Annotated in this window: 55 protein-coding genes, 7 tRNA genes and 1 pseudogene (1 of these 63 cut by a window edge); 21 read left to right on the forward strand and 42 right to left on the reverse strand. The window is 71.6% G+C overall.

Translation table 11 applies throughout. The features are described 5' to 3' along the window. The 3 genes from thrS to ACY0PA_RS09740 all read right to left on the reverse strand — a co-directional run. A protein-coding gene (gene thrS, locus ACY0PA_RS09730) for a threonine--tRNA ligase (protein ID WP_473084264.1) crosses the window boundary here: on the reverse strand, positions 1-1054 show its 5' portion. Its footprint begins 923 nt before the window's first position; the window shows 1054 of its 1977 coding nt (coding positions 1-1054); the start codon lies at positions 1052-1054; its stop codon lies beyond the left edge, outside the window. Positions 1055-1217: 163 nt separating this feature from the next. Beyond that, a complete protein-coding gene (locus ACY0PA_RS09735; protein ID WP_473084265.1) occupies positions 1218-2435 on the reverse strand; it encodes a hypothetical protein in 1218 nt (405 codons plus the stop codon). A 78-nt stretch (positions 2436-2513) separates the two neighbouring features. Further along, positions 2514-3080, reverse strand: a complete 567-nt coding sequence (locus ACY0PA_RS09740; RefSeq protein ID WP_356272315.1) for a DUF4365 domain-containing protein — start codon at positions 3078-3080, stop codon at positions 2514-2516. Between the two features lie 169 nt (positions 3081-3249). Between ACY0PA_RS09740 and ACY0PA_RS09745 the strand changes: the two genes are divergently transcribed. Beyond that, complete coding sequence (locus ACY0PA_RS09745) at positions 3250-3975, forward strand: 3'-5' exonuclease (protein ID WP_100597013.1); 726 nt, start codon at positions 3250-3252, stop codon at positions 3973-3975. 75 nt (positions 3976-4050) lie between these two features. On the opposite strand, the gene ACY0PA_RS09750 is transcribed toward ACY0PA_RS09745, so the two are convergent. The 4 genes from ACY0PA_RS09750 to ACY0PA_RS09765 all read right to left on the reverse strand — a co-directional run bounded on the left by ACY0PA_RS09750 (position 4051) and on the right by ACY0PA_RS09765 (position 5553). Next, positions 4051-4122, reverse strand: a tRNA-Val gene (locus ACY0PA_RS09750). Between the two features lie 53 nt (positions 4123-4175). Then, positions 4176-4622: an SRPBCC family protein gene (locus tag ACY0PA_RS09755; RefSeq protein ID WP_473084266.1), complete on the reverse strand. Its 447-nt coding sequence runs from the start codon at positions 4620-4622 to the stop codon at positions 4176-4178. A 327-nt stretch (positions 4623-4949) separates the two neighbouring features. Next, positions 4950-5021: transfer RNA gene (locus tag ACY0PA_RS09760), tRNA-Val, on the reverse strand. 85 nt (positions 5022-5106) lie between these two features. Further along, positions 5107-5553 carry a TIGR02611 family protein gene (locus ACY0PA_RS09765; RefSeq protein ID WP_473084267.1) on the reverse strand — a complete coding sequence of 149 codons (447 nt, stop codon included), beginning with the start codon at positions 5551-5553 and terminating at the stop codon, positions 5107-5109. Positions 5554-5743: 190 nt separating this feature from the next. Here ACY0PA_RS09765 and ACY0PA_RS09770 point away from each other — a divergent pair, with 190 nt between their 5' ends. Both ACY0PA_RS09770 and ACY0PA_RS09775 read left to right on the forward strand, forming a co-directional pair. Further along, positions 5744-6157, forward strand: coding sequence for an SsgA family sporulation/cell division regulator (locus ACY0PA_RS09770; RefSeq protein WP_003959770.1), 414 nt, complete (start codon positions 5744-5746; stop codon positions 6155-6157). Between the two features lie 274 nt (positions 6158-6431). Further along, positions 6432-6992, forward strand: coding sequence for a CGNR zinc finger domain-containing protein (locus tag ACY0PA_RS09775; protein WP_473084268.1), 561 nt, complete (start codon positions 6432-6434; stop codon positions 6990-6992). Positions 6993-7005: 13 nt separating this feature from the next. Here ACY0PA_RS09775 and ACY0PA_RS09780 read toward each other — a convergent pair whose 3' ends face one another. Further along, positions 7006-7185: a hypothetical protein gene (locus ACY0PA_RS09780; RefSeq protein WP_473084269.1), complete on the reverse strand. Its 180-nt coding sequence runs from the start codon at positions 7183-7185 to the stop codon at positions 7006-7008. A gap of 168 nt (positions 7186-7353) precedes the next feature. Beyond that, positions 7354-7791 carry a hypothetical protein gene (locus ACY0PA_RS09785; RefSeq protein WP_473084270.1) on the reverse strand — a complete coding sequence of 146 codons (438 nt, stop codon included), beginning with the start codon at positions 7789-7791 and terminating at the stop codon, positions 7354-7356. 257 nt (positions 7792-8048) lie between these two features. On the opposite strand from ACY0PA_RS09785, the gene ACY0PA_RS09790 reads away from it, so the two are divergent. Continuing rightward, positions 8049-8570: a DsbA family protein gene (locus tag ACY0PA_RS09790; RefSeq protein WP_473084271.1), complete on the forward strand. Its 522-nt coding sequence runs from the start codon at positions 8049-8051 to the stop codon at positions 8568-8570. Between the two features lie 24 nt (positions 8571-8594). Here ACY0PA_RS09790 and ACY0PA_RS09795 read toward each other — a convergent pair whose 3' ends face one another. The 3 genes from ACY0PA_RS09795 to ACY0PA_RS09805 are packed head-to-tail and all read right to left on the reverse strand — an operon-like array spanning position 8595 to position 11351. Beyond that, complete coding sequence (locus ACY0PA_RS09795; protein ID WP_473084272.1) at positions 8595-9419, reverse strand: GNAT family N-acetyltransferase; 825 nt, start codon at positions 9417-9419, stop codon at positions 8595-8597. A 58-nt stretch (positions 9420-9477) separates the two neighbouring features. After that, positions 9478-10299, reverse strand: coding sequence for an aminotransferase class IV (locus ACY0PA_RS09800; protein ID WP_473084273.1), 822 nt, complete (start codon positions 10297-10299; stop codon positions 9478-9480). Then, positions 10296-11351 (reverse strand): chorismate-binding protein, encoded by a 1056-nt coding sequence (locus ACY0PA_RS09805; RefSeq protein WP_473084274.1) that lies wholly within the window; start codon positions 11349-11351, stop codon positions 10296-10298. The genes ACY0PA_RS09800 and ACY0PA_RS09805 overlap by 4 nt, the downstream gene beginning before the upstream one ends. A 145-nt stretch (positions 11352-11496) precedes the next feature. On the opposite strand from ACY0PA_RS09805, the gene ACY0PA_RS09810 reads away from it, so the two are divergent. From ACY0PA_RS09810 to ACY0PA_RS09830, 5 genes are all read left to right on the forward strand, one after another. Continuing rightward, positions 11497-11569 (forward strand) — tRNA-Gly (locus ACY0PA_RS09810). A 37-nt stretch (positions 11570-11606) separates the two neighbouring features. Then, positions 11607-11680, forward strand: a tRNA-Cys gene (locus ACY0PA_RS09815). Between the two features lies 1 nt (position 11681). Next, positions 11682-11753: transfer RNA gene (locus ACY0PA_RS09820), tRNA-Val, on the forward strand. A 43-nt stretch (positions 11754-11796) separates the two neighbouring features. Beyond that, positions 11797-11868, forward strand: a tRNA-Val gene (locus tag ACY0PA_RS09825). 42 nt (positions 11869-11910) lie between these two features. Continuing rightward, positions 11911-11982, forward strand: a tRNA-Val gene (locus ACY0PA_RS09830). A gap of 54 nt (positions 11983-12036) precedes the next feature. Here ACY0PA_RS09830 and ACY0PA_RS09835 read toward each other — a convergent pair. The 4 genes from ACY0PA_RS09835 to ACY0PA_RS09850 all read right to left on the reverse strand — a co-directional run bounded on the left by ACY0PA_RS09835 (position 12037) and on the right by ACY0PA_RS09850 (position 14230). Further along, positions 12037-12321, reverse strand: a complete 285-nt coding sequence (locus tag ACY0PA_RS09835) for a TFIIB-type zinc ribbon-containing protein (protein ID WP_100597023.1) — start codon at positions 12319-12321, stop codon at positions 12037-12039. A gap of 69 nt (positions 12322-12390) precedes the next feature. Continuing rightward, entirely contained in the window at positions 12391-13338 is a 948-nt protein-coding gene (locus tag ACY0PA_RS09840) for a phosphotransferase family protein (protein ID WP_473084275.1), read from the reverse strand. 200 nt (positions 13339-13538) lie between these two features. Then, the gene (locus ACY0PA_RS09845) at positions 13539-13745 is read right to left on the reverse strand and encodes a hypothetical protein (RefSeq protein WP_116503303.1); all 207 of its coding nucleotides are present in this window, start codon (positions 13743-13745) and stop codon (positions 13539-13541) included. Between the two features lie 197 nt (positions 13746-13942). Next, positions 13943-14230 (reverse strand): hypothetical protein, encoded by a 288-nt coding sequence (locus tag ACY0PA_RS09850; protein WP_473084276.1) that lies wholly within the window; start codon positions 14228-14230, stop codon positions 13943-13945. A gap of 196 nt (positions 14231-14426) precedes the next feature. Between ACY0PA_RS09850 and ACY0PA_RS09855 the strand changes: the two genes are divergently transcribed. Next, on the forward strand, positions 14427-15692 hold the full coding sequence (locus ACY0PA_RS09855) for a serine/threonine-protein kinase (RefSeq protein ID WP_473084277.1): 1266 nt from the start codon (positions 14427-14429) through the stop codon (positions 15690-15692). A 10-nt stretch (positions 15693-15702) separates the two neighbouring features. Here ACY0PA_RS09855 and ACY0PA_RS09860 read toward each other — a convergent pair whose 3' ends face one another. From ACY0PA_RS09860 to ACY0PA_RS09900, 9 genes are all read right to left on the reverse strand, one after another. Next, entirely contained in the window at positions 15703-16530 is an 828-nt protein-coding gene (locus ACY0PA_RS09860; protein ID WP_329575255.1) for a TrmH family RNA methyltransferase, read from the reverse strand. 88 nt (positions 16531-16618) lie between these two features. Then, the gene (gene cobA, locus ACY0PA_RS09865) at positions 16619-17854 is read right to left on the reverse strand and encodes a uroporphyrinogen-III C-methyltransferase (protein WP_473084278.1); all 1236 of its coding nucleotides are present in this window, start codon (positions 17852-17854) and stop codon (positions 16619-16621) included. Positions 17855-18021: 167 nt separating this feature from the next. Continuing rightward, positions 18022-21507 carry a nicotinate-nucleotide--dimethylbenzimidazole phosphoribosyltransferase gene (gene cobT / locus ACY0PA_RS09870; RefSeq protein WP_473084279.1) on the reverse strand — a complete coding sequence of 1162 codons (3486 nt, stop codon included), beginning with the start codon at positions 21505-21507 and terminating at the stop codon, positions 18022-18024. 355 nt (positions 21508-21862) lie between these two features. Continuing rightward, a complete protein-coding gene (gene cbiE, locus ACY0PA_RS09875; RefSeq protein ID WP_473084280.1) occupies positions 21863-23074 on the reverse strand; it encodes a precorrin-6y C5,15-methyltransferase (decarboxylating) subunit CbiE in 1212 nt (403 codons plus the stop codon). A gap of 80 nt (positions 23075-23154) precedes the next feature. Then, positions 23155-23802 carry a GNAT family N-acetyltransferase gene (locus tag ACY0PA_RS09880; RefSeq protein WP_326776674.1) on the reverse strand — a complete coding sequence of 216 codons (648 nt, stop codon included), beginning with the start codon at positions 23800-23802 and terminating at the stop codon, positions 23155-23157. 130 nt (positions 23803-23932) lie between these two features. Further along, positions 23933-24766 (reverse strand): MetQ/NlpA family ABC transporter substrate-binding protein, encoded by an 834-nt coding sequence (locus tag ACY0PA_RS09885; protein ID WP_473084281.1) that lies wholly within the window; start codon positions 24764-24766, stop codon positions 23933-23935. Positions 24767-24788: 22 nt separating this feature from the next. Further along, the gene (locus ACY0PA_RS09890; RefSeq protein WP_473084282.1) at positions 24789-25619 is read right to left on the reverse strand and encodes a MetQ/NlpA family ABC transporter substrate-binding protein; all 831 of its coding nucleotides are present in this window, start codon (positions 25617-25619) and stop codon (positions 24789-24791) included. 73 nt (positions 25620-25692) lie between these two features. Continuing rightward, positions 25693-26445 carry a methionine ABC transporter permease gene (locus tag ACY0PA_RS09895; protein WP_473084283.1) on the reverse strand — a complete coding sequence of 251 codons (753 nt, stop codon included), beginning with the start codon at positions 26443-26445 and terminating at the stop codon, positions 25693-25695. Continuing rightward, entirely contained in the window at positions 26442-27479 is a 1038-nt protein-coding gene (locus ACY0PA_RS09900; protein ID WP_473084284.1) for a methionine ABC transporter ATP-binding protein, read from the reverse strand. The genes ACY0PA_RS09895 and ACY0PA_RS09900 overlap by 4 nt, the downstream gene beginning before the upstream one ends. Before the next feature lie 532 nt (positions 27480-28011). Between ACY0PA_RS09900 and ACY0PA_RS09905 the strand changes: the two genes are divergently transcribed. Together ACY0PA_RS09905 and ACY0PA_RS09910 are read left to right on the forward strand one after the other, a co-directional pair. Next, positions 28012-28371, forward strand: coding sequence for a hypothetical protein (locus ACY0PA_RS09905; RefSeq protein ID WP_266668480.1), 360 nt, complete (start codon positions 28012-28014; stop codon positions 28369-28371). Between the two features lies 1 nt (position 28372). After that, positions 28373-28804, forward strand: coding sequence for a hypothetical protein (locus tag ACY0PA_RS09910; RefSeq protein WP_473084285.1), 432 nt, complete (start codon positions 28373-28375; stop codon positions 28802-28804). On the opposite strand, the gene ACY0PA_RS09915 is transcribed toward ACY0PA_RS09910, so the two are convergent. From ACY0PA_RS09915 to ACY0PA_RS09925, 3 genes are all read right to left on the reverse strand, one after another. Next, positions 28805-29308 carry a GNAT family N-acetyltransferase gene (locus ACY0PA_RS09915; protein ID WP_473084286.1) on the reverse strand — a complete coding sequence of 168 codons (504 nt, stop codon included), beginning with the start codon at positions 29306-29308 and terminating at the stop codon, positions 28805-28807. Positions 29309-29345: 37 nt separating this feature from the next. Beyond that, the gene (locus ACY0PA_RS09920; RefSeq protein WP_473084287.1) at positions 29346-29864 is read right to left on the reverse strand and encodes an RNA polymerase sigma factor; all 519 of its coding nucleotides are present in this window, start codon (positions 29862-29864) and stop codon (positions 29346-29348) included. A gap of 102 nt (positions 29865-29966) precedes the next feature. After that, positions 29967-31148: a glycerophosphodiester phosphodiesterase gene (locus ACY0PA_RS09925; protein WP_473084288.1), complete on the reverse strand. Its 1182-nt coding sequence runs from the start codon at positions 31146-31148 to the stop codon at positions 29967-29969. Between the two features lie 184 nt (positions 31149-31332). Between ACY0PA_RS09925 and ACY0PA_RS09930 the strand changes: the two genes are divergently transcribed. Beyond that, positions 31333-32106 (forward strand): lysophospholipid acyltransferase family protein, encoded by a 774-nt coding sequence (locus ACY0PA_RS09930; RefSeq protein ID WP_383092988.1) that lies wholly within the window; start codon positions 31333-31335, stop codon positions 32104-32106. Positions 32107-32218: 112 nt separating this feature from the next. Here ACY0PA_RS09930 and ACY0PA_RS09935 read toward each other — a convergent pair whose 3' ends face one another. The 4 genes and pseudogenes from ACY0PA_RS09935 to argH form a co-directional block, all read right to left on the reverse strand. After that, positions 32219-33790: an MFS transporter gene (locus ACY0PA_RS09935; protein WP_473084289.1), complete on the reverse strand. Its 1572-nt coding sequence runs from the start codon at positions 33788-33790 to the stop codon at positions 32219-32221. Further along, positions 33787-34338: a TetR/AcrR family transcriptional regulator gene (locus ACY0PA_RS09940; RefSeq protein WP_473084290.1), complete on the reverse strand. Its 552-nt coding sequence runs from the start codon at positions 34336-34338 to the stop codon at positions 33787-33789. Before ACY0PA_RS09940 ends, ACY0PA_RS09935 begins: the two co-directional genes overlap by 4 nt. Positions 34339-34675: 337 nt before the next feature. Then, positions 34676-34894 (reverse strand): annotated as a pseudogene (locus ACY0PA_RS09945) (DUF4132 domain-containing protein); the annotation flags it as partial. 76 nt (positions 34895-34970) lie between these two features. After that, complete coding sequence (gene argH, locus ACY0PA_RS09950; protein ID WP_473084291.1) at positions 34971-36398, reverse strand: argininosuccinate lyase; 1428 nt, start codon at positions 36396-36398, stop codon at positions 34971-34973. Positions 36399-36665: 267 nt separating this feature from the next. Here argH and ACY0PA_RS09955 point away from each other — a divergent pair, with 267 nt between their 5' ends. Together ACY0PA_RS09955 and ACY0PA_RS09960 are read left to right on the forward strand one after the other, a co-directional pair. Next, the gene (locus ACY0PA_RS09955) at positions 36666-37253 is read left to right on the forward strand and encodes a pyridoxamine 5'-phosphate oxidase family protein (protein ID WP_473084292.1); all 588 of its coding nucleotides are present in this window, start codon (positions 36666-36668) and stop codon (positions 37251-37253) included. A 3-nt stretch (positions 37254-37256) separates the two neighbouring features. After that, on the forward strand, positions 37257-37967 hold the full coding sequence (locus ACY0PA_RS09960; protein ID WP_473084293.1) for a L,D-transpeptidase family protein: 711 nt from the start codon (positions 37257-37259) through the stop codon (positions 37965-37967). On the opposite strand, the gene ACY0PA_RS09965 is transcribed toward ACY0PA_RS09960, so the two are convergent. Further along, positions 37961-39439, reverse strand: a complete 1479-nt coding sequence (locus ACY0PA_RS09965) for a sensor histidine kinase (protein WP_473084294.1) — start codon at positions 39437-39439, stop codon at positions 37961-37963. The genes ACY0PA_RS09960 and ACY0PA_RS09965 overlap by 7 nt on opposite strands. Then, a complete protein-coding gene (locus tag ACY0PA_RS09970) occupies positions 39436-40164 on the reverse strand; it encodes a response regulator transcription factor (RefSeq protein WP_473084295.1) in 729 nt (242 codons plus the stop codon). The genes ACY0PA_RS09965 and ACY0PA_RS09970 overlap by 4 nt, the downstream gene beginning before the upstream one ends. A gap of 199 nt (positions 40165-40363) precedes the next feature. Between ACY0PA_RS09970 and ACY0PA_RS09975 the strand changes: the two genes are divergently transcribed. From ACY0PA_RS09975 to ACY0PA_RS09990, 4 genes are all read left to right on the forward strand, one after another. Further along, positions 40364-41731 carry a ferredoxin reductase family protein gene (locus ACY0PA_RS09975; RefSeq protein ID WP_473084296.1) on the forward strand — a complete coding sequence of 456 codons (1368 nt, stop codon included), beginning with the start codon at positions 40364-40366 and terminating at the stop codon, positions 41729-41731. An 8-nt stretch (positions 41732-41739) separates the two neighbouring features. Next, complete coding sequence (locus ACY0PA_RS09980) at positions 41740-42195, forward strand: FMN-binding protein (RefSeq protein ID WP_473084297.1); 456 nt, start codon at positions 41740-41742, stop codon at positions 42193-42195. Between the two features lie 31 nt (positions 42196-42226). Beyond that, the gene (locus ACY0PA_RS09985; RefSeq protein WP_473086280.1) at positions 42227-42919 is read left to right on the forward strand and encodes an FAD:protein FMN transferase; all 693 of its coding nucleotides are present in this window, start codon (positions 42227-42229) and stop codon (positions 42917-42919) included. A 96-nt stretch (positions 42920-43015) separates the two neighbouring features. After that, positions 43016-43987, forward strand: coding sequence for a bile acid:sodium symporter family protein (locus ACY0PA_RS09990; protein ID WP_473084298.1), 972 nt, complete (start codon positions 43016-43018; stop codon positions 43985-43987). Between the two features lie 88 nt (positions 43988-44075). Here ACY0PA_RS09990 and ACY0PA_RS09995 read toward each other — a convergent pair whose 3' ends face one another. From ACY0PA_RS09995 to argC, 5 genes are read right to left on the reverse strand one after another with little or no spacing between them, the layout of a single operon-like run. After that, positions 44076-44615, reverse strand: a complete 540-nt coding sequence (locus ACY0PA_RS09995) for an arginine repressor (protein ID WP_100597053.1) — start codon at positions 44613-44615, stop codon at positions 44076-44078. Positions 44616-44632: 17 nt separating this feature from the next. Continuing rightward, positions 44633-45835 carry an acetylornithine transaminase gene (locus ACY0PA_RS10000; RefSeq protein ID WP_473084299.1) on the reverse strand — a complete coding sequence of 401 codons (1203 nt, stop codon included), beginning with the start codon at positions 45833-45835 and terminating at the stop codon, positions 44633-44635. Further along, the gene (argB, locus tag ACY0PA_RS10005) at positions 45832-46782 is read right to left on the reverse strand and encodes an acetylglutamate kinase (protein ID WP_473084300.1); all 951 of its coding nucleotides are present in this window, start codon (positions 46780-46782) and stop codon (positions 45832-45834) included. The genes ACY0PA_RS10000 and argB overlap by 4 nt, the downstream gene beginning before the upstream one ends. Beyond that, the gene (gene argJ / locus ACY0PA_RS10010; protein WP_473084301.1) at positions 46779-47930 is read right to left on the reverse strand and encodes a bifunctional glutamate N-acetyltransferase/amino-acid acetyltransferase ArgJ; all 1152 of its coding nucleotides are present in this window, start codon (positions 47928-47930) and stop codon (positions 46779-46781) included. The genes argB and argJ overlap by 4 nt, the downstream gene beginning before the upstream one ends. Next, positions 47927-48955: an N-acetyl-gamma-glutamyl-phosphate reductase gene (argC, locus tag ACY0PA_RS10015; protein WP_473084302.1), complete on the reverse strand. Its 1029-nt coding sequence runs from the start codon at positions 48953-48955 to the stop codon at positions 47927-47929. The genes argJ and argC overlap by 4 nt, the downstream gene beginning before the upstream one ends. 195 nt (positions 48956-49150) lie before the next feature. On the opposite strand from argC, the gene ACY0PA_RS10020 reads away from it, so the two are divergent. Further along, positions 49151-49597 carry a DUF6314 family protein gene (locus ACY0PA_RS10020; RefSeq protein WP_473084303.1) on the forward strand — a complete coding sequence of 149 codons (447 nt, stop codon included), beginning with the start codon at positions 49151-49153 and terminating at the stop codon, positions 49595-49597. A gap of 9 nt (positions 49598-49606) precedes the next feature. Here the strand turns inward: ACY0PA_RS10020 and ACY0PA_RS10025 are convergent, their stop codons facing one another. The 3 genes from ACY0PA_RS10025 to ACY0PA_RS10035 all read right to left on the reverse strand — a co-directional run bounded on the left by ACY0PA_RS10025 (position 49607) and on the right by ACY0PA_RS10035 (position 52209). Continuing rightward, the gene (locus ACY0PA_RS10025) at positions 49607-50182 is read right to left on the reverse strand and encodes a histidine phosphatase family protein (protein WP_383092953.1); all 576 of its coding nucleotides are present in this window, start codon (positions 50180-50182) and stop codon (positions 49607-49609) included. 79 nt (positions 50183-50261) lie between these two features. After that, complete coding sequence (locus tag ACY0PA_RS10030; protein WP_473084304.1) at positions 50262-50711, reverse strand: GNAT family N-acetyltransferase; 450 nt, start codon at positions 50709-50711, stop codon at positions 50262-50264. Positions 50712-50772: 61 nt separating this feature from the next. Further along, positions 50773-52209, reverse strand: coding sequence for an aminotransferase-like domain-containing protein (locus ACY0PA_RS10035; RefSeq protein ID WP_473084305.1), 1437 nt, complete (start codon positions 52207-52209; stop codon positions 50773-50775). Here ACY0PA_RS10035 and ACY0PA_RS10040 point away from each other — a divergent pair. Next, positions 52208-53176 carry a DMT family transporter gene (locus ACY0PA_RS10040; protein WP_473084306.1) on the forward strand — a complete coding sequence of 323 codons (969 nt, stop codon included), beginning with the start codon at positions 52208-52210 and terminating at the stop codon, positions 53174-53176. The two genes, ACY0PA_RS10035 and ACY0PA_RS10040, sit on opposite strands and share 2 nt — an antisense overlap. Positions 53177-53218 lie beyond the last annotated feature (42 nt).

Consider the following 53218-nt stretch of genomic DNA (forward strand, 5'->3'; position numbering starts at 1 on the left):
TCATGGGCTTGAGGTAGTAGTCCACGCCCTCGTCGAGCTGCATGGGCGGGTACATGCCGTCGGCGTACCAGTCCAGGTGGCCCGAGGTCTCGAAGAGCTTCCCCTTCGTGGCGTGGGGGGTGTAGACGAACTCGTAGCCCTCCTCCTCGTGCCGGCGGCGCGAGTAGTCCTCCATGACCCGGCGGACGATGCCGCCCTTGGGGTGGAAGACGGCCAGACCGGAACCGATCTGGTCGGGGATGGAGAACAGGTCCAGCTCGTTGCCCAGCTTGCGGTGGTCGCGCTTCTCGGCCTCGGCGAGGAACTCCAGGTGCGCCTTCAGCTCGTCCTTCGACGGCCAGGCGGTGCCGTAGATGCGCTGGAGCATCGGGTTCTTCTCGCTGCCGCGCCAGTACGCCGCCGCGTTCCGCATGAGCTTGAACGCCGGGATGTTACGGGTGGTGGGCAGGTGGGGACCGCGGCAGAGGTCCTTCCAGCACAGGTCGCCGGTCTTGGCGTCGAGGTTGTCGTAGATGGTCAGCTCGCCGCCGCCCACCTCGACGTCCGCGCCGTCGTCGCTCGAAGCGGAGCCCTTGATGCCGATGAGCTCGAGCTTGTACGGCTCGTCGGCCAGCTCTGCGCGGGCGTCCTCGTCGGTGACGACGCGGCGCGAGAACCGCTGACCGCGCTTCTGGATCTCCTGCATCTTCTTCTCGATGGCCTTGAGATCCTCGGGCGTGAAGGGCTTCTCCACGTCGAAGTCGTAGTAGAAGCCGTCCTTGACCGGCGGGCCGATGCCCAGCTTGGCGTCGGGGAACAGCTCCTGCACGGCCTGCGCCATCACGTGCGCGGTGGAGTGGCGCAGGATGCCCAGGCCGTCCTCGGAGGAGATCTCGACGGGCTCGACCTCCTCGCCGTCCTGCACGGCGTACGCCAGGTCCTTCAGCTCGCCCGCCACACGGGCGGCGACGATGGTGCGCTCGCCGGCGAAGAGCTCGGCCGCCGTAGTGCCCGTCGTCACCACGCGCTCTTCCCGCTCGGAATCGCGTTGGATGATCACACGGACGTCTGACACCGGACTCTCCTGCCTGAAGGGGGCGCGCGATGTTCTGGCCACGCGCGCAATACACAGAGGATCGTACCGAGCCCGGGGCCCGACTCGCGAAACGGTATCGACACCGCCCGCGCCACGTTCCCCGCGCACACAGCGGGAACCCCCTGCTCACGAGCCCGTGAGCTCAGTCGTCCCCGCTGCACGCCTCCTCGAAGAAGTCCAGATTCTCCTGGAGCGACTTCATCAGCCGGTCCCGCTCGGCCTCCTCGACCTGTACGGGCACCACGCCGCTCGCCCCGGTCAGCCGCCGGAAGCCGCCCCGGCTCTCCAGCCGCCCGTGCACCCTGATCGGCAGCCCCACGAGATGCGCGTGCCCCGCCGTCCGGTACGCCTCCTCGTCCAGCGTCATCCGTACGTGCGGCACATCGGCGCCCCCTATGACGTGCAGCCGCACCGTGCCCTCGCCGCGCGGCCGCGATCTGCGCATGCGCACGACGGTGCCGGTGATGCGGACGGCGATGGACGGCTCGGACCGCAGATAGCGGGCGCTCGCCTCCCGCAGCACCGCCAGGTCGCCGGGCGAGAACTCGACGGGCTCGTCCCCGGCCGTACACTCGGCGGGCACTCCGGCCGCCGGTGACCATTCGACGCCCACCCGGGCTCCCTCCGTGCCGCGGACGAGGGCGACGAGCGCTTCGACGAGCTCGTGACTCACCCCCGCCTCGACGGCGCCGTCGAAGGCGTCCATGCCGCCGGTGGCCCGCCGGTAGTCGATGGCCTCGCGGGCCGCGTACAGCGCCTGGTGGAGACGGACGGCGAGCGTGCGGCCCGCGGCGACGGGCACGAACGCGGTGAGCCTGCGGCCGCCTGGGGCGTCACCGACGAGGACGGTCTCCAGCGACGCGGCGGCGGACCTGCGGTGGCGCGCGCCGTAGTACCCGGCCTTGTCCCGGGCGGCGAGCGCGGCGGCCAGCAGCATCCGCCGGGCGGCGGCGCGCAGTTGTTCCTCCACCGGCCATGCGGCGCTTCCCGCGGGCCCGGCCGGCACATCGCGCCACCAGCGGATCTCGTCGCTCGGCACGGCGAGCGAGACGAGGACCTCCCGCGCGGAGTGCGACCCGCTGCGCTCCAGCGCCTCGAGCGCCTCGCCGAGCAGGTCGTCGCTGTCGGGGAAGGCGCGGCTCTCCGGTATGAGCAGGCTGGTGCGCCCTGAGGCGCCCGGTAGCGTCCAGCGCACATAGCGCCCGGTGGCGCCGCCGCGGCGCTCCCAGCCGTGCCGGTCGAGCAGTGCGTTGAGCACGACCGGGTCGACCTGCTCCGGGCCGGGGCCCTCGAGGTCGGCGGGGTGGGATCGGGCGGTGTTCAGGGCGCGCAGGCGCTCGTCGGTCGGGCGGTGCTGCATCAGGGTCTCCCTCCCTGTCCGTCAGGGCCTCCCGCGTGTGGCCTTCAGGCGTCCCGCGCCTTCAGGGCGTCACGCGTTTCAGGGCCTTCCGCCCGTCCCGATCCGCGTCATGATCTCGCAGAGCGCACGGTCGTCGAATATCCGCGAGGTCGGAATGCGCACGGTGGTGCGGCGCCGGCCTGTCACGGGGTGGCCGGCCAGGTTGATCCAGTAGCAGCAGTGCCGCAGGTCGAGCCGGTCGTGGCCGGCCCGCAGCCAGTCGTCCTGCGAGCGCGGCACGATCATCACGACCAGGATCTTGTGCACCGACACCGGTGTGCGGGCGAGCTTCTCCAGATGCGCGTTGTCGAGCGTGAAGGAGAAGGACGGCCCCGGCGGTTTCGGCGGGATCTGGTACGTGCACTTGAGCTGCACCTTGATGGTGACCTCGTCGTCGACCGTGTGCCCGGGGGCGCTGTGGCTGACGTGCCAGTCGATTCCGTTGTCGGGGAACGGCTGAGAGAGCGAACAGCCCGCGGCTGCCGCTACGGCGTGCAGATAGCCCACCTGGAGTGTCTCCATGCAGGCGGTGGTGGCGAGTGTGCCGCGCGGCGGTGCGATCCGCTCGGGCAGCAGCCCACCCTGTTCGGGCTGCGCGAGCGCCATGTCCAACTGGCCTTCCGAAACAGGTGAATCCCCTGGGCGGGTCTCTGAACTGCCGTGACCCGTATCTGTGTTGTCTCCGGTCGGCGTACGACGCAAACAGCCCGGGTATCACCGAAACGGGCAGCCGCGAGGGGCCATCTGCCAGGTGTGAACGAGGAGTTGCATTGACATGACGTGCTGGTACGAGGGTCCTCTGGCCGCCTTCGACACCGAGACCACCGGCGTGGACGTGGAGAGCGACCGCATCGTGTCGGCCGCGATAGTGGTGCAGGACGCCGCGGGCAGCCGGCCGCGCGTCTCACGCTGGCTCGTGAATCCGGGGGTGCCGGTGCCGGCCGGGGCGACGGAGGTGCACGGCCTGACGGACGAGCACCTCCAGCGCAACGGCCGCTGGCCGGCCCCCGTCATGGAGGAGATAGCCAGGCTGCTGGGCGAACAGGCCGCGGCGGGCCGCCCGCTCGTGGTGATGAACGCGCCGTTCGATCTGACGCTCCTGGACCGGGAGTTGCGGCGCCATCGCGCGTCCGCGCTCGGCCGCTACATGGAGAGCTCGTCGCTGTGCGTCCTCGATCCGCGCGTCCTCGACAAACACCTGGACCGCTACCGCAAGGGCCGCCGCACCCTGACGGACCTGTGCGCGCAGTACGAGGTGGAGCTGGAAGGCGCACACGACGCGGCCGCTGACGCGCAGGCCTCCCTGGATGTCGTACGGGCTGTGGGGCGCCGTTTCGCGTCCCGTCTGGAGCGGCTGTCCCCTGCCGAACTGCACACCCTTCAGGCGGTCTGGCACGCCGCGCAGGCGCGTGGGCTGCAGGCGTGGTTCGCGCGCAGCGGCAATCCGGAGACGGTGGATCCGGCGTGGCCGATGCGCACGGAACTGCGGGAGGCCGCCTGAGAGTTGCCCGTCCGGGCTCGGGCCCGGGGCACAGAAAAGCCGGTCCGTCTGCTGACGGACCGGCTTTCTTCCGGGTGGGCGATACTGGGTTCGAACCAGTGACCTCTTCGGTGTGAACGAAGCGCTCTCCCACTGAGCTAATCGCCCGGGAACGGGTTGAACCATACAGGCCCCGGCGGGTTTCCATCAAACCGGCTCGGTCAGCGCCGCCGCAGATACGCGACGAGGCCGCGCCGCCCGGCCCGCATCATCAGCGCGTGGTTGACGAGGAACACCGGCCTGCCGACGAGGGCGAAGCGCCGCAACAGGGGTTTGCACACCTCCACCTCCTGCTCGTACAGCGCACGCGTCCCGCCCTCGTGCGCGCGCACGGTCCACCGCGCCCAGCCCTCCAGGTCGCCGGACATGGTGATCTCCAGGACCCCGGCCCCGGGGTCGCCACGCAGGGCGGTGGCCGTCACGAACAGGTCGTACGGCAGGAGCGAGCGGAAGCGGGCGGTGCCGCGCCGCTCGTCGAGTGAGGTCGCCTCGCGCACCTGGGGCCACCACAGGGGGTAGTCCTCGCCGCGCTCGAGGACCGCGAACACGTCGGCGGGCTGCGCGGGCAGGTCCCAGACGCTGCGGAAGCGGTAGTGGCTCCAGTCCATGATGCGAGTCTCCCCCGATACGCGGCGACTCACATGAACGTGAATTGACATGATGGCGCCGGTCATTGATTCACCGTCAGAACGTCTGGATTCCGCGCGAAGTCCGGGAACTCTGAAACGGGGTCAGATTCGTCCGGCTTTCGAATTACGCAAGGGGTCTCGCCGGGTTATCCCATGCATCCGAATGGATTATGGGATTCCTGTTCCGGTCGCCGGACACACCCGGGGCGTCCGGCCGCTAGAAAGCGCTTGCCGATCAAGGGTGGCCAAGCATGGGAACGCCGAGGGCCCCGGAGGCTTGAAGCCTCCGGGGCCCTCGGTCCGGGGTGGGCGATACTGGGTTCGAACCAGTGACCTCTTCGGTGTGAACGAAGCGCTCTCCCACTGAGCTAATCGCCCGGGCGCAGAGAGAACATTACCGCATGTCAGCGGGTGCTCCGACCAGCCCTGACACCCCCGGCGCGACCCTCGCGGGCCACCCCGCTCACTCCTTGATCTTCCACGGCATCTCGAAGCCGAACTTCCACACGTAGATCCCCACGAGCACCGCGATGATCACCACGCCGATCGACGTCAGGATGATGTTCCGCCGGCGCACCGCCGGGTCGAGCGCGCGCTGCGTGGCCTCGGTGACCTTGCGCTTCGTCCAGCGGAGCACGAGCTGCGCCCAGACGAACTCAGTCGCCCAGATCGCCATGCCGCCGAAGATCACCAGCCAGCCCGGGCCCGGCAGTGGCAGCATGATCACGCCCGCCACCACCACCGCGAGCCCGACCACGAAGACACCGACCTGCCAGCTCAGGTGCAGGGCTCTGCGGGCCTTGATGAACTCCGGCGCCCGCGAGCCGAGCTCCGGCTCGGCCTTCGCCCCGTCCCCCGTCGTCGCGGTCACGGATTCCGTCTCGGCCGCCTCGTCACTCCCCGTATTCATAGAACCAAACCTACCCGACGGAATCGCGTCACCGGAATGGACGCTCCGGGACAAGAAACACTCCGCCGTCCGAGCTACCTAAAGGCACTCAAAACACTCAGAGGGGTTTACAACGGCACCGTAGGTGGCATGTCGATTTCGCCGACGTGCGAATCCCCGAGCGCACACTGAGCGAAAGGCCCTGGCGCTTATGAACACCACGGTCAGCTGCGAGCTGCACCTGCGCCTCGTTGTGTCGAGCGAGTCCTCACTGCCTGTACCCGCAGGACTGCGGTATGACACGGCCGATCCCTACGCCGTGCACGCCACCTTCCACACCGGAGCAGAAGAGACGGTCGAGTGGGTGTTCGCCCGCGATCTGCTCGCCGAGGGCCTGCACCGGCCCACCGGCACCGGCGACGTCCGAGTCTGGCCATCCCGTAGTCACGGCCAAGGCGTCGTCTGCATCGCTCTGAGTTCTCCTGAGGGCGAGGCTCTGCTCGAAGCCCCTGCGAGGGCGCTGGAGTCGTTCCTGAAGAGGACCGACGCGGCCGTGCCACCCGGCACGGAACACCGCCACTTCGATCTCGACACGGAGCTCTCACACATCCTGGCCGAAAGCTAAGGCCTGGAGCCGACGCCGGCACACCGCCGGAGTCACGCACCGCGAGAGCCGCTCGATGCCGTCCACTCGGGGAGACGGAACGAGCCACAACAACTGCATACGGCATACACCGGCGCCGCCGCCGTGGGATCTTCCACGGGGGCGGCGTCGGCGCGTCCGCGGACAGGCACACGGCCGACCGGACCTATAACATCGGCCAGCATCGGCGGGCACAGTTCCCCAAGCTCTTGATGAGCAGGGGAGACCCCACTACCCCCAGGCCAGGGAGCAAATCGTGCTGATCACCCACGACACCCGGTGCGCCCTCGACACCGTGGTCGATCTGGTGAACACCGCACCGGACGGCGAACAGGCCGCCGACGGGCTGGCCGATCTGGCAGCCCTGGGCGAATTCGTACGAAAGAACGACATCAGCGACGTCGGGATGCTCGCAGAGCGTGACCTCGACGCCGTACAGAGTGTGAGGGAGCGGTTCGCCGCCGTGTTCGCGGCGCCCGATCCGCACGCCGCGGCCTCGCTCATCAACGAGCTGGTCGCCGCCGCGGGCACCACGCCGCGTCTGACCGACCACGACGGCTACGACTGGCACGTGCACTACTTCGCGCCTGGGGCGTCCGTCGCCGACCACCTCGCGGCCGACTGCGGGATGGCGCTCGCCTTCTTCGTGGTCGCCGGGGAACAGGAGCGGCTGCGGCGCTGCGAGGCCCCGGACTGTCGGCGGGCCTTCGTGGACCTCTCGCGCAACCGGTCCCGCAGGTACTGCGACAGCCGCACCTGTGGAAACCGCTTGCACGTGGCGGCATACCGGGCGCGTCGCAAGGAAGCGGCGGGCTGACCCGCCAGCTCTCTCACAGCACGAACAGATCGTGCAGAGAAGCCAGGAGCAGCAGGCAGCCGATCACCGCCAGAAAGATCATCAAGGGCGGCTGCGACAGTGCGAAGAGGCAGCCTCGGCGTTCGTCGGCCGTGAAGGCGTCAGGTCGCTCGTCGGCCTGCGGGGCGGAACCGCCCTGTGTTGTGTCCAGCATCTCGCGGCGATGATGACGCAGTCGGCGCACCGCCGTCGATCAACACGCTCAAAAGAAGCGGGGGTTCGCCGGATCCCGTGACGAGGGTGGTACGAGGTCGACCGGAAGGAGTCCAGCAGCTTCCGTTTTCAGGCCGAGGTCGACCGACCGGGGTCGAGGGTCCTCGGGTCAGATCCCGTGCTTCTTCAGAATCGCCTCGATGTCGCTGAAGTCCTCGGAGGCGGGCTTCTCGGCGGGGCGGGCCGCCGCGGGCCGGGTGGTCGGGCCCAACGAGGGGGCCGAGGCGGCGGGCGCGACGGCCTGGGCCTCGGCGGCGGCCTTGGCCGCCTTGCGCTCCTTACGGGTGCCACCGCCGCGGCGCTCAACCGCGCGGGTCACCATGAACAGGAGCCAGGCGCCGCCGAGCACGACGAAGCCGGCCCACGCCGTCGGGCTGAACGCGGTGTCCGCCAGCCAGCCGACCGCACCGGTCATCACCAGACCGATCGGCACCAGCGAATAGGCGGCCATGCGCGCGGCCGCGAGGAAACGCTTCCGGTACGCCGTGACCGCGGCGATGCCCAGCCCGGCCACGGAAACGGCGGAACAGACGGTCTCGGCAATCATCCGGTCCTCCTGGCACAGGCAGCGGGCGACGGAGCATTCCGTCCCCTCCATCGTGCACCGCCCCGGGGTCCGCAGGCCACGATCCGGGCGGACCTCAGGGACATTTCCGGGTTCGGCCTCCTCCGCAGGTCCCGGTCCGGGGGCTGTCAGGGATCCTGCCCGGGGTCCTGTCGGGGGGTCCTGCCGGGGTCTGATCAGGGGGCGTGTTCAGCAGGTGCCGGTTGGGGTCCCCGGCGCCTGCCTGGAAGACTGGTCACATGAACGACGCCTCTCCCGCCTCCGCCCCTCAGGGCCGCCCCGTCCTCGATGTCTGGTGCGAGCTCCAGTGCCCCGACTGCCGCACCGCTCTCGACGACGTGCGCGCGCTGCGGGCCCGCTACGGCGACCGCATCGACCTGCGTCTGCGGCACTTCCCGCTGGAGAAGCACAAGCACGCCTTCGCCGGAGCGCAGGCCGCGGAGGAGGCCTTCGAGCAGGGGCAGGGCTGGCCTTACGTGGAAGCGGTGCTCGGCCGCGTCGAGAAGTTGGGCCGCAAGGGCGAGCCGTTCCTCGTCGAGGTCGCGGGTGAACTCGGTCTGGACGCCGAGGAGTTCGACACCGCGCTCGTCGACGGGCGGCACATCCTGATCGTCGACGCGGACCAGGCCGAGGGCAAGGCGATCGGCGTGACGGGCACACCCACGTACGTCATCGACGGCGAGCGGCTCGACGGCGGGAAGAGCCAGGACGGCCTGCGCGAGCGCGTCGAGGAGATCGCCGACCGGCTGCTCGGCTCGTAGCTCCGGCCCCTGCCCGCGAGCCGCTCAGAGCAGCGGCTTGTACAGGTGGAACTCGGTCGCCCGGTATCCGAGCGACTCGTACAGGCGGACGGCCGGGGTGTTGCCCGCGAAGACGTTGAGCCCCAGGCGGGCGGCGCCCGCGGCGCGCGACTCGGCCTCCGCGAGGAGCATCAGCGAGCGTCCGTGGCCATGCCCTCGGTGCTCGGCCGCCACCTCGACGTCGTAGACGTACGCGCTCTCGCCGCGCAGCGCGACCCACAGTGTGCCCACGACCGCGCCGTCCGTCTCGAGCACGCTCAGGACGGTGTCCCGCGTGGCGAGCCCTTCCCCGAGCGTCGCAGCGTGATCGGCCTCGGCCTTGGCGCGCGCCTGGGCTTCCGGGACACCGCGCTCGACCAGGCTGCGCACGTACCCGACGCGCGTATGTGCCTCCCACGCCGTGAACTCGGGGCCGGTCATGCGCCGCCCCGCGCTGCCCGCAGGAAGCGCGGAGGGCTCGGCGGGGAGGTCCTTCTCCATGTTCCGGTTGCGCTCGACATAGCCGAGGGCGGTGGCCAGGGCGAGGGCACGCTCGGCCGGTGCGGGGATCGAGACCTCGATCCGGCCGCAGCCCCAGCCGCGCGCCACCTCCTCGGCGGCGAGGGCGGCGACGGTGCCGCGGCCCCGCCCGCGGTCCGGCTCGTCGATCCGAAGATCACGGATCCGGGCCACCCGCTCGCCGTACACCGGATGGGTGTCCAGGCGCAGTTCGCCGACGGGGCGGCCGTTCACACACACCTGGTACTGGCGTGACCGCGTCCCGTGGGCGTCGCGCTGAAGCGGCTCGGTCGGCCGCAGAGTGGTGGTCATCAGGGGTGTTCTACCCGCCCTGTGACCACCCCGTCACCCGGATGAGGAGTCGCGCGGACTACGGGTCGAGGTCGTCCGCCGCGCGCTCGTCGAAGACGCGCATCGCCTTGGCAGTGACGGGCCCGGGCGCGCCCGGCAGCTCGCGTCCGTCGACCCGGTGCACGCCCTGCACATCGCGCAGCGTGGACGTCAGGAAGATCTCGTCGGCGCGCTCCAGTGCGTCCAGCGGCAGATCGGTCTCCTTGGCGCCGGTCCACTCGACGGCCAGCGCGCGCGTGATGCCCGCCAGACAGCCGGAGGCGACCGGCGGGGTGTGGATCTCACCGTCGAGGACGACGAACACGTTCGACCCCGTGCCCTCGCAGAGCTGCCCCACCGTGTTGGCGAACAGCGCCTCGGAGGCGCCCTGTTCGCGCGCGCGGGCGAGCGCGACGACGTTCTCCGCGTACGAGGTGGTCTTCAGGCCGGTGAGCGCGCCGCGTTCGTTGCGCGTCCACGGGACCGTGACCGTGGCGGTTGAGTCGGGACGCCGGACGGCCTCGCCGAGCGCGACCACCAGCGTCGTCCCGTGCTCACCGCGGTCGGACCCCAGCGGGGACAGCCCTCCGGTGTACGTGATCCGCAGCCGGCCGAACGGCATCGGGTTGGCCTCGAGGACGGCGTCGCAGGCCCTGCGCACCTCGTCGAGGTCGGGCTCGGCCAGACCGAGACCGCGCGCGGAGCGGGCGAGCCGGTCGAGGTGGCGGGTCAGCGCGAACGGCTTCCCGTCGACCGACTTCACGGTCTCGAAAATGCCGTCGCCCACGGTCAGGCCGTGGTCGAACACCGAGACACGGGCGGCCTCTGGTTCCTGCAGTGCGCCGTCGAGCCAGATCTTCACGTAGGGATCCCTTCGCTTTCCTCGTACGTACCCGACGCTACCGCCAGCAGCCGGGAAGCCTTCAGTTCGGTCTCCCGCCACTCACCTTCGGGGTCGGAGCCCCAGGTGATGCCGGCGCCGGTGCCGAACCGCAGGACGCCCTCGGCCCGGTCGGCCCAGAACGTGCGGATGCCGACGGCCAGCTCGCCGGTGCCCCGGTCGGCGTCGACCCAGCCGATGCCGCCGCAGTACGGGCCGCGGGGCGCCGTCTCCAGGGCGTCGATGATGCGCAGGGCGCTGGACTTGGGCGCTCCGGTGACGGAGCCGGGCGGGAACGCGGCGTCGAGCAGGTCGCGCCAGCCGGCACCTTCGCGCAGTTCCCCGCGGACGGCGGAGACAAGGTGGACGAGGCCCGGGTGCTTCTCGACCACACACAGCTCCGGGACGGTCACGGAACCGGTCGCGCAGACGCGTCCGAGATCGTTGCGGACCAGGTCCACGATCATCACGTTCTCCGCGTAGTCCTTCTCCAGGAGGTCCGCCTCGGTGCGGCCCGTGCCCTTGATCGGCCCGGACTCGACGGTCCGCCCGGTGCGGCTCAGGAAGAGCTCGGGGGACGCGGTGGCTATCTCCACGCCGTGCGCGGGCAGGCGGACGGTCCCCGCGTAGGGGGCCGGGTTGCCGCGCGCGAGGAGCGCTGTGAGGGCGTCCACGTCCGCGTCCGGGGGAAGGGGCGCGGACAGGACGCGACAGAGGTTGGCCTGGTAGACCTCGCCGGCCGCGATGTGGGTGCGGATCCTGCGCACGCCCTCGGTGTACGCGGCCCGGTCGAGGGACGTCGTCCAGTCACCGGCCGCGGGCCCCTGCCAGGCGCCGGGGACCGGAGCGGGCACGGGCTCCTCCCGCACGGAGTCGAAGCGGGCGCACACGAGACGGCCCTCGAAGTCGGCGGACACGGCCCAGAAGCCGGCCGAGTCCAGGGCCTCGGGATCGCTGGTCACGTCGCGCAGCTCGGTCGCTACGAGACCGCCGAAGCGGGCCAGAGGGGGCAGGTGGTGAGGGAGGTCGCGCACGCCTTCGAGTCTATGGCGGGTGTCCCCCGCGTGACCTGGGGCGGTCGCACCGCAGCACGCTGCGCAAACGCGTTTTTGTACTGGCCCGGGAATCCGCTAGAGTTCAACACGTCGCCGGGACGCGTAAGCCGAACGGAAACGACAAGCGGACGTAGCTCAGTTGGTAGAGCGCAACCTTGCCAAGGTTGAGGTCGCCAGTTCGAACCTGGTCGTCCGCTCAGGAAGTGGGGGATCTTCCCGAACCCCCACACTCCTGGTGGAGTGGCCGAGAGGCGAGGCAACGGCCTGCAAAGCCGTCTACACGGGTTCAAATCCCGTCTCCACCTCCAAGGACGATTAGCTCAGCGGGAGAGCGCTTCCCTGACACGGAAGAGGTCACTGGTTCAATCCCAGTATCGTCCACTGGATCATCGCGAAGGTCATCTTTCCGACGGTCCGAAACCCCGCGCGATTAGCTCAGCGGGAGAGCGCTTCCCTGACACGGAAGAGGTCACTGGTTCAATCCCAGTATCGCGCACGCAGTACGACTCACGGGTCCTGATACAGTCTGGCCCGTCCCGCGCGATTAGCTCAGCGGGAGAGCGCTTCCCTGACACGGAAGAGGTCACTGGTTCAATCCCAGTATCGCGCACAGTCAAGAAGCCCCCGGCCCTTCGGCCGGGGGCTTCTTCATGTGCCGGGCGGCTCAGGAGGAGAAGAGCATCCGGCCGAAGCCGCCCTTGTGGTGGCCGTGGTGACCGTGGTGCCCGCCGTGGTGCGGGGCACCCCAGGCCGGGGCGGGAGCCGACGGATACGCCTGCGGGGCCGGAGGCGCCGGCGGCGCCTGCTGCTGCCACTGGGACTCGAGCCGGGTCAGGGACTCCAGCTCGCCGTAGTCGAGGAATATCCCCCGGCAGCCGCTGCACTGCTCGATCTGGACGCCATTGCGGTTGTACGTGTGCATCGGTGCATGACACTTGGGGCACTGCATGGTCGGCTCAACTCCTCGCCGTTCGGCACTTCTTCGCCGGAACACTTCCCGGCATCGGTCCGTTGCACCCTACTTCGCGGCGCCGTGTGCCAACTCGGCCGGTACCGCTGCCATTCGGTCGCAGGCGTCGACCAACGCCTCCTCGGCCTCGTCGAGCGCGCGGCCGGCCGCGGCTGCCTTGGCCACGGCGAGGGCCGCGGTCTGGACAGTGAGGGCGCGGGCCGGGGCGTCCAGGGCGGGCCAGGGGTCACCCTGGAGCGACGGGGCGCCGCCCGCCTCCTGGTACGCGGTGAGGAACCTCGCCCACTCCTGTGCCGGAAGCAGGCCGCACGCGAACCACGCGGCGGGGCGCGCGAGGTCCCAGGCCGGGTCGCCGGTGCCGAGGTCGTCGACGTCGATCAGGAGCCAGGGGCCGGTGCCGGCGGGGCGGCGGACGAGCTGGCCGAGGTGCAGGTCTCCGTGGCACAGGGCGGACGCGTGCCCGCCGGGGGCCTCGGCGCGGGCCCAGGGCGGCAGGCCCGACCAGGCGCGCAGGATCGGCGCGGACGCCGGATGGGGACCGGCTGCCAGGAGCCGCGCGACGGCGAGGGCCGCCTTGACCGGGCCGCGCATCTGCGGGAGCGGGCCCGGGAGTTCCGCCACGGGCACCGCATGGAGGCGGGCCAGGAGCGTGGCCGCGTCCTCCCACGGCGCGTGTTCAGGGGCGTCGGGGTCCACGGGGCTGCCGTGCGGCCAGAACGTGACAAGCCGGTCGTGCAGATCCGCCGCGACCGGCGCGAGCGGCGGCAGCAGAACGCCGGAGAGTGCGGCCGCCGCGGCGAGGCGGGCGTTGAGCTCGGCGGGGTCCGTGCCCGGGGCGTGGGCCTTGGCGACGACGTCGCCGTGGCGGACGACCGTCCCGTCCGCGCGGTCGGCGAGTACCGCGCCTGGTGCCGGGCAGGCGCAGGGTTCCTGGGTGCGGTGCGCCGCGCCGCGTGCCGTGGCGGAGAGTGCGGGCAGCAGAACGGGTGCGGTCATCGGTGGTTCCCCCCGGGTGGTGTCACCGCGAGCGTACGCAGCATCCGGCGGGTGGGACTCACCGGTACGCGAGCAGAACAATGGCCGCGCAGCTCCCCAGCTGCGCGGCCATCATGTGCCGTCCGCCGCACCCCCGTCCCCACGGGGTTTCATGGCCGGATGTCCCCGCCCGGACCGCTCTTCCGGGCCTGGGGCGCCGCTCAGCGCCCCAGCATCACGCCCACGGACGACGCTTGTGTGACCACTGCTTCCCAGCCGCCGAAAACGACTACGAGCAGGGCCGCCAGGGGAAGAACCATGGCCGTCGCCACCAAGGGGTGACGGCGCTCGGAACGACGGCCGCCGAACGCGGCGAATGCCCTGCGTCCCTGCGTGCGGACCATTGTCCGCGGTGCCGTGTCCGCCATGGTTCCTCTCCCGGTCAAGATCTTCGGTTTGGCAGCGGCGGGTACCTGACCTCGGGGGACGAGTGCTTGCACCCGCCGCTTGACCTCAAATCTAGGCGCGTCAGGAGCCACGGTCGTCATGCCCTCGTACCGATTGCCGGGCCTCCCGGAGGATGACCGCCGCCGTCTCGCCTACTCCCCTGGGTGGAGAAGAGGACCTAGGTCGCGGTCCAGGTCTCGGGGTCTTCCCGGAGGGGGCGCCCGGCGCGGGCCGCCGCCTCCGAGGGCTCCTCCCTGGGTACCGGCTGCTCGACCAGGGCGAGCACCCGGGTCGCCATGAAACGTGCCGTACGCACGACAGAACCGGAGCGGGTGACTTCGCTCACTTCCACCACGCCCCTGCGGACCGCCGTCTCGACCCGGCGGCCCGCCCGGCTCGCCACCACCTCGTACGTGCGCGTCGTGTCCCCCGCGTCCACGACTATCTCCACTCGGTCACCCTTCACAGGACCAATCCCCCTTCTACGACGGATGGTTGGCGATCAGGGCAGCTGCGGGCCGCACCGCTCCCGCTTTCCCTGACCACCTCTCAAGTTTCCCACCGGGCACTGACAATCGATCGGATCGCGAGGGCGCGGCCTCTGCGCGCACCCGGCCGTGGAAACGTAAGCTGTCGCTCGTCAAACGGACCGGGCAGCGGGGATGGACATGGCGATGATGCGCCTGAGGCGCGAGGACCCGCGTGTCGTCGGCTCGTTCAGGATTCACCGGCGGCTCGGCGCGGGCGGGATGGGCGTCGTCTATCTGGGCTCCGACCGCCGTGGCCAGCGAGTCGCGTTGAAGGTGATCCGGCCCGACCTGGCGGAGGACCAGGAGTTCAGGTCGCGCTTCGCGCGTGAGGTCTCCGCGGCGCGCAGGATCAGGGGTGGCTGCACGGCCCGCCTGGTCGCGGCCGATCTCGACACCGACAAGCCGTGGTTCGCCACCCAGTACGTTCCCGGGCCCTCGTTGCACGACAAGGTCGCGGAGGAGGGGCCGCTGGCCGCCTCCGACGTGGCCTCGGTCGGTGCGGCGCTCTCCGAGGGGCTCGTCGCCGTGCACGAGGCGGGAGTCGTGCACCGCGACCTCAAGCCGTCGAACATCCTGCTGTCGCCCAAGGGCCCGCGCATCATCGACTTCGGCATCGCCTGGGCGACCGGCGCCTCCACGCTCACCCATGTCGGGACGGCGGTCGGCTCCCCCGGGTTCCTCGCTCCCGAGCAGGTGCGGGGCGCGGCCGTCACGCCCGCCACGGACGTCTTCGCGCTCGGCGCCACCCTCGCGTACGCCGCGATGGCCGACTCGCCCTTCGGGCACGGCAGTTCCGAAGTGATGCTGTACCGGGTCGTGCACGAGGAGGCCCAGCTGCACGGTGTACCGGACGCGTTGTCCCCGCTGATCCGGGCGTGCCTCGCCAAGGACCCCGGGGAGCGGCCCAGCACGCTTCAACTGTCGCTGCGGCTCAAGGAGATCGCGGCCCGCGAGGCGCATGGCCTCGGCGACGCCAGGCCGCCCGGCCCGCGTGCCGGCACCGACCGGCCCACGGGCCGGCTCACCGAGCAGTACACGGAGCAGCGCACGCAGCGCCGGACACCGCAGAGCACTCCCCCGCCGCGGCCGAGCAACGGTTCCTCACGGACCGGCAGCAACACCCGCCCGGGTACGCCCCGCAACACGACGCGTTCGGGCTCGCGCCCCGCGCCCCGCAGCAACGGCGGGCGGCAGGGGCCGCGTACGACGGGGACCGGGAAGCGCCGGCCCGCCAATCCGCGGCTGCTGCGCCAGCGGTTGTTCGTGTTCGTGGTGGTGACGCTGCTCGTGGCGCTGGGGATCGCGGCGGCGCAGGGCTGCCAGGGGCCGTCGCGCGGGCTCGGTGAGCCGCGCGACGGCGTGCACGCGCAGGAGTCCCTGCCCCGTCCCTACCTCTGAGGCTGCGAGGTCAGGACTGGGGGCGGCCGGTGGCCACCGCGTAGAACGCGACGGCGGCCGCCGCTCCCACGTTGAGCGAGTCGACGCCGTGGGCCATCGGGATGCGGACCCATTCGTCGGCGGCGACCAGGGCCTGGGTGGAGAGGCCGTCGCCCTCGGCGCCGAGCATCAGGGCCACGCGGTCCATCTTGTGGGGGGCCGCCTCGTCGAGGCTCTTCGCCTTCTCGTCGGGGGTGAGCGCGAGCAGGCTGAAGCCCGCCTCGCGCACCGACTCCAGGGACTTGGGCCAGGATTCGAGGCGCGCGTACGGGACGGAGAAGACCGCGCCCATGGAGACCTTCACCGAGCGGCGGTAGAGCGGGTCGGCGCAGTCCGGGGAGAGCAGGACCGCATCCATGCCGAGCGCCGCCGCGCTGCGGAAGATGGCGCCGATGTTCGTGTGGTCGTTCACCGCTTCCATGACGACGACGCGGCGCTGCGTGGCGAGGAGTTCGTCGGCGGTCGGGAGCGGCTTGCGCTGCATCGAGGCGAGGGCGCCGCGGTGCACGTGGTAGCCGGTGACGCGTTCGGCGAGGTCCGGGCTCACGGCGTAGACCGGGGCCGGGACCTCGTCGATGACATCGCGCATGACGTCGACCCACTTGGCCGAGAGCAGCATGGAGCGCATCTCGTACCCGGCCTGCTTGGCCCGTCTGATCACCTTCTCGCCCTCGGCGATGAACAGGCCCTCGGCGGGCTCGCGCCTGCGGCGGAGCTCGACGTCGGTCAGGCCCGTGTAGTCGCGCAGGCGCGGGTCGTCGGGATCTTCGATGGTGATGAGACCTTGAGCTTCAGCCACAGGTTGATACTGCCTTGTCCTGGGTGCGGTGCCAACGGCTCGGAGCGAGTTCTGTTACCGCTGGTTACGTGTGGGGGTTCGTGACGGGTCACGCGGTGTGCCGCGGGCCCACCGCGACGACGTCGCCGATGACGATGACGGCCGGGGGCCGCACCTCGTGGGTGCGGACGGCGTCCTCGACGGTCTCCAGGGTCGCGTCCACGCGGCGCTGGGCGGCCGTGGTGCCCTCCTGGACCAGGGCGACCGGCGTCTGCGCGGACTTGCCGTGCGCGATGAGGGTCTCGGCGATCCTGCCGATCTTGTCGACGCCCATCAGGACGACGAGGGTGCCGCGCAGCTTGGCGAGAGCGGGCCAGTCGACGAGCGAGCGCTCGTCGTCGGGCGCGACATGCCCGCTGACCACGGTGAACTCATGGGCGACGCCGCGGTGGGTGACCGGGATGCCGGCCGCGCCGGGGACGGAGATCGAGCTGGAGATGCCGGGGACGACCGTGTACGGGATGCCCTCGGCCTCCAGCGCGATGGCCTCTTCCATGCCGCGGCCGAAAACGTACGGGTCGCCGCCCTTGAGGCGTACGACGGCCTTGCCCTGCTTGGCGTGCTCGATGAGCGCGTTGTTGATGGCCTCCTGGGCCATGTAGCGGCCGTACGGGATCTTCGCCGCGTCGATCACCTCGACGTGCGGCGGGAGTTCGTCGAGCAGGTCGCGAGGGCCGAGCCGGTCCGCGATGACGACATCCGCCTCGGCGAGGAGGCGACGGCCGCGGACCGTGATCAGGTCGGGGTCGCCGGGTCCGCCGCCGACCAGGGAAACGCCGGTGGTGCGCTTGCGGTGGTGCGGGGCGACGAGCGTGCCGTCGCGCAGGCCCTCGACGATCGCGTCGCGCACGGCCGCCGTGTGGCGGGGGTCGCGGCCGGCGGCGTCGGTGGTCAGGACGGCGACCGTGACGCCTTCGGAGCGGCCGGTGGCCGGCGTCCAAGCGGTGGCGGCGTCGGCGTCGTCGGAGCGGACGCACCAGACGCGGTGGCGCTCGGCCTCGGCGGAGGCCGCCTCGTTCGCGATGCGGTCGCCGGTGGCGATGAGGGCGTACCAGGCGTCGGCGAGGTCTCCGTCCGCGTACGGGCGCCGCGACCAGGTGAGTTCACCGCCGTCCGCCATGGCCTCCACCGAGGGTGTCGCGGTGGGCGAGACCAGGTGGATGTCGGCGCCCGCCGCGATGAGGGCCGGGAGGCGGCGCTGGGCTACCTGGCCGCCGCCGAGTACGACTACGCGGCGGCCGGTGAGACGGAGGCCTACGGGGTACGCGGGGTGTTCTGCGGCCATGGGCGTGCGGCTCCTCGTGCGGGTGGTGCGTGTGACGGGTGATGCCTGTACGGGGCTCGCTTCGGCGCTGGAGCGGGCCTTTGACGTGCGGGTTCAGCCTACGGGGCGGGCGGGACCCCTGTCCCGGCCCGCCCCTGTGGCCATGAGGGCTGCCGCCCTCGGCCCTGCTACTTCTCCGTGACGCCCGCCGAGTCGAACGTCGCCACCTCGTGCATCGCACGGGCCGCGCTCTGGACGATCGGCAGGGCGAGGAGCGCTCCCGTGCCCTCGCCGAGGCGGAGGTCCAGGTCGACCAGGGGGCGCAGACCCAGCTTGTTCAGGGCCGCCACATGGCCGGGCTCCGCGCTGCGGTGGCCCGCGATGCAGGCCGCGAGGACCTCGGGGGCGATGGCACGGGCGACCAGAGCGGCCGCTCCGGCGCTGACGCCGTCCAGGATCACCGGGGTCCGCAGCGACGCGCCGCCCAGAAGGAGGCCGACCAGCGCCGCGTGCTCCAGGCCGCCGACCGCGGCGAGGACGCCGACCGGGTCGGCCGGGTCCGGCTGGTGGAGGTCGAGCGCGCGGCGGACGACCTCGACCTTGCGGGCGTGGGTCTCGTCGTTGATGCCCGTGCCGCGGCCCGTCACCTCGGACGGGTCGACACCCGTGTAGACCGAGATCAGGGCGGCCGACGCCGTGGTGTTGGCGATGCCCATCTCGCCGGTGAGGAGCGCCTTGTTGCCGGCCGCGACGAGGTCGCGGGCCGTCTCGATGCCGACCTCGATGGCCGCCTTGACGTCTTCGCGGCTCAGGGCGGGACCGGTGGTCATGTCGGCGGAGCCTGAGCGGACCTTGCGGGGCAGCAGGCCGGGGGTGGCCGGGAGTTCGCCCGCCACGCCCACGTCGATGACGCAGACCTCGGCGCCGACCTGGTTCGCGAACGCGTTGCAGACCGCGCCGCCGCCCAGGAAGTTGGCGACCATCTGGGCCGTGACCTCCTGCGGCCACGGGGTGACGCCCTGGGCGTGCACGCCGTGGTCACCCGCGAAGATCGCGACGGCCGCGGGCTCCGGGATCGGGGGCGGGCACATCCGGGACAGGCCGGAGAGCTGGGCGGAGATGATCTCCAGCATGCCGAGCGCACCGGCGGGCTTCGTCATCCGCTTCTGCCGCTCCCACGCCTCGCCGAGCGCCTTGGCGTCCAGCGGGCGGATGTTGGAGACGGTCTCGGCGAGCAGGTCGTGCGGGTCCTCGCCGGGCAGGGCGCGGCGGCCGTACGTCTCCTCGTGGACGACCCACGACAGCGGGCGGCGCTTGGACCAGCCTGCCTGCATCAGCTCGGGCTCGTCCGGGAACTCGTCGACGTAGCCCACACAGAGGTAGGCGACGACCTCGAGGTGGTCGGGCAGGCCGAGGGCGCGGACCATCTCGCGCTCGTCGAAGAAGCTGACCCAGCCGACGCCGAGGCCCTCGGCGCGGGCCGCGAGCCACAGGTTCTCGACCGCGAGCGCGGAGGAGTACGGGGCCATCTGCGGCTGCGTGTGGCGGCCGAGGGTGTGGCGGCCGCCGCGCGTCGGGTCGGCGGTGACGACGATGTTCACCGGGGTGTCGAGGATGGCCTCGATCTTCAGTTCCTTGAACTGCTTCGCGCGGCCCTTGGGCAGGGACTTGGCGTACGCGTCCCTTTGGCGCATCGCCAGTTCGTGCATCGTGCGCCGGGTCTCCGCGGAGCGGATGACGACGAAGTCCCAGGGCTGCGAGTGGCCGACGGACGGCGCCGTGTGCGCGGCCTCCAGGACGCGGAGCAGCACGTCGTGCGGGATCGGGTCGCTGCGGAAGCCGTTACGGATGTCGCGGCGCTCACGCATGACGCGCAGGACGGCCTCGCGCTCGGCCTCGTCGTAGCCGGGAGCGGCCGGGCCCGCGAGGTCGTCGGCCGGGGCCGGCAGCGTCTCGGGGGCCGCGTCCGCCATGTCCTGGACGGCGGGCTCGGACTCGCGGGGGGCCGGGACGAGGGTTTCCGGCTCAGCCTCTACGAGCGCCTGCTCCGCCTCGGCGGTGACGGGCTCGGCAGTGACGGGCTCGGCTGCTTCGGGCTCGGCGGCTTCGGGAGCGGTCTCCTGCTCCGCCGCGTCCGCTTCGGCCGGGGCGGGGGTCTCGGCGACGGCCTCGGGGAGTACGGGCGAGGGCTCGGCGGGCGCCTCGGGCGCCTCAGCGGTCCCGGAGAGCTCGGTGACCTCGGGGATCGCAGCGGCCTCGTGCGTCAACTGCGGCTCGTTCATCGCGGGCGCTTCGTTCGTCGCGTGCGCCGCGTCGTTCATCGCGGGCGCTTCGTGTGTCTCGGGTACCACGTGGACTTCGTGTGCTTCTTGCGCTGGGGGGACCTGGTCCGCGGCGGGTGTTTCGGGGGTCTCGTCGATGAGGACGGGTGCCGGGGCGTCGGGCGCCGCCGGTTCGGGCAGCTCGGCCGCGGGCTCGGGCAGCGGCGGCACGACCATGTGCTGCGGCGGCGTCGGCGCCAGGTGCGGCGTGGTGGGGATGTTCCCCTCGACGGGCACGAACTGGCCGAGCGGCTGCGGCGCCTGGTCCGCCGGACCCTCGGAGTCTGCCTGCGGGAAGTGCTGGCCCTGGACCTCCTCGGGCGCCACGGCGAACTGGCCGGAGTGCGGGTCGACGGGCGGCTCACCGGGGTGCGCGGCCATCTGCTGATGCCCTGCATAGACAGCCACCGGCTCGGGCTGCACCGCGAACTGCGCGCCCTCGGGGCCCTGCGCGACCGGCGCGAACTGCACACCGTTCGGAGCGGAGGAGTAGTCGACGGCGTACTCGGCCGGCGCGGCCTGCTCCTCGGCGAACAGGCCGGCGTCGGGAGCCGCGGCGTACACCGGCACCTCCTCGGGACCGGTGAACTCCGGGGCCACCAAGGCCTCCGGCGTCAGCTCAGCCTGCGCGGCAGGCACGTCCTGCGCATGCTGCGGCGCCTGGGCGAACACGGGGGCGTCGCCGACGGTCTGCTGCGTCGGGGCCGCCGGTGCGACAGGAGTGGCGTCCGGGACGACCGTTTCTGCTGCGACGTCTGGGGCTGCTGCCTCCGCGGCGACCTCGGCTACTGCGGCCGACGCCTCGAAGCCCTGCTGCGGCTGTGCGTCCCAGGCAGCGGCGCCCCGCGGCGGGATCTCACCGAGCTGCGGCGCCGGGGCGCCCGTCTCGTCGCGCGGGATGTCGAGGTACTCGGGTTCCGTGGTGGGCGGGCCCGCCTGACGTACCGGCATGGGGTTCGGCGGTGTGTGCGCGGGGCCGCGGTCGGCGAGCGAGCGCACGGGGCTGCCCGTGCCGTCCGGCACCGGCGGTCCCATGTGCAGCGGGCGACGCGCGGGCCCGGGGTGCGGGGCGGGCGAGGGCCCCGGCACTCGGACGCCGTTCAGGTCGACCTGGCCGCTGTCCCGGCCCGCCGTCTCGTGCGGGCCCGGCTCGTGCGGGGCGGGCATCGGGGCAGCCTGCGGCTCGCCCCAGGCGCCCTGCGAACCCGGCATCAGCAGCAGATCGTCGTCTTCGGTGGGGGTTTCGGAGGGGTCGAGGAAGGTGTACGCACCCGGGGCGGGGACGCCCGGCTGTTCCACCGTGCCTGCGTTCTCCGGCAGCCCCTCGCCCGGAACCTGGCCGGTGTCGGTCATGCGTACCCCTCGCCCATCGGTTAGTGCTTCTTCGGCAGCCCCCGGCCGTCGGCCGGGGATGCGACCCCAGTGACCGGAGCGGCGCAGCGACCGCCCGTCATGAAGAACGAGCGTGAGTGCCGTGCGGCACGAGCCGGCTGGGGACAACAGGTATTGTCCCGGTCGGCCGGCTGCCACCGCACCTGGATCGGGCACGGCCCGCTGTGGACTGCGCCACGTTGCGCATCCTCCGGTCCTGCCGTACCACACGTGCCCCAAAAGTGGCGCGTTTTCCGGACATTGACCGACGGAAAGCCGGACCTCCGGGTGCAGTACAACGATCGGCCAGCCTACCGCGCGCCCCGGAGCGACAGGGTCACGGGTTGCGGTCGGGCAACTCCCCGGAGAGCAGGAACCCCACCGTCCGCTCCTTCTCGGTCCACGCACGAGTGTCCAGCTCGACGGACTGCAGGAGCGAGCACTCGACCCGGTAGCCGTGCTCCGTCAGGTCCCTGCCGATGAGTTCGGCGGCATCGCGTGTCGCGGCGTGCGTCACGATGCGCTCGGGACGCCGGTCGGCGACGGCGGAGACGACGGCCGCTCCCCCGCCCCCGATGCGTACGACATCGGGTTCGGGCAGGTCTTCCAGGATGTGGGGCGCCGTGCCGTGCACGATCTGCGGCTGCACGCCGAAGCGGCGGGCGGTGGCGAGGGTGCGGGCGCAGGCGTCGGGGTCGCGGTCGACGGCGATGACGGCGGCGCCGAAGCGGGCGGCCTCCGCGGTGAAGGCTCCGCTGCCGCAGCCGATGTCCCAGACGAGGTCGCCCACGCGCGGTCCGGTGCGGGCGAGTTGAGCCGCGCGCAGGGGCTCGGTCTCGCCCTCGCCGAGGCCGCCGCCGTACTCGGCGGCGGGAAGGGCCCAGCCGCGCACGCCGGCCGAGGGGGCGCCTCCGGCGAGCCAGGCGCTTTCGTCGGACGGGGCGGTGGGGCCGCCGATGACGATGACGACGTTCGGGTCGCGCCAGGTGTGATCGGCTGCCTTGTCACTGGTCACGACGGTGACCCGCTCGCGGTCGGTGCCGAGTTCCTCGCAGATGACGAAGGTGCGGTGGACGCCTTCGAGGAGCAGTCCGAGCTCGGCGGGGCCGGCTCCGGGCGAGGTGAGGACGGCGACCTTCGGGTGGGCGCGGCAGACGTTGACGGCGCGGCGCAGGGTGCGGCGGTGGGCGACGACGACCTGGGCGTCGTCCCAGGGCATGCCGGCGCGGGCGAACGCCTGGGCCACGGAGGAGACGGCGGGGACCACTTCGACCTCGAGGCCGAACTCGGGCGCGCGCAGCGTGCGTACGACGCCGAAGAAGCCGGGGTCTCCGTCGGCGAGGACGACGGCGGTGCCGCGGTGGGCGGCGATGCGGCGGGCGGCGAGCGCCACGCTGCCGAGCCTGATCCGCTCGGCGCGGCCCGTCACCTCGGGAAGCGCTAGGTGGTGGCCCGCGCCCGCCACGAGGGTGGCGGCGCCGAGCGCGGAGCGTGCCGCCGCGGTCAGGGGCGAGCCGTCCCAGCCGATCACCGTGACCCGGTCGGCCATCGTGTCAGTCTCCTGGGGGTTCTTGCGGGTCGAACGGGCTCGGTGAGCGTACCTGGTGTACCTGGGTGCGGCCTTGGGGGTCAGTTCCAGTCCGAGAAGGACGTGTATCCACTGGTTTCGGCGAACTCGTCGGAGACGCCGTCGAGGTCCTCGGGCAGCAGGCTCCACACGATGAAGTCGGTCCGCAGGTCCTCCCAGCCGCCGTCCTCGGTACGGGTGCGCGCTATGCACGCGTTGCGCAGGACGCCCTCGCTGATGCAGCCGATCTTCTGGGCGACCTGCTGGGAGGCGGTGTTGTCGGCCGCGGTGCGCAGCTCCAGGCGCTCGAGGCCCTGCTCGCGGAAGAGCCAGCGGGCGGTGGCGAGCGCCGCCTCGGACGCGTAGCCCTCACCGCGGGCCCACGGCGCGATGATGTACGACAGCTCGGTGGAGCCCACGTGCCAGTTCGTCTTGCCGAGCTGGACGATGCCGACCAGGCGCTGGGTGAGGAACTCGGTGACGGCCAGGTCGAGGCCGCGGCCGGCGATGCGCTCGGTGGGGGCGTACTGGGTGATCCAGGTGCGGGCCTGGTCCTCGGTGAAGGGCTGGGGGACGGAGGTCCAGGCGGCGACCATCTCGTCGTTCATCATCTCGGCGAGGGCGGGGGCGTCGTCCTCCTCGAGGGCGCGCAGGACCAGCCGATCCGTGCTGATGGAGATGTCCGGGAAGCCCCGAGTACCAGTAGTCATGGCGCCGCTCCGTAACCTTCATGGCCTGGTGAAGTGCCCAGCATGCAGCATGAAGGCACGTAACTGCACCACGGGGTCCTCTCCCGTTGCGGAAGAGGACCCCCTGTAGGCGCGGTGGCTGCGGGTGGTGTCAGCCGGCGGTGACCGGAAGCACCGAGCCCTGGTACTTGTCCTCGATGAACTTCTTCACCTCGGGTGAAGTCAGCAGCGTGGCAAGCTTCTTGACCCGGGGGTCGTCCTCGTTGCCCTTCTTGACTGCGAGGACGTTGTTGTACGGGTTGCCCTTCACGGACTCCACGAGGATGGCGTCCTTCTTGGGGCTCAACTTCGCGTCGAGCGCGTAGTTGTTGTTGATGACGGCCGCGTCGACGTCGGCCAACGAGCGTGGCAGCTGGGCCGGTTCGAGCTCCTTGAAGACGAGCTTCTTCGGGTTGGACGCGATGTCCTGCGGGCTCGCGGTCGCGCCGGCGCCCTTCTTGAGCCCGATGACGCCCTTGGAGGCGAGGAGTTCGAGGGCCCTGCCCTCGTTGGTGGTGTCGTTCGGCAGCGCCACGGTCGCTCCGCTGCGGAGCTTCGTGACGTCGTCGACCTTCTTGGAGTAGACACCCATGGGCGGCAGGTACACCTCGGTGACCGCGCTCAAGGTGGTGCCCTTGGACTTGTTGAAGTCGTCCAGGTAGGGCTTGTGCTGGTACAGGTTGGCGTCGAGGGAGCCGTCCTGGAGAGAGGTGTCCGGCAGGACGTAGTCCGTGAACTCCTTGATCTCCAGGTCGAGTCCGGCCTTCTTCGCCAGGTGCTGCTGTACGTACGCGAGGACTTCGCCGGCCGGGGTCGGGGTGGCGCCGACGACGAGCTTGCCGCTCCTGTCGCCGGAGCCGGACCCCGAGTCGCCGGACCCGCAGGCCGTCAGGCCGAGCGCGAGGGCTCCGGCGATGACGGCGGCGGGAATCGTGACGGTGCGCATCAGTAGGTACTCGTGTCCCGGATCAGAAGGAGGGGAGCACGGAGCCCTTGTACTTGCCCTCGATGAACTTCTTCACCTCGGGCGACGTCAGCAGCTTCGCGAGCTTCTTCACGCGCGGGTCGTCCTCGTTGCCCTTCTTCACGGCGAGGACGTTGTTGTACGCGTTGTTCTTCGTGGACTCCAGGGCGAGGGCGTCCTGCGCGGGCTTGAGGTGCGCGCCGATCGCGTAGTTGCCGTTGATCACCGCGGCGTCGACGTCCTGCAGGGAGCGCGGCGTCTGGGCCGCCTCGACCTCCTTGAACTGGAGGTCCTTCGGGTTCTTCGCGATGTCCTGCGGGGTCGCGGTGGCCTCGGAGCCGCTCTTCAGCGTGATGAGCTTGTTGGCGGCGAGGAAGCGCAGGGCGCGGCTCTCGTTGTCGGCGTCGTTCGGAAGGGCGATGGTGCCGCCCTTCTTCAGGTCGTCGAGCTTCTTGGCCTTCTGGGAGTAGAGGCCGAGCGGCTCGAGGTGGACCGTGGCGACCGACTCGAGGTGCGTGGCGTTCTTCTTGTTGAAGTCTTCCAGGTACGGCTGGGTCTGGAAGTAGTTGGCGTCCACGGACCCGTCCTCGGTCGCCGTGTTCGGCGTGACGTAGTCGGTGAACTCCTTGACCTCGAGGTTGAGGCCGGCCTTCTTCGCCAGGTTGTCCTTCACGTACTCGAGGATCTCGGCGTGCGGGACGGGCGTCGCGGCGACGACGAGCGGGTCGGACGCCTTGGCCTTCGTGTCGCCCTTGTCGGAGCCGCAGGCGGTCAGGCCCAGGGTGAGGGCGCCGGTGGCGAGGACAGCTGCGGTGATCTTGGTGGTGTTACGCACGAAAAGTGCCTTTCTCCATGGGTGGTGCAACCCGCCGGGTGGGACGGGGAGACAGTGATCAGCGGGTCAGGGGTCAGCGGGTCTTGGCCGGGGCGGCGTCCGCGGTGACGGGGCCGCCGGGCAGCAGGCCCGTGAAGGCGCGGAAGCGGAGCGGTTCGCCGCCCTTGCCTGCCCGGCGGTGCAGGACGCGGGCTCCGCTGTCGCCCGCGAACTGGATGACGGCGATGGTGACGGCGAGGACCGCCACGATGATCCACATCAGCTCGGCCTCGAAGCGCTGGTAGCCGTAGCGGATCGCGAGGTCGCCGAGGCCGCCCGCGCCGACCGTGCCGGCCATCGCGGAGTAGCCGATGATCGCGATGATCGTCGTGGTGGTGGCCGAGATCAGCGACGGCAGCGACTCGGGCACGAGGACCTTGCGGACCACGGTCCAGGTGTTGCCGCCCATCGACTGCACGGCCTCGATCAGACCGCCGTCCACCTCCCGTACGGAGGTCTCGACGAGCCGCGCGAAGAACGGGATGGCGCCGATCGCCAGCGGCACGATGGCGGCCTCGCGGCCGATGGTGGTGCCGACGATCCAGCGGGTGAAGCCCATCAGGGCGACCATCAGGATGAGGAAGGGCATCGAGCGGACGATGTTCACGATCTGCCCGATGACCTTGTTCACCACGGCGTTCTGCAGCAGGCCGCCGCGGTCCGTGAGAACCAGCAGGACGCCGAGGGGCAGGCCCGCGACGACGGCGATCAGCGTGGACCAGCCGACCATGTAGAGGGTGTCCCAACATGCCTGGGACAGCAGCGGCTGCATCTCCGACCAGGTCACTTGGTGACACCTTCCTTCAGCAGTACGGGCTCGTGGCCCTGGATCTCGACCTGGAGGCCCTGCTCGCGCAGGAAGCCGATCGGCACGACGTTCTCGTCGAAGCGGCCGGGCAGCTCGATACGCATGCGGCCGACCTGCTTGCCGGCGACGGTGTCCATCGCGGCGCCGAGGATCGAGATGTCGATGTTGTACGTGCGCGACAGCTGGGAGATGACCGGCTGGGTCGTCGACTCGCCGTGGAAGGTGACGTCGATGACCGTGCGGTCCGCGCCGCTGGCGTCGCCGCTCACCGGGAAGAGCGCGGCGGCGAGCTCGGATCCCGCAGTGGCGAGGAGCTCACTGACGGTGCCGGACTCGACGATCTGTCCGCGCTCCATGAGAGCGGCGGAGTCGCAGACCGTCTTGACGACGTCCATCTCGTGCGTGATGAGCAGGACGGTCAGGCCGAGCTGCTGGTTGAGGTCGCGAAGGAGCTGGAGGATGGAACGGGTGGTCTCGGGGTCGAGGGCGCTGGTGGCCTCGTCGGAGAGCAGCACCTTCGGGTCGCCGGCCAGGGCGCGGGCGATGCCGACGCGCTGCTTCTGACCACCGGAGAGCTGGGCCGGGTAGGACTTGGCCTTGTCGGCCAGGCCGACCAGGTCGAGGAGCTCCAGCGCCTTGCGGGACCGTTCCTTCCCCGACTTGCCGAGGATTTCGAGCGGCAGCTCGATGTTGTCCTGGACGGTGCGCGAGGACAGCAGGTTGAAGTGCTGGAAGACCATGCCGATACGGCTGCGTGCCTCGCGCAGCTCCTTGCCGGCGCGGGAGCCGCGGCCGACGAGGGCGGTGAGGTCCTGACCGTCGACCGTCACGGTGCCGGAGGTGGGACGCTCCAGGAGGTTGACGCAGCGGATGAGCGAGGACTTGCCGGCGCCGGACTGGCCGATGACGCCGTACACCTCGCCCTCGCGGACGTGCAGATCGACGCCGTCGAGGGCGGTGACCTCTCGACCGCGCGAGCGGTAGACCTTGGTGAGGCCCTGGGTGGTGATCACGTGGGATTCCGTCACTGTCGATTGCGCGGCGCGGGTGAGCGCCTGCGGCGGGCATTCATGGTCGGGATCGGCCTGGACGCAGCACGGTTCTCGCTGTGGCGGTGGAACCGGGGGGAGACTGTGCGCGGGGCGGCCCGGTCACGTAGGCGTAAGTACGTACTGGGCACGGCGTTTCGCTTCGGGGCGCGAGAAACAGGGGGCCCTCAGAAGGCGCACATTCGACACATACAACGAGCACCGGGCGTCATCGTCGCCTCGGTCGCAAGGGTGCGGCTGCTCGTCGTGGTCATGCGGAAAGTAAAGCAGAAGTACGCCGGGACCCCCGAACCGCTGTCCGAATAGCGGACGGCCCTGGACGGTGCCCCGCCCTGGCCCGAGACGCACCTGACGCCCCGTGCGGCCAGTGCGGACAGGGGCAGGAGGTGGTTCCCGCCCTCGTACGAGCCGGGCCCGGCACCCGGCACGCTGTGGCCAACGCCACGGTGGCGGGGCCGCGCGCACCGGGCCTTTTCGGCCGTAATAGGGTCTCGGCATGCTTGATGCCCTGACGGTCGCGACCGCTGTTGCCGCGCTCGCGCTCGCCGCCTGGTGCGGCTTCGCCGCCTACCGCGACCAGCCGACCAAGGACTGGCACTTCATCGGCATGGCCGTGGTGTCGCTGCTCGCCACGGTCCAGCTGATCGTCGGCATCGTGCAGCTGGCACGCGGCGAGAAGCCCGACCAGGGCACGACGATCTTCGTGGCCTACCTGATCGGCGCGTTCGCGTGCATCCCGGCGGCCGGCTTCATGTCGCTCGCCGAGCGCACCCGCTGGGGTTCGGTGACGGTGGCGGCCGGCGGCATCGTGCTGGCCGTCCTGCAAGTGCGGCTCTACGACATCTGGGGAGGCTGAGGTGTCCGTGACCTCACAGAGCGAGAGCGGCGGCAAGCCGCAGAAACTGACCAGCGGCCCCGGCACGCTGCTGGTGTGGCTGTACGGCGTGATGGTGGTCGGCGCGGTCTCGCGCTCGGCCGTCCAGATCTCCACGGAGTTCGACCACGCGCCGCTCGCCTACTCGCTGTCGGCGCTCGCGGGCCTCGTGTACGGCTTCATCACGTACTCGCTCGTGCGCGGCGGGGAGAAGGCCCGCAAGGCGGCGCTGGTGTGCTGTGCCGCCGAGCTCGTGGGCGTACTGACCGTGGGGACCTGGACGCTGGCGGACCCGTCGGCGTTCCCGGACGCCACGGTCTGGTCGGACTACGGCATGGGCTATCTGTTCATTCCGGTACTGCTCCCGGTGACCGCGATGTTCTGGCTCAACAAGGCGCGCCGGGCTACGCGCTGACTAGGCGCTGGCGACGAACGCGCCCGCCTCGGCGTCCTTGGCGAGCGTCACCAGTGTGAGGCGCTCGTCCACGCGCCGGGTGCCCACAGCCACGTAGCCGTGCTTCCGGTAGAGCCGCAGGTTGTGCTCGCTGCGGTGGCCGGTGAACAGCTGGAAGCGCTTGGCGGCGCCGTCGACGCCGAGCTTCGCCTCGACGGCGTCGAGGAGCCGTCCGCCCAGGCCGTGGCGCTGCATGCGCGGGTGCACGACGAGCTTGCCTATCCGGGCCGTGCCGTCCGCGTCCACGGCGCCCCGCACCGCGGCCACGACTTCCTCGCCGAGCCGGGCCACCAGGACCGTGCCGCCCGCGAGTTCGGCCCTGACCGAGGCGAGCGGTTCCGTCAGCGGTTCGATGGAGTAGTCGCCGTAGAGCTCGGCCTCGCTCTGGTAGCACAGGTACTGAAGTTTGAGGATCTTCTCGGCGTCCTGCTCGGTCGCCGCAGAGATGATCACGCTCATGCCCATGTGTGCATGCCTCCCGCTCACCTGCTCCGCCGGTTGTCTACCGCTCCTTTCCCCACGGTTCAGGAGCCGCAACCTCTGCTGCCAGCATTCTGCGCAGGCATCCCAGACATCTGGAACGTTCCGGACCGAGGCTGCCCTGTGAGATACCCAACTCCCCTGCGATCTCGCGGTAGGTGAGGTCCTGTGGTGACAGGAGAGCGGCCACGACGCGGGGGCAGCGCCCGGGCAGTCTGCGCACGGCGGCGTGCAGCGCGCGGTGGCGGTCGCCGGCCAGCGCCCGCTGTTCCGGGCCGTGTTCGAAGTCGTCGGCGGGCTCCGTGACGTACGGGATCTCGCGCAGCGCGGCGTGGCGGGTGCGGCGCGCCTCGGATCTGACGGTGGCGGTGAGCCAGGCTGCGGGGTCGGCGGGCGGGCCGTCGGAGTCGATGCGCTCCAGCAGGCGCAGCCAGACGGCCTGTTCGAGGTCGCCGGGTTCGCCCGCGCCGTCAGCGGTCTCCGCCGAGACCTCGGCGGCGATGAGCGGGCGCAGGGCGTCGATGACCAGGTCGTACGTCATGCCGGGCGGGACGCGGCCGCCCGGGCGCGCGGTTGCCGGGGCGGCCGCGCGTCACCCCAACCGGGGCCGGGGTGCGCGGTGTTGACGGCGCGCTGAGGGAGGTCAGGCCTTCAGGAAGTCCTCGCGGGCGAGGAGCGCCGTGTCGCAGTTGTCCGAGAAGATGCCGTCGATGCCGGTGGCCAGATAGGTCTTGAAGGCGCCGAACGCGTCACCGTAGGCGTTCGGGTCGGTGCCCTTCTTGAAGTCGGCGGGCAGGAAGGTGTTCTCGTTGCGCATCGTGTACGGGTGCAGGATCAGGCCCGCGGCGTGCGCGTCCTTGACCAGCGTGGTGGGCGCGAGGAGCTTGCCGTCCTTGTCCTTGGGGATGACGAGGTCGAGCGTGGGCCCGATGCCCTGGGCGTACGAGGCGATCTCGTCCAGGCCCTTGGGGGTGATGAGGTCGGCGACCGTGCGCGGGTCACCGGCGTCGACGAAGTCCCAGGGGCGGGAGTTCGCGGCCGACAGGAGCACGACGAGCGGGTTGTCGACCAGCCTGTTCAGGCGCTGGATGCTGGTCGGCTCGAAGGACTGGAGGAAGACGGGCGAATTCTTCCTGTTCACGCCGTACTTGCGCAGGAGCGTGGCGACGCGCTCCTCGAGGCCGAGGCCGAGCTTGCGGAAGTAGGTGGGGTGCTTGGTCTCGACGTGGATCCACACCTCCTTGCCGCGCTCGCGGCTCTGCCGCTCCCGCCACGTGAGGACCTCTTCGAAGGTGGGGATCTCCCAGCGGCCGTCGTAGAGGGTGTTGCGCTGGCGGTTGGCCGGGATGCGCTCCTTGGCGCGCAGGGTCTTCAGCTCGGCGAGCGTGAAGTCCTCGGTGAACCAGCCGGTGGTGGCGACCCCGTCGAGGCTCTTGGTGGTCTTGCGGCCCGCGAACTCGGGGTGCGCGGAGACGTCGGTCGTCCCGCCGATTTCCGGCTCGTGACGGCATACGAGGTGACCGTCCTTGGTGGGCACGAGGTCGCCCGCCTCGATGACGTGCGCGCCCATGTCCAGGGCCAGCTGGTACGAGCCGAAGGTGTGCTCCGGGCGGTAGCCGCTCGTACCGCGGTGGGCGATGACGGTGGGCACAGGCAGGCTCTGGTAGCCGCCACCGCCGTGATGTCCGCCACTGCCGCGCTCGTCGGCGCTCGCCACGCCGGGCGCGCCCAGGACGGCTCCGCCCGCGCCGAGCACCGCCGCACCCAGTACCGAACGGCGGCCGAGCTGCGACCCCCGGGACTCCTGTGACTTCCGCATCCCCATTGAGCACTCCTCCCACATCGCTGCCTTGCACCTGTCAAAGCGCACCGATCGTAGGTGTGCGGGAGTGTCCAGTGGGAGACCTTGGGCCGAACGGAAAGGTGATGCGGGGTGACTCCTGCGCGCCGCGTGACGGCCAACTGAGCGTAAATAATGGTCAACACTGCGTATCGAGTGCGTGAACCCGATGTGCAACGGGCCGGGGGCCGCGAGTATCGTCCTCACCTGCACAGACTTCAGCTCATCCAGCCACGGCTTAGGCCGCCACCCCTTGACACCGGAGGGCCCGTTGTCCCGTTTCGCGTTCATCAAGGCAGTGCTCTCACCGATCATGCGCCTGATGTTCCGCCCCCGGGTGGAGGGCGCCGAGAACATCCCGGGCACCGGTCCTGTCATTCTCGCGGGCAACCACCTGACCTTCATCGACTCGATCGTGCTGCCGATCGTGTGTGACCGTCAGGTCCTGTTCATCGGCAAGGACGAGTACGTCACCGGCAAGGGCCTCAAGGGCCGTGTCATGGCGTGGTTCTTCACCGGCGTCGGCATGATCCCGGTCGACCGCGACGGCGCCAACGGCGGTGTCGCGGCGCTCATGACCGGCCGCCGCGTCCTGGAGGAGGGCCAGGTCTTCGGCATCTACCCCGAGGGCACCCGCTCCCCCGACGGCCGGCTCTACCGCGGCCGCACCGGCATCGCCCGGCTGACCCTGATGACGGGCGCGCCCGTCGTCCCGTTCGCGATGATCGGCACGGACAAGCTCCAGCCGGGCGGCAGCGGCCTCCCGCGGCCCGGCCGCGTCACGGTCCGCTTCGGCGAGCCGATGGAGTTCTCGCGCTACGACGGCATGGGCCGCGACCGCTATGTGCTGCGCGCCGTGACGGACTCGGTGATGGCGGAGGTCATGCGCCTGTCCGGCCAGGAGTACGTGGACATGTACGCGACCAAGGCGAAGGCCGCGTGAGCCGGTAGCACTTGAGCGTCACGAAGGGCCGCACCCGGTGGGTGCGGCCCTTCGTCATGCGTATGGCCGTCCGGACGCCCGCTGAAAGTGCGTCATCCGTACGGCCGTGTCGTCATCCGTGCGGACGCGTCCTCCACGGGTGTTCGACGCCGTCCTCCAGCTTCTGGCCGCGCAGCAGGAACCACGCCGCCACAGCCGTCGCGAGGAGCACCGCCGCGCCGACGCCCGCGGCGGCCCGCAGCCCGTCGGCGAAGGCGCCCTGCGCCGCCGTGAGCAGTTCGCTCGCGGTGTGCGCGGGCAGCGCCGAGACGGACTCGACCGCTCCGCCCAGGGATTCGTGGGCGGCCGACGTCACCTCGGGCGAGGTGCCGGCTGGGGCCGTGAAGTCCCGGTAGACGCCCATGACGATGGAGCCGAGCAGGGCGATGCCGAGAGCCGCGCCCAGTTCGTACGCCGTCTCGGAGACCGCGGACGCCGAGCCCGCCTGCTCCTTCGGCACACTGGACAGGATCACGTCGGCCGTGACGGTGAACGAGAACCCCGCGCCGACGCCCACGATCAGGAGCACGGCCCCGAGCAGCGGATAGCCGGTCGACTGGCTGAGTCCGGTCAGCCCGGCCAGAGCGAGGCCCACCGCGGCGAGGCCGCCCGCGACGACGGAGCGCACGGAGAACCGGCGCGCCACCGTACCCGCGACCAGTCCGGCCGCCACCGCGCCGATGGCGGCGGGCAGTTCGGCGAGACCGGCCTCGAACGGGCCGCGCCCCTGGACCAGTTGCAGGAACTGGGAGAGGAAGAACACCAGGCCCGAAAGGCCGAGGATGGTGAGCAGGTCGGCGAGGACGGCGGCCGAGAATCCGCGGTGGCGGAACAGCCGCATGTCGAGGAGCGGCGCGGGCAGCGTGAGCTGGCGGCGGACGAACCAGGTCAGAGCGGCCAGTCCGAGCGCGCCGGACACCGGCACCTCCCAGCCGAGGCCGTGCGACGCGGCCTGCTTGATCGCGTAGACGACACCGATCATGCCGACGAGGGACAGGACGACGCTGATCAGGTCCCACGGCCCGCCGGCCGGGTTCTTCGACTCGGGCAGCAGCTTGATGCCGACGACGACGAGGACCGCCATGACGGGCAGGTTGATCAGGAAGACCGAGCCCCACCAGAAGTGTTCGAGCAGGAATCCGCCGACGACGGGACCCACCGCCGCGCCCGCCGAGGCCGCCGCGCCCCAGATGCCGACGGCGAGGGAACGCTCGCGCGGGTCGGTGAAGATGTTGCGGATCAGGGCGAGGGTCGAGGGCATCAGGGTGGCGCCCGCGACGCCGAGCAGGGCCCGGGCCAGGATCATCATTTCGGGGGTCGTCGCGTACGCGTTGAGCACCGAGACGGCGCCGAACGCGACCGCGCCCGTGAGCAGCAGCTTCTTACGGCCGATGCGGTCGCCGAGGCTGCCCATGGAGACCAGGAGTCCCGCGATCACGAACGAGTAGACGTCGCCGATCCACAGGAGCTGCGTGCCGGTCGGTTCCAGGTCCTCGCTGATGTACGGCGTCGCGAGACCGAGCACCGTCGCGTCGACCGCGACCAGGAGCACCGCGAGCACGAGGACGGGGAGCGCGAGCCATCGTCCTCGCCCGGGCCTCGGCTCCACCTCCGCCGCGGATGTGCGCTGGTGTGTGCTGGTCATGGTTCCACTCTCCGGTTGGCGCCGCCGAGCAGAAGCTCGACGATCATGTGTGTGAAGTCCTTGGCGGCCACCCGGCCGTCCTGTACGGCCCATGCGCCCCCGCCGATCAGGCTGTAGAGCGCCTCCGTGAGCCACGCGGGTGTCAGGTCGATCCGGAACTCGCCGCGCTCCTGGCCGCGCGTGAACAGCGCGGCGATGCGGGCGTCGAGCCGGGCCCAGCCCTCGTTCTGCGATTCGCCCTCGAAGAGCTGGTTCTCCGTGACGAGGAAGGCGAGGAGTCCGGCGCACGGCTGGATCGCCGTCACCAGCCGGCGTACGGCCTCGTCGGCGCCGCCCTCGTCGAGCCGGGCCGCATCGAGGGCGGCCTCGCACTCCTGGATCCCCAGTTCTTCCAGGGCCCTGACGAGTGCGTCCCGGCCCGCGAAGTGCCGGTGCAGCGTGGCGCGGCTGAGACCGGCCGCCCTGGCCACCTCGTCCATCGTGGCCGTGGCCTTGCGGGTGAGCAGGGCGGCGGCGGTGCGCAGCACCTGTTCTCGGTCGACTGACATGAGACGAGGGTAGTCCATGTGAGACATGCTTGTCTCACCAGGGGCGTGGATGTCTTATGAGTAGGTGGATATACAGGGATAGGAAGTGAATCGCTCGGCGACGGGGGTGGGGTGCGCGCGTGGGGTGTGCGGGTGGGGTGGGGTGCGCGCGTGGGGTGCGGGTCAGATCTGCCAGGCGCCGCGGCACAGGGCTGCGGACGCCTCGTCGAGGTAACGGGCCGTGGCGAGCCAGGCGCGGGCGAACGCGTCGGTGTCCGCCGGACCGAGGCGGCCGAATCCGTCGCGGCCCCGCTCGGCCGCGGATCTGCGCAGCGCGTCGAGCAGCTCGGCGGCGGTGGACAGGCCCGCGCGACGCAGGAGGGTCGGCGTCGCGCAGGAACCCGGCGACCTCGCCGTCGTCGCCGGTGACGACCAGGTCCTACAAGGCCGCTCGCCAGGCCGGGTCGGGCCAGACCTCGGCGAGCACTGCGGCCGGTACGGGAAGGGAGCGGGTCATCCAGCGCTCGGCGCGCTCCCGGCAGTCGCGCTCGTGGCGCTCCAGCCACTCGGTGAGCTGCGGAAACTTTAGAGGGAGCCACTGACAACGCGGCGCGGCCCGGCCCCCTGAAGGGCCGGGCCGCACAAAAGGCAGGTCAGGACTTGGCTTCGGCCCACGCGCGCTGCACGGCGAGGTCGTCCTTCACCTCGGCGAGCTGCACCGCGACGGCCGAAGGAGCGGTGCCGCCCCGGCCGCACCGCGAGGCGAGCGCGCCCTGCACGTTGAGGACGGTGCGCACCTCGGGCGTGAGGTGCTCGGAGATCTTCGCGAACTGGTCGTCCGTCAGCTGGTCGAGCTCGATGCCGTGCTGCTCGCACTCCTTGACGCACTCGCCGGCGACCTCGTGCGCGACGCGGAACGGCACGCCCTGCTTGACGAGCCATTCGGCGATGTCGGTGGCGAGCGAGAAGCCGGCCGGGGCGAGCTCCTCCATCCGCTCCCGGTTGACCGTGAGCGTGGCCATCATGCCGGTGAACGCGGGCAGCAGGACCTCGAGCTGGTCGCAGGAGTCGAAGACCGGCTCCTTGTCCTCCTGGAGGTCGCGGTTGTACGCGAGCGGGAGGGCCTTGAGCGTGGCCATCAGGCCGGTCAGATTGCCGATCAGGCGGCCGGACTTGCCGCGGGCGAGCTCGGCGATGTCCGGGTTCTTCTTCTGCGGCATGATCGACGAGCCGGTGGAGAAGGCGTCGTGGAGAGTGACGAAGGAGAACTCCTTCGTGTTCCAGATGATGATCTCCTCGGCGATGCGCGAGAGGTTCACGCCGATCATCGCGGTGATGAAGGCGAACTCCGCGACGAAGTCCCGCGACGCGGTGCCGTCGATGGAGTTGGCGGCCGAGCCGTGCTCGAAGCCGAGGTCCTTCGCGACGGCCTCAGGGTCGAGGCCGAGCGACGAACCGGCCAGGGCGCCGGAGCCGTACGGCGAGACCGCCGTGCGCTCGTCCCACTGCCGCAGCCGCTCGGCGTCCCGGGACAGGGACTGGACGTGGGCGAGGACGTGGTGCGCGAACAGGACCGGCTGGGCGTGCTGGAGGTGCGTACGGCCCGGCATGGCGACGTCGGCGTGCGCCTCGGCGAGGCCGACGAGCGCGTCCTGGAGGTCGGTGACGAGGCCGCCGATGACGCGCGCGTGGTCACGCAGGTACATCCGGAAGAGCGTGGCGACCTGGTCGTTGCGGGACCGGCCGGCGCGCAGCTTGCCGCCGAGGTCGACGCCGAGGCGCTCAAGCAGGCCGCGCTCCAGCGCCGTGTGGACGTCCTCGTCGGCGATCGTCCCGACGAACGAACCGTCCGCCACATCCGCTTCGAGCTGGTCGAGGCCGGCGAGCATGCGGGTCAGCTCGTCCTCGGTGAGCAGGCCCGCCTTGTGCAGCACGCGCGCGTGGGCGCGGGAGCCGGCGATGTCGTACGGCGCCAGGCGCCAGTCGAAGTGGACCGAGGCGGAGAGTTTCGCCAGGGCCTCGGCGGGGCCGTCGGCGAACCGGCCGCCCCAGAGGCGGACATCGCCGGTGTTGCTGCTCACGGTTGCTCCTAGATGTGCGGTGACGCGGGGCGGGTTTTCTCTTCCCCGTCCCGCCCCTTCCCGTAACGGGTATCAGGCGAGGTCGCGCTTCGCCGCGTTCTTCGAGGACAGGGCGAAGACGTCGATGACGTCATGCATGAGTATGCATTCGACTGCATGATTCGTCAATCGGCCCGTCGATCGAGCCCTCCACTCAGCCCTCCACAGACCGAGACGCGCGCGAAATTCTTAGACAGACGAACGATCTCGGGTCGATAATCCAGAACCATGGGAAAGACCTACGAACGCATAGACGGCAGGCTGCGCACCTTCATCGAGGCGCAGCCCATGTTCTTCACCGCGACGGCTCCCCTCTCCGAGGGCGGCACGGTGAACCTCTCCCCCAAGGGGCTGACCGGATCCTTCGCCGTGCTCGGCGAGCGGACCGTCGCCTATCTCGACTTCGCCGGAAGCACCGCCGAGACCATCGCGCACCTTCGCGAGAACGGCCGCATCACTCTCATGTGGTGCGCCTTCCAGGGCCCTCCGAACATCGTCCGGGTGCACGGCCACGGCGAACCCGTCTTCCGTGACGACGCCAGGTTCAAGGAGCTGCTCGAACACTTCCCCGATATCGACCCGACCCAGCACGGCCTGCGCGCGATCATCGTCGTCACAGCCGAACTCATCCGCGACAGCTGCGGATACGCGGTCCCCTTCATGTCGTACGACGCGGACCGCGATCTGCACGGGAAGCGCTTCGCGCGCGAGGACGACGCCTCCCTGAGCGAGTACTTCAAGAAGAAGGAACACATCGAGCACAGCATGGACGGACTTCCGGGGCTGCCGCTTCCGCTGCCCCCGACTACCGTCTGACACATGCGTTCACGATCCGTCACCATCGCGTCCCTGGCCGCGACGACCGCCCTGCTGATCCTGGGGGCCGCACCGCCCGGCGGGCCCGCGCCGCTGCCCGCGCGGATGGCCGACACGGGCGGCGGCTCCCAGCTGGTCACCGCACAGGCCGCGCGCACGGGCTCCACCACCGGCACCGTCACCTGGTGGGACCGGCGCGACGGGTTGTGGGTCGCGGCAGGTTCGGCGGCGGCGCGGTTCGGCGCGAAGGGCCTCGCCGACGGCGGCTCGCGCAAGCAGGGCACGTACACGACACCCACGGGTCTGTACGGCCTGCCCTACGCCTTCGGGATCGAGCCCGCGCCCACCGGCACGGCCAGCGCCTACCGGCGCGTGCACCAGGACTCGTGGTGGTGCCAGGACAACGACTCACGGTCCTACAACCGCTGGACCGAGCCGCGCCCGGCCGACTGCCGCGCCGCCGAGTCCGAGCACCTCGTGACGTACGCGACCCAGTACACGCACGCCTTCGTCATCGCCTACAACTACGACCGGCCGGTGCGCGGCCGCGGAGCGGGGATCTTCCTGCACGTGAACGGGCGCGGGGCGACGGCCGGGTGCGTGTCGGTCCCGGCGGACGCGATGCGGCGCATCCTGCGCTGGGCCGAGCCCGGCCGGCGGCCGCACATCGCGATCGGGACGGCGAGCGGCACGACGGCGATCACGCGCTACTGAGGCGGCGCCTTCGGAAGGCGGACCGTGAACACGGTCTCGCCCGGCTCGCTGCGCAGTGTCGCGGTGCCGCCGTGTGCCTCCGCGACCGCCGTGACGATGGCGAGGCCGAGTCCGGTGCCGCCGCCCGCCCCGGCCGGCCTGGGCCGGTCGCCGTGGGTGAAGCGTTCGAAGATCCCGTCGCGGATCTCCTCCGCAACGCCGGGGCCGTCGTCCCGTACCGACAGCGACACCCCGAGCTCGTCGGCGTCGATACGGGCGGTGACCCGGGTGCCGGGCGGGGTGTGCAGGCGGGCGTTGGCCAGGAGGTTGGCGACGGCCTGGTGGAGGCGGTGCTCGTCGCCCGTGACGGTGACCGGTTCCTCCGGGAGCGCCATGGCCCAGCGGTGGTCCGGGCCCGCCGCCCGGGCGTCGGTGACCGCGTCGAGCACGAGGCGCGTGAGGTCGACCGGCTCGCGTTCCAGGGGCCGGCCCGCGTCCAGGCGGGCGAGCAGGAGCAGGTCCTCGACCACCTCGCCCATCCGTCCGGACTCCGCGGCGATGCGCTCCAGTGCGCGGCGGACCTCGGCGGGTACGGGGCCCCGGTGCAGGAGTGCGAGTTCCGCGTGGCCGCGGATGGAGGCGACGGGGGTACGCAGCTCGTGGCTGGCGTCGGCGGAGAAGCTGCGCAGGCGCTCCTCGGAGGCGTGCCGGCGGGTGAGCGCGTCCTCGACGTGGCCGAGCATGCGGTTGAAGGCGGACGCCACCTGGCCGACCTCGCTGCGCGGGTCGGACTCGGGGGCGCGCGGGGGCAGGGCCACCTCGCCGCTGGCGAGCGGCAGTTCGCTGACGTGGGTGGCGGTCGCGGCGACCCGGCTCAGCGGGCGCAGGGACCAGCGCACCCAGAGGGCCCCGGCGACGCCGGTGGCGGCGAGCGCGATCCCGAAGACGCCCGCCGCGACGAGTTCGAGGCGGTGCACGGTGGCCTCGACGGGCTCCAGCGGCAGGCCCGTGAGGAGCACGTCGCCGTCCTTCCCCTCCCGGGCCTCGACCCGGTAGTGGTCCAGGGACGACAGCCGGATGGTGTGCCCTTGCCCATCGACCGGCACGGCGGCGAGAGTCCTGCGGTCGGCGTCGGTCAGGCGCACGCTCAGGTCGGCGGCGCCGTCGGACACGGCGCCCGCCCTGATGACGGCGGCGTTGGTGACGGTGGGGCCGACCAGCCGGGCGCCGAGGGTTCCGGTGGCCTGGCGGCGGGTGTCGGCGTGCTCGTCGCCGTCGTGGTCGTCAGGCCCGCGGCCGCTGTGTTCGAGGCTCTCCGGCAGGGCGCTCCCGGCGTCGTGGAGCTGCTGGTCGAGGCGCCCGGTGAGGAAGCCGCGCAGCTCCACGACGGCGGCCACACCGACGGCCGCGCAGCTGATGGCGAGCAGCGCGACGAGGCCGGCGGTGAGGCGGGCGCGCAAGGTGTGCGGGATCCGAAGGCGCGGACGGCTCATCGGCCCGCCGGCTTCAGGACGTATCCGGCGCCCCGCACGGTGTGGATCATGGGTTCGCGGCCGGCGTCGATCTTCTTGCGGAGGTACGAGACGTAGAGCTCGACGACGTGGGCCTGGCCGCCGAAGTCGTAGGACCAGACCCGGTCGAGGAGCTGGGACTTGCTGAGGACGCGGCGGGGGTTGTGCATCAGGCAGCGCAGCAGGGCGAACTCGGTCGGGGACAGGTCGACGGCCTCGCCGCCCCGCGTGACGTCGTGCGCGTCCTCGTCCATGACCAGGTCGCCGACCGTGAGCAGGGCACTCTCGGCCCGCTCCCTCGTCATGCCGGCCCGGCGCAGCAGACCGCGGAGCCGCGCGACCAGTTCCTCCAGGCTGAACGGCTTGGTCACGTAGTCGTCGCCGCCCGCGGTGATGCCGGCGACCCGGTCCTCGACGGTGTCGCGGGCCGTGACAAAGAGCACGCAGACGTGCGGCTGCGCGGCGCGCAGTTCGCGCAGGACGGACAGGCCGTCGCGGTCCGGCAGCATGATGTCGAGGACGACGGCGTCGGGACGGAAGTCGAGTCCTTCGCGCACGGCGTCGCGGCCGGTCCCTGCGGTGCGGACGTCCCAGCCCTCGTAGCGCAGGACTCCGGTGACGACCTCGGCGATGTCGGGTTCGTCGTCGACGACGAGGACGCGCACGGGGGCGCCGTCGGGGCGGGTGAGTGCGGGGCGGTCGTTCATGTCGTCTCCAGAATCTCTCGGATTGCTGTGAGTTCGCTCTGAAGAACGCGCTGCCGTGTTCGCTCCGCATAACGCGGCGCTGTGCGTTCCCTCAGAAGAACGCACGAGGCCCCCCGTTCAGAGCCCGCTCAGAGGTTCGGGCCGCAGAGTTGCGTTCTGTCCGGTCCACCCGACCCCGATCCGACGAGGAGCCGCCCCGGTGACCACCACGCACAGCCCCCCGCCGCTCCGCCACCGCGCCCCGCGCCCGGTGCGCCGCCGCTCCCCCGCGGTGCCGCTCCTGGCCGCCGCGTGCGCGGGCGGTGCCGCCGTGCTCGCCCTGTGGTGGCAGGGCACCGGAGTCGTGTCCGGCGCCGACGGCTGGCTGACAGGGGCGGGCCGGATCATGGGCCTGATGTGCGGCTACATGTGTGCGCTGCTCGTCGCCCTGATGGCGCGTGTCCCGCTTCTGGAGAAGGGGCTCGGCAGCGACAGGACCGCGCGCTGGCACGCCTCGGCCGGCCGCTGGACGATCGGCCTCCTCCTCGGCCACATCACCTTGATCACGCTCGGCTACGCGGCGCAGAGCCGCACCGATCCGGTGTCGGAGCTCGGCACGATCGTCCTCGACTACCCGGAGATGCTGAAGGGCACCGTGGGCGCGGCCGTGCTCGTGCTGGTGGGGTTCGTGTCGGCGCGGGCGGTGCGCCGCCGGATGCGGTACGAGACCTGGTACTACCTGCACGTCCTGACGTATGCCGCGATCTTCCTCGCGTTCGGGCACCAGCTGGCGCTCGGGGCCGACTTCGCGGGCGGTGCGACCGCCCGTACGGCCTGGTACGCCCTCTATCTGGGCGTGGCCGCGCTCGTGCTGTGGTTCCGGGTCCTTGTGCCGGTGCGGCTCAACCTCCGGCACCGGCTGCGGGTCGAGGCCGTCGTGCGGGAGGCGCCCGGGGTGACGTCGGTGTGGGTGAGCGGGCGGCGGTTGGAGAGGCTGGGCGCGGAGCCGGGGCAGTTCTTCCGCTGGCGGTTCCTGGCGCCCGGCATGTGGGGCGCCTCGCACCCGTACTCCCTGTCGGCGGTGCCGCGCGGCGGGTTCCTCCGGATCACCGTGAAGGCGCTCGGCGACCACAGCGCGTCCGTAGCGGGCCTCACGCGGGGCACACGGGTCTGGGCGGAGGGACCGTACGGGGCGCTGACGGCGGGGCTGCGGCGCTCACGCCGGGTGCTGCTGGTCGCGGGCGGCACCGGCATCACGCCGCTGCGCACGCTCTTCGAGACGCTGCCTGCGGCCCCGGGTGACCTCACGCTGCTGTACCGGGCGCGCACCGCCGACGACCTGGCGCTGCGCGGCGAGCTGGAGTCGATAGCGGCCGGCCGCGGCGCCCGTCTCGTGTACGCGCTGAACGGCGCCGACGGGACCCGCGCGGCGATCACTGCGGACGGCCTGCGCCGGATGCTCCCCGACATCGCGGCCCACGACGTGTACCTGTGCGGGCCTCACGGTCTCGCGCTCGCCTCGTACGACGCCGTGCGCGAGGCCGGGGTGCCCGCTTCCCGTGTCCATTACGAGTCCTTCGAGCTGTGAGCCGCGCCATGAGAGCCCATCCGATCCGCCGTACCGTACTGACCTGCGTCGCGACCGTCACCGTCACGACGCTGGCGCTCGCGCTCAAGCCGCACGCGCAGCCCGTCACGGCGTCCGCGCCGGCGCGCACGCCCGACCCGGCCGGTTCGTCGGCCGCGTCGGGCGGTACCTCCGGCACGGGGGCCGGCAAGCGGACCCTCACCGGCGAGACGGTGCAGACGCGTTACGGCCCCGTCCAGGTCGAGATCACCGTCGACGGCTCGAAGATCACCGCCGCCCGTGCCGTCAAGACCCCGTCGGGCGACCGGCGCAGCCAGGACATCGCCTCGTCCTCGGTGCCGACCCTCGTGCAGGAGACCCTGGACGCCCAGAGTGCCCGGATCGACACGGTCTCCGGCGCCACGTTCACCAGTGAGGGCTACATGACGTCGCTGCAGAGCGCGCTGGACCAGGCCCGTGGGTGACACGGCCGGGCTGCACCGGGTGATGCACACCATGGGCACGGTGTTCTCGATCACGGTGCGCGGCGCGGACGTGGGTCCGCGGGCGCTCGACGAGGCGGAGGCGTGGCTGCGTCACGTGGACGCCGTCTTCTCGACGTACCGCGAGGACAGCGCGGTCAGCCGGATCGCCCGGGGCGAGCTCGCGCCCCAGGGCTGTGCGCCCGAGGTCCGCGAGGTGCTGCGGCTGTGCGAGCGGGCGCGGGAGCACACCGGTGGCTGGTTCACGGCGGGGCACTCCGGGGGCTTCGACCCGAGTGGCCTCGTCAAGGGGTGGGCGGTGGAGCGAGCGGCCGAGGCGCTGCTCTCCGCGGGCGCGACCGGCGTCTGCCTGAACGGCGGCGGCGACGTCCAGCTCCACGGCGGCCCGTGGCGCGTGGGCGTCGCGCATCCGCTGTGCCCGGGCCAGGTGGCGGCGGTCGTCGAGTCCCGGCAGGGCACGCTCGCGGTGGCCACGTCGGGTCCCGCGGAGCGCGGCTGCCACATCGTCGACCCGCACACCGGGCAGGCGCCCGTCGGCGGTCTCGCCTCCCTGACCGTCGTCCACGAGGGGCTCACCGACGCGGACACCTGGGCGACCGCCGCGTACGCGATGGGTCCGGGGGCGCGGGCGTGGCTGGAGGCGCAGCCCGGTGTCACGGCTTTCGCGGTGACGGCGGACGGGGAGACCTGGTCGGTGACTCCCTGATGAGGACGGGGAAGATGTGAGGGCCTCATGAAGATGTAGGGACCACATAACGAGACGGGGTTGCGGGCACACCGGGCGGCGGCGTTGCATCGCCCGGTGCAGACCGAACAATTGATCCCCCAGTCGTCGGACACCGGCAACCGCGCGGCGCGCCTGGCCGTCACCGTGTTCCCCGTACTCGTGCTCGCGGCGGGCGGCATCGGGCTCGCCCTGCCGGACGCCTTCGCGAGCTGGAAGACGAACGTCCCGTACCTGCTGGGTGTGGTGATGTTCTGCATGGGACTCACGATGACCCTGCACGACTTCAAGGGCGTCGCCAAGCGGCCCTGGGCCGTCGGCCTCGGGCTCGTCGCGCACTACGTGATCATGCCGGGGCTCGGCTGGCTGATAGCCAACGCCCTCGATCTGCCGCCCCAGTTGGCGGCGGGCGTCATCCTCGTGGGCTGCGCCCCGAGCGGCACGGCCTCCAACGTGGTGACCTACCTGGCGCGCGGCGACGTCGCCCTGTCCGTCTCCGTCGCCACCGTCTCGACCGTGCTCGCCCCGCTCGTCACGCCGCCGCTGACACTGCTGCTCGCGGGCGAGTTCCTGCCGGTGGACGCGGGGTCGATGGTCACGGACATCCTCAAGACCGTGCTGCTGCCGGTCGTCGCGGGGCTCGTCGTGCGCCTGGTCCTCGGCCGGTACGTCGACCGGGTGCTCGGCGCCCTGCCCTGGCTGTCGGCGCTGACGATCGCCGTCATCGTCGCCGTGGTCGTCGCGGGCAGCGCGACGGCGATCAAGTCGGCCGCCGGCCTGGTCCTGCTCGCCGTCGTCCTCCACAACGGCCTCGGCCTCGCGCTCGGTTACGGCGCCGGAAAGCTCGCACGCCTCGGGGCGCCCGCGTCCCGCGCGATGGCGTTCGAGGTCGGCATGCAGAACTCGGGGCTCGCCGCGTCCCTGGCCACGGCCCACTTCAGCCCGCTCGCGGCGCTCCCCGCGGCGGTGTTCTCCGTGTGGCACAACGTGTCGGGCGCCCTGGTCGCGGCCTGGATGTCGTACCGGGCGCGCCGCGCCGAGCAGGCCTGAGAACGCGACAGCGCCCCGGACCACCCGTGAACATCGGGCGGTCCGGGGCGCGAGCCAGAACGATTCAGCGCGCTCGGATCCAGCGCACTCAGTGATCGTTCTGGGCGAGCCGCAGCAGATGGTCGGCGAGCGCCTGCCCGCCGGCCGGGTCGCGGCTGATCAGCATCAAGGTGTCGTCACCCGCGATCGTCCCCAGGATCACCTGGAGTTCCGCCTGGTCGATCGCCGAGGCGAGGAACTGGGCGGCACCGGGCGGGGTGCGCAGGACCACGAGATTCGCCGAGGCCTCCGCGGAGATCAGCAGTTCCCCCGCGAGCCGCCGCATCCGCTCCTCCTTGGCCGAGCCGCCCAGCGGGGCCTGCGGGGTGCGGAAGCCGCCCTCGCTGGGCACCGCGTAGATCAGCTCGCCGCCGGTGTTGCGGATCTTGACCGCGCCCAGCTCGTCCAGGTCCCGGGAGAGCGTCGCCTGCGTGACCGTGAGGCCGTCGTCGGCGAGCAGCTTCGCCAGCTGGCTCTGCGAGCGCACCGGCTGCCGGTTGAGGATGTCCACGATCCGGCGGTGGCGCGCGGTGCGGGTCTGCGGCACGGCGGGTCCCGCGGCGTGCTCGTTGTCCTGCGCCTGACTCATCGTCGTCGTCCCATTCCTCAGGATCGTCCTTCCCCGTCGGCCCCTTCGAGGGCCTTGTCCAGGACGCCTGGCAGCGCCTGGAGGAAGGCGTCCACCTCGTCGTCGTGGAGGTTGAGCGGCGGCATGAGCCGGACGACATCGGGGGCGGGCGCGTTCACCAGGAGGCCGGCATCCTGAGCCGCCTGCTGCACCTGGGGCGCGAGCGGCTCGGTGAGCACGATACCCAGGAGGAGCCCGGCGCCCCTTACATGGCTGACGAGCGGGTGCTTGAGTGACGCGATCGCGTCCCTCAGCCGGGCCTCCGTGCGCTTCACGTTGTCCAGGAGGCCCTCGCCCGCGACGGTGTCGAGCACCGCGAGGCCGGCCGCGCACGCGACGGGGTTCCCGCCGAACGTCGTGCCGTGCTGACCGGGCCTCAGCAGCTCGGCCGCCTCGCCGAACGCAACGGTCGCGCCGATGGGCAGTCCGCCGCCGAGGCCCTTGGCGAGCGTGACGATGTCGGGGTCGATGCCCTCCTCCGCCTGGTACGCGAACCAGTGCCCGGTCCTGCCGATGCCGGTCTGCACCTCGTCGAGGACGAGGAGGGTGCCGGTGGCCCGGGTGATCTCCCTGGCCGCCCTGAGGTAGCCGGCGGGCGGCACGACGACGCCGTTCTCGCCCTGGATCGGCTCGATGATCACCAGCGCGGTCTCTTCCGTGACCGCCGCCCGCAGCGCCTCGGCATCCCCGTACGGGACATGCGTGACGTCGCCGGGCAGCGGCAGGAACGGCTCCTGCTTGCCGGGCTGGCCGGTCAGCGCGAGGGAGCCCATGGTCCGGCCGTGGAAGCCGCCGTGCGTGGCGACCATGTGCGAACGGCCCGTCAGGCGGCCGATCTTGAAGGCGCCCTCGTTGGCCTCGGCGCCCGAGTTGCAGAAGTACACGCGGCCGGACCGGCCGAAGAGCTGGAGGAGCCGCTCGGCGAGCGCGACGGGCGGCTCGGCGACGAAGAGGTTCGAGACATGGCCGAGCGACGCGATCTGCTCGGTGACCGCCTGGACGACCGCGGGGTGCGCGTGGCCGAGGGCGTTGACCGCGATGCCGCCGACGAAGTCGACGTAACTCTTGCCGTCGGCGTCCCACACCTTGGCGCCCGCGCCGCGGACCAGGGGCAGCCGGGGCGTGCCGTAGTTGTCCATGAGCGCGCCCTGCCAGCGCGCGGTCAGCTCCTGGTTGCTCATGACTCCCCCTGCTTGTCGATGGCTTGTACGTCGGTGGTGTGCACGTCGATGGCCTCGGGGGCGTCCGGCACGACCATCGTGCCGATGCCCTCGTCGGTGAAGATCTCCAGCAGGATCGAGTGCGGGACCCGGCCGTCGATGACGCGGGCGGTCGTCACGCCGTTGCGTACGGCGTGCAGGCAGCCCTCCATCTTCGGGACCATGCCGCTGGCCAGCTCGGGAAGGAGCTTCTCCAGCTGCTTGGCGGTGAGCCGGCTGATGACCTCGTCGGAGTTCGGCCAGTCCTCGTAGAGGCCTTCGACGTCGGTCAGGACCATCAGGGTCTCGGCGTCCAGCGCCGCAGCGAGCGCCGCAGCCGCCGTATCGGCATTGACGTTGTAGACATGTCCGTCGTCCTGGGAGCGGGCGATCGAGGAGACGACGGGGATACGGCCGTCGGCGAGCAGGGCCTCGATGGCACCGGTGTCGATCGCGGTGATCTCGCCGACCCGGCCGATGTCGACGAGTTCCCCGTCGATCTCGGGCTGGTGCTTGGTGGCGGTGATCGTGTGCGCGTCCTCGCCGGTGAGGCCGATGGCGAGCGGGCCGTGCTCGTTGAGGAGCCCGACGAGCTCGCGCTGCACCTGGCCGGCCAGGACCATCCGCACGACGTCCATCGCGTCCTCGGTGGTGACCCGCAGGCCCGCCTTGAACTCACTGACGATGCCGTGCCGGTCGAGGGCCTTGCTGATCTGCGGTCCGCCGCCGTGCACGACGACGGGCCTGAGGCCCGCGTGGTGCAGGAAGACGACGTCCTGGGCGAAGGCGGCCTTGAGGTCCTCGTCGATCATGGCGTTGCCGCCGAACTTGATGACGACGGTCTTGCCCTGGTGCCGGGTGAGCCAGGGCAGCGCCTCGATGAGGATCTGTGCCTTGGGCAGCGCGGTGTGCTTCCGCGTCGTGCTCATGAGCTGTACGCGCTGTTCTCGTGGACGTAGTCCGCGGTCAGGTCGTTGGTCCAGATCGTCGCGGTCTCGGAGCCGGCCGCCAGGTCGGCGGTGATGACGACCTCCCGGTAGCGCATGTCGACGAGCTCGCGGTCCTCGCCGACGCCGCCGTTCTTGCAGACCCAGACGCCGTTGATGGCGACGTTCAGCCGGTCGGGCTCGAAGGCGGCGGACGTCGTGCCGATCGCGGACAGCACCCGGCCCCAGTTGGGGTCCTCGCCGTGGATCGCGCACTTGAGGAGGTTGTTACGGGCGATGGAACGGCCCACCTCGACGGCGTCGTCCTCGGTCGCGGCGTTGACGACGTCGACCTTGATGTCCTTGCTGGCGCCCTCGGCGTCGCCGATGAGCTGACGCCCGAGGTCGTCGCAGACCGTGCGGACGGCTTCGGCGAACTCGGCGTATTCGGGGGCGACTTCGGCGGCGCCGGAGGCCAGGAGCAGCACGGTGTCGTTCGTCGACATGCAGCCGTCGGAGTCGACGCGGTCGAAGGTGACCTTCGTGGCGTCCCGCAGGGCCTTGTCCAGGACGTCGGCCTCGAGGTCGGCGTCCGTGGTCAGGACGACGAGCATGGTGGCGAGGCCGGGGGCGAGCATGCCCGCGCCCTTGGCCATGCCGCCGACCGTCCAGCCGTCGCCCTCGAACACCGCGGTCTTGTGCACGGAGTCGGTGGTCTTGATGGCGACGGCGGCCTTCTCACCGCCGTGCGGGCTGAGCTGGGCGGCCGCCGTGTCGACGCCGGGCAGGAGCTTGTCCATGGGGAGGAGTTCGCCGATGAGGCCGGTCGAGGCGACGGCGACCTCGCCCGCGTTCAGGCCGAGCACCTCCGCGACCTTCTCCGCCGTGGCGTGCGTGTCCTGGAATCCCTTGGGACCCGTACAGGCGTTGGCGCCACCGGAGTTGAGGACGACGGCGGACACGAGCCCGCCCTTGAGGACCTGCTCCGACCAGAGCACCGGCGCGGCCTTCACGCGGTTGGAGGTGAAGACGCCCGCGGCGGCCAGGCGGGGCCCGTTGTTGACCACGAGGGCCAGGTCCGGGTTGCCGTTCTGCTTGATCCCGGCGGCGATGCCCGCGGCCGTGAATCCCTTAGCTGCCGTGACGCTCACGGTGCCACTCCGATCGTGGAAAGTCCTGTGGTCTCGTCGAGACCGAGGGCGATGTTCATGCTCTGGAGGGCGCCGCCCGCGGTGCCCTTGGTGAGGTTGTCGATGGCGCTGATCACGATGATCCGGCCGGCCGCCGAGTCGTACGCGACCTGCACCTGCACGGCGTTCGAGCCGTACACGGACGAGGTCGCGGGCCACTGGCCCTGCGGGAGCAGGTGCACGAACGGCTCGTCGGCGAAGGCCTTCTCGTAGACGGCCCGTACGCTCTCGGCGCTCACGCCCGGCTTCGCCTTGGCGCTGCACGTGGCGAGGATGCCGCGCGGCATCGGGGCCAGCGTCGGCGTGAAGGAGACGGAGACCGGCACACCGGCGACGGCGCCCAGGTTCTGGATCATCTCGGGGGTGTGCCGGTGCCCGCCGCCCACGCCGTACGGGGACATGGAGCCCATGACCTCGGAACCGAGCAGGTTCGCCTTGGGCGCCTTGCCCGCACCGGACGTCCCGGACGCGGCGACGACCACGGCCTCCGGCTCGGCGAGCCCGGCCTCGTACGCGGGGAAGAGCGCGAGGGAGACGGCGGTCGGGTAGCAGCCGGGCACCGCGATGCGCTTGGTGCCCTCCAGGGCGGCGCGCGCGCCGGGCAGCTCGGGGAGCCCGTAGGGCCAGGTCCCGGCGTGCGCGCTGCCGTAGAACTTCTCCCAGTCGCCCTCGTCCTTCAGCCGGAAGTCGGCGCCCATGTCCACGACGAGCGTGTCCTCGCCGAGCTGCTCGGCGACGGCGGCGGACTGCCCGTGCGGCAGCGCGAGGAAGACCACGTGGTGCCCGGACAGCACCTCGGCGGTCGTCGGCTCCAGAACGCGGTCGGCCAGCGGCACCAGGTGCGGCTGGAGCGCACCGAGGGGCTGCCCCACGTTCGAGTTGCCGGTCAGGGCGCCGATCTCCACATTGGGATGAGCGAGCAGCAGACGCAGCAGCTCTCCGCCCGCGTATCCGCTTGCCCCTGCCACTGCTACGCGTACCGCCATGGAACCCTCCTCTTGGATGGCATGACTATACGCACTGATGCACGTTTATGCAATGCGAGTGATCGCCGCGGACGCGTGCCGTCAGTCGGCGACGAGCCTGTCCCCACCCCGCCACCCCTGGCGAACCCCGTCGCCGGGCGGGGTCCCGGCAGGCGGCAAAATGGGGCGCACGGGCAACGAGATGGGTGGGGCGAGATGAGTGAGGCCTGGCCGGTTCCCGACGTGCTGGCCCATCTGGCGGGCCGGTGGCACGTCGAGCGGACGGTGCGGGACCTCGCCGGCGACGCGGTCGGCACCTTCTCCGGGACCACCGACTTCACGTACGAGGACGGCGGCGGGCTGCTGCACCACGAGGCGGGCACCTTCGTGTGGCACGGCACCGCCCGGCCCGCCGAGCGCACCCTGCGTTTCCTGCCCGGCGACACCCCGGGCACGGCCGTCGTGCGGTTCTCCGACGGCCGCTTCTTCCACGATCTGGACCTGCGCACCGGCCGCCACACGGCGGACCACCCCTGCGCAGCGGACCTCTACCGCGGCGAGTTCGAGGTGACGGGACCGGACGACTGGCGGATGGAGTGGCGGGTCAAGGGCCCCGCGAAGGACCTGGTGCTCACCACCGCGTACACGCGTGCAGCGGCCTGACTGCCTGACTCAGGCCGCGGCGTCGAGCCGTACGCTCCAGCGGCCTGCGCTCCCCGTGAGGACGGCGGTCGACAGGGGGCGGACGTCGATGTTCCAGTACGTCGACGGGGGCGCCTTGAGCGCGTAGACGAGGGCCGCCCGTACGACGGCCGGCTCGGCCACCGCCACGACGGTCGCGCCGTCGTCGTTCGGCCGCGTGTCGAGCCAGCCGCCGACCCGGGATATGAACGCGAGCAGCGACTCCCCGCCGTGCGGCGCCGAGCGCGGGTCGCGCAGCCAGGCGTCGACGGCGCCCGGCTCGACGGCCGTCACCTCGGCGAGCGTGCGCCCGCGCCAGCGGCCCATGTCGCAGTCACGCAGGGCGAGCTGGGACAGGGGCGCGAGGCCCAGCGCCTCGGCGGTGCCGCGGCTGCGGGCGGTGGGCGCGCAGTAGCGCAGCTCCGCCGCGGCGAGCGGCACCAGCGCGGGCGAGGCCAGCTCCACCTCGTGCCGGCCGGTGTGGTCGAGGGGCCGGTCGTCGTCGAAGCGCTCGGCGAGCAGCGAGGCGCTGCGCGCGGCGGCGAGAAGCGTCACGCGAACGGGCATGCGGTGATCGTGGGGTGCGCCACGGCTGCGGTCAAGGGTCCCCGGGGCGTATGCCAGCCGCATGCGCCCCGCCGCGCGCTCAGCGCAGGGTGAGCGCCATCCAGATCTCCGGCTCGGCGAGCGCCGCGAAGCCGACTTTTTCGTACACCCCGTGCGCGTCCCGCGTGGCGAGCATGATGCGGCGCAGGCCGAGCGGCTCCAGGTGGTCGCGGACGGCGGCGACGAGCGCGGTGCCCACGTTCTTGCCGCGGGCGGTCCGGTCCACGTAGACGTCGCAGAGCCAGGCGAAGGTGGCGTGGTCGGTCACGACACGGGCGTACGCGACCTGCTCGCCGGAAGCGCAGTCGTACACCCCGAAGTTCAGCGATCCCGCGATCGCCCGGTCCTGGTGTTCCCGGGCGCGGTCCATGGCCCAGTAGGCGTCCGTGGAGAGCCAGCGGTGCACGCGGTCGGCGTCGATGCGGGCGGTGTCGGCCGAGATCTCGTAGCCGTCGGGGAGTGCGGGGGCTGTGGCGTGGGTGTCGGTCATGACGCGAGATTCGCAGGCGGAGCCGGTGTCCGTCGAACCGGTTTCGGGCGCCGGTCGTCGCTCACTCGAGTACCTCGTCGCACGCGGCCCGCAGCCGGCGGACGCCCTCCGTGATCTCCGCGGGCCCGGCGACCGCCGCGAAGCTCAGCCGGATGTGCGGGGCCGGGGGCTCGGCGGAGAAGTAGGGGCGCCCGGGCGCGACGGCGACGCCCGCACGCAGTGCTCCCGCGACGAGCGCCGCCTCGTCCGTGCCGTCGGGCAGCCGCGGCCACAGCAGATAGCCGCCCAACGGCACGTGCCCCACGGTGAGTTCGGGCAGGGTGGTGCGCAGAGCCGCCGTCATCGTGTCGCGGCGCACCTTCAAGTGGGCGGCCACGGTACGCAGGTGGCGCGGCCAGGCCGGTGAGCCGACCAGTTCGAGGGCGGCCTCCTGGAGCGGGCGCGGCACGAAGAAGTGGTCGACGACCTGAATCGCGCGCAGCCGTTCGAGGACGGGGCCGCGCGCGGCGAGGCAGCCGATGCGGAAGCTCGGAGAGGTCGCCTTGGTCAGGGAACAGACATGGACGACCACCCCGTCGTGGTCGTCGGTGGCCAGCGGCCTGGGCAGCGGTCCCGCGTCCTCGTGGACGAGGCGGCGCACGAAGTCGTCCTCGACGATGAACGCCCCGGCCTCGCGCGCGATCCGCAGCACCTCGGGGCGCCGCTGCGCGGACAGGACCGCGCCGGTCGGGTTCTGGAACAGCGGCTGGCACACGAACACACGCGCGCCCGTCGCCCGGAACGCCTCGGCGAGCAGCTCCGGACGCACCCCGTCCGTGTCGACCGGCACCGGCACGGGCCGCAGCCCCGCCGCACGCGCGATGGCCAGCATGCCCGGATACGTGGGTGATTCGACGAGGACGGGGGCGCCGGGCGGGGCGAGGGCGCGCAGCGCGGTGGCCAGGGCGGACTGGCCGCCGGACGCGATCAGCACCTCGGCGGCGGTGATGGCGCCGCCGATGCCGCGGGCGAACCACTCGCGGAGCTCGGGTATGCCGTCGACCGGGGGCCGCCCCCACGCCCCGGGGCGGCGGCCCGCGCGGGCGAGAGCTGCGGCCATGGCGCGTTCCGGCTGGAGCGAGGGGTGCAGATAGCCGCCGTTGAACTCGACGACTCCCGGTGGCGGGGCGGAGAGCGTGACCAGGACTCCGGAGGCGTCCACGGCCCGCGGCACCAGCTCGGTCGCGGAGTCGGCGCTCAGCGCGAGCGCCTGCCACGAGGTGTCACCGGCCGGCTGTGCCGCGGCGCGGGGCTCCGCGCGGAACGCACCGGCTCCCGGACGCGTCACGACGAGCCCCTCCGCGGCGAGCTGCGCGAGCGCGCGCGACACGGTCACCGGGCTCACCCGGAACCGCTCGACGAGGGCCCGACTGGACGGCAGCTTTCCACCTGGAGAGTAGCGATCCAGCTCCCCTCGCAGCCGTTCCGCCAGCACACCCACACTGCTACGCTCATGCATGAGTACAGAGAATAGCGCTACCGCCGTCACAGGGATAGCAGTTGACGTCAGCGCGGCCCCCGCACCGGGCCCCTCACCACGTCCTGCCCCCACCCCTCTCACGCCGAAGGCGACCCGTGGCGGGACCGTCCTCGCCGCGCTCGGCGTCACCGCCTTCTCGCTCACCTTTCCCGCCACCGCCTGGGGGCTCGAAGGTTTCGGGCCCTGGAGCCTCGTCACCGTGCGGAGCGTCCTCGCCGCCGTGATCGCCGGCTCCTGCCTGCTCGCGCTGCGCGTCCCTGTACCGCAGCGCCGGCACTGGGCCTCTCTCGCCGTCGTCGGCGCGGGCGTCGTGCTCGGGTTCCCGCTGCTCACGACGCTCGCCCTGGAGACGGCCACCACCGCGCACTCCGCCGTCGTCGTCGGCCTGCTGCCCCTGACGACCGCGCTGCTCTCGGCGCTGCGCACCGGCGCGCGGCCCTCGCGCGGCTTCTGGATCGCGGCCTGCGCGGGCGCCGCCGCGGTGATCGCGTTCACCGTGCAGCAGAGCGGCGGCACGCTCACCACCGCCGACCTGTACCTCTTCGGCGCGCTCCTCATCTGCGCCGCCGGCTACACGGAGGGCGGCCGCCTGGCCCGCGTCATGCCGGGCTGGCAGGTCATCGCCTGGGCGCTCGTGATGTGTCTGCCGCTCGCCGTGGCGGGCGCCGTCGTCGCGCTGAGCCACGAGCCGCTGCACCTGACGGGGCACGCCGTCGCGGGGCTGCTCTGGGTGGCCGTGGGCTCACAGTTCCTTGGCCTGGTCCTCTGGTACCGCGGTATGGCGGTGATCGGCATTCCCAAGGCGAGCCAGCTCCAGCTGGCCCAGCCGCTGCTCACCCTGGTCTGGTCGGTGTTCCTGCTCGGCGAGCACCTCTCCCCCGCCGCGCCCCTGACCGCGGCGGCCGTTCTCGTGTGCATCGCGGTAACCCAACGCTCACGCGGCTGAGGGTCTCCAACCCCGGGACCCGGTCCTACTCTTGAGATACGG

The organism is Streptomyces sp. DS1-CR2, from assembly GCF_055760475.1.

What these genes read in the sequence shown, in the direction of transcription:
- ACY0PA_RS09930 (WP_383092988.1), top strand. Translation starts at nt 31,333, where the DNA reads ATGTGCAACGGGCCGGGGGCCGCGAGTATCGTCCTCACCTGCACAGAC.
- ACY0PA_RS10025 (WP_383092953.1), bottom strand. Translation starts at nt 50,182, where the DNA reads ATGCCCGTTCGCGTGACGCTTCTCGCCGCCGCGCGCAGCGCCTCGCTG.
- ACY0PA_RS09885 (WP_473084281.1), bottom strand. Translation starts at nt 24,766, where the DNA reads ATGCGCACCGTCACGATTCCCGCCGCCGTCATCGCCGGAGCCCTCGCG.
- ACY0PA_RS09845 (WP_116503303.1), bottom strand. Translation starts at nt 13,745, where the DNA reads ATGGCGGACACGGCACCGCGGACAATGGTCCGCACGCAGGGACGCAGG.
- argB (WP_473084300.1), bottom strand. Translation starts at nt 46,782, where the DNA reads ATGAGCACGACGCGGAAGCACACCGCGCTGCCCAAGGCACAGATCCTC.
- ACY0PA_RS09905 (WP_266668480.1), top strand. Translation starts at nt 28,012, where the DNA reads ATGCTTGATGCCCTGACGGTCGCGACCGCTGTTGCCGCGCTCGCGCTC.
- ACY0PA_RS09780 (WP_473084269.1), bottom strand. Translation starts at nt 7,185, where the DNA reads ATGCTGGACACAACACAGGGCGGTTCCGCCCCGCAGGCCGACGAGCGA.
- argC (WP_473084302.1), bottom strand. Translation starts at nt 48,955, where the DNA reads ATGGCGGTACGCGTAGCAGTGGCAGGGGCAAGCGGATACGCGGGCGGA.
- ACY0PA_RS09855 (WP_473084277.1), top strand. Translation starts at nt 14,427, where the DNA reads ATGGACATGGCGATGATGCGCCTGAGGCGCGAGGACCCGCGTGTCGTC.
- ACY0PA_RS09940 (WP_473084290.1), bottom strand. Translation starts at nt 34,338, where the DNA reads ATGTCAGTCGACCGAGAACAGGTGCTGCGCACCGCCGCCGCCCTGCTC.
- ACY0PA_RS10040 (WP_473084306.1), top strand. Translation starts at nt 52,208, where the DNA reads ATGAGTACAGAGAATAGCGCTACCGCCGTCACAGGGATAGCAGTTGAC.
- ACY0PA_RS10020 (WP_473084303.1), top strand. Translation starts at nt 49,151, where the DNA reads ATGAGTGAGGCCTGGCCGGTTCCCGACGTGCTGGCCCATCTGGCGGGC.
- ACY0PA_RS09925 (WP_473084288.1), bottom strand. Translation starts at nt 31,148, where the DNA reads ATGGGGATGCGGAAGTCACAGGAGTCCCGGGGGTCGCAGCTCGGCCGC.
- ACY0PA_RS09785 (WP_473084270.1), bottom strand. Translation starts at nt 7,791, where the DNA reads ATGATTGCCGAGACCGTCTGTTCCGCCGTTTCCGTGGCCGGGCTGGGC.
- ACY0PA_RS09965 (WP_473084294.1), bottom strand. Translation starts at nt 39,439, where the DNA reads ATGAGCCGTCCGCGCCTTCGGATCCCGCACACCTTGCGCGCCCGCCTC.
- ACY0PA_RS10030 (WP_473084304.1), bottom strand. Translation starts at nt 50,711, where the DNA reads ATGACCGACACCCACGCCACAGCCCCCGCACTCCCCGACGGCTACGAG.
- cbiE (WP_473084280.1), bottom strand. Translation starts at nt 23,074, where the DNA reads ATGGCCGACCGGGTCACGGTGATCGGCTGGGACGGCTCGCCCCTGACC.
- ACY0PA_RS09935 (WP_473084289.1), bottom strand. Translation starts at nt 33,790, where the DNA reads ATGACCAGCACACACCAGCGCACATCCGCGGCGGAGGTGGAGCCGAGG.
- ACY0PA_RS09795 (WP_473084272.1), bottom strand. Translation starts at nt 9,419, where the DNA reads ATGACCACCACTCTGCGGCCGACCGAGCCGCTTCAGCGCGACGCCCAC.
- ACY0PA_RS09955 (WP_473084292.1), top strand. Translation starts at nt 36,666, where the DNA reads ATGGGAAAGACCTACGAACGCATAGACGGCAGGCTGCGCACCTTCATC.
- ACY0PA_RS09735 (WP_473084265.1), bottom strand. Translation starts at nt 2,435, where the DNA reads ATGCAGCACCGCCCGACCGACGAGCGCCTGCGCGCCCTGAACACCGCC.
- ACY0PA_RS09740 (WP_356272315.1), bottom strand. Translation starts at nt 3,080, where the DNA reads ATGGCGCTCGCGCAGCCCGAACAGGGTGGGCTGCTGCCCGAGCGGATC.
- ACY0PA_RS09915 (WP_473084286.1), bottom strand. Translation starts at nt 29,308, where the DNA reads ATGGGCATGAGCGTGATCATCTCTGCGGCGACCGAGCAGGACGCCGAG.
- ACY0PA_RS09985 (WP_473086280.1), top strand. Translation starts at nt 42,227, where the DNA reads ATGGGCACGGTGTTCTCGATCACGGTGCGCGGCGCGGACGTGGGTCCG.
- ACY0PA_RS09765 (WP_473084267.1), bottom strand. Translation starts at nt 5,553, where the DNA reads ATGAATACGGGGAGTGACGAGGCGGCCGAGACGGAATCCGTGACCGCG.
- ACY0PA_RS09995 (WP_100597053.1), bottom strand. Translation starts at nt 44,615, where the DNA reads ATGAGTCAGGCGCAGGACAACGAGCACGCCGCGGGACCCGCCGTGCCG.
- cobT (WP_473084279.1), bottom strand. Translation starts at nt 21,507, where the DNA reads ATGACCGACACCGGCCAGGTTCCGGGCGAGGGGCTGCCGGAGAACGCA.
- cobA (WP_473084278.1), bottom strand. Translation starts at nt 17,854, where the DNA reads ATGGCCGCAGAACACCCCGCGTACCCCGTAGGCCTCCGTCTCACCGGC.
- ACY0PA_RS09840 (WP_473084275.1), bottom strand. Translation starts at nt 13,338, where the DNA reads ATGACCGCACCCGTTCTGCTGCCCGCACTCTCCGCCACGGCACGCGGC.
- ACY0PA_RS09920 (WP_473084287.1), bottom strand. Translation starts at nt 29,864, where the DNA reads ATGACGTACGACCTGGTCATCGACGCCCTGCGCCCGCTCATCGCCGCC.
- ACY0PA_RS09770 (WP_003959770.1), top strand. Translation starts at nt 5,744, where the DNA reads ATGAACACCACGGTCAGCTGCGAGCTGCACCTGCGCCTCGTTGTGTCG.
- ACY0PA_RS09755 (WP_473084266.1), bottom strand. Translation starts at nt 4,622, where the DNA reads ATGGACTGGAGCCACTACCGCTTCCGCAGCGTCTGGGACCTGCCCGCG.
- ACY0PA_RS09790 (WP_473084271.1), top strand. Translation starts at nt 8,049, where the DNA reads ATGAACGACGCCTCTCCCGCCTCCGCCCCTCAGGGCCGCCCCGTCCTC.
- ACY0PA_RS09835 (WP_100597023.1), bottom strand. Translation starts at nt 12,321, where the DNA reads ATGCAGTGCCCCAAGTGTCATGCACCGATGCACACGTACAACCGCAAT.
- ACY0PA_RS09960 (WP_473084293.1), top strand. Translation starts at nt 37,257, where the DNA reads ATGCGTTCACGATCCGTCACCATCGCGTCCCTGGCCGCGACGACCGCC.
- ACY0PA_RS09970 (WP_473084295.1), bottom strand. Translation starts at nt 40,164, where the DNA reads ATGAACGACCGCCCCGCACTCACCCGCCCCGACGGCGCCCCCGTGCGC.
- ACY0PA_RS10035 (WP_473084305.1), bottom strand. Translation starts at nt 52,209, where the DNA reads ATGCATGAGCGTAGCAGTGTGGGTGTGCTGGCGGAACGGCTGCGAGGG.
- ACY0PA_RS10000 (WP_473084299.1), bottom strand. Translation starts at nt 45,835, where the DNA reads ATGAGCAACCAGGAGCTGACCGCGCGCTGGCAGGGCGCGCTCATGGAC.
- ACY0PA_RS09880 (WP_326776674.1), bottom strand. Translation starts at nt 23,802, where the DNA reads ATGACTACTGGTACTCGGGGCTTCCCGGACATCTCCATCAGCACGGAT.
- ACY0PA_RS09980 (WP_473084297.1), top strand. Translation starts at nt 41,740, where the DNA reads ATGAGAGCCCATCCGATCCGCCGTACCGTACTGACCTGCGTCGCGACC.
- ACY0PA_RS09745 (WP_100597013.1), top strand. Translation starts at nt 3,250, where the DNA reads ATGACGTGCTGGTACGAGGGTCCTCTGGCCGCCTTCGACACCGAGACC.